Source organism: Verrucomicrobium sp. BvORR106 (assembly GCF_000739655.1).
GTDB lineage: Bacteria > Verrucomicrobiota > Verrucomicrobiia > Verrucomicrobiales > Verrucomicrobiaceae > Verrucomicrobium.
In genome coordinates this window covers 1-57,671 of sequence record NZ_BATR01000163.1, presented here as the reverse complement: position 1 = coordinate 57,671, position 57,671 = coordinate 1, and the positions used below count along the sequence as shown (strand labels likewise).

Sequence of the window (57,671 nt, the reverse complement as noted above, 5' to 3'; positions counted from 1 at the left end):
TGGCTATGCATCAACCCCAAAGAGTCCGAGGATCCCGAGCTTGCGGATGATGTGCTGGCGCTCATCCCACAGTTTCTGGACAAGCCCAACGTTCTGGGCATCGGTGAGATTGGTCTGAACAAGAACAGCCGCAATGAGCTGCAAGTGCTCGAGAAGCACATCCAGATCGCGGCGGATTTTGACCAGTTGATCTTGGTGCATACGCCGCACCTGGAGGACAAGCTCAAGGGCACACGGTTGATTCTCGATGCGCTCAAGAACCACTCGAAGATCACACCTGACCGCGTCATCATTGATCACGTGGAGGAGCACACCATTGACCTCGTGCTGAATCAGGGCTTCTGGGCGGGCATCACCTTGTACCCAGAGAGCAAGTGCACCCCGCACCGTGCGATCGACATGCTCGAAGCTCGCAGCGGGGAGCGCATCTGGATGAACTCAGCGTGTGACTGGGGAATCAGCGATCCCTTGGCTGTCCCCAAGACCATGCTGGAGATGAAGCGTCGTGGCTGGAGCCCCACGGCCATCCAGCGGGTGGCTTATGACAATCCCGTGGCCTTCATGAAGCAGAGCGGGAAATTTCACTTGGACTGACGGTCCGGAATGGTGCTTCGGGAGCCTGCATGGGTGCTGCACAGTTGATTTGGCGTACAACCGCGTCTAACTAGCCCACTGGCTTCAGCCCTTCCATTGCCTTCCAGTGTCTGCCTCGCCCCCTCCGTCCACCATCGCCTTGATCGCCGGCAACGGCGTTTATCCGGAAACCTTTGTTCGTGCTGCCCGCAAAGCGGGAGTGGATCGCCTCGTGGTGGCAGGCTTCATTGATGAGACCCGCCCCAATCTTGAAGAGACCGTGGATGCGATGGCTTGGTTTCGCGTCGGGCAGCTCAGCAAGATGATCGCCTTCTTCAAGAAAGAAGGCGTGAAGCATGTGGTGATGGTGGGCCAGATCGCGCCCAAGAACCTGTTCGACCTACGTCCGGACCTGCGCCTGCTCATGATGCTGGCCAGGCTGAAGCGACGCAACGCCGAGACCCTCTTTGGCGGCATCGCCGATGAGATGAAAAAGGACGGCATCGAGCTGCTGCCCGCCACGACGTTCCTGGAGGAGTTCATGCCCGCCGCCGGGCATGTGGCAGGGCCCAATCCCAAAAAGCGCCGCTGGGAAGATGCCGAGTACGGCTTCACCATTGCCAAGGCCTCCAGCAAGCTCGACATCGGGCAGACCGTGGTCGTGCGCAACGGGACGGTACTCGCCGTTGAAGCCTTTGAGGGCACCAACGAGGCCATCAAACGCGGCGGTGCGCTGGGAAAAGGCAGCGCCACCATGGTCAAGGTGAGTAAGCCCAATCAAGACATGCGCTTTGACGTCCCAGTCGTGGGGCCGGATACCATCTCCACCGCCGCCGCGGCAGGGGTGGATGTGATTGCAGTTGAGGCCGGCATGACCCTGATCCTGGATCAAAGCGAAGTGTTTCGCCGGTGCGCGGAGTTGAAGGTGAGCCTGCTAGCAGTGGGGGAATAGCCTGCTGGATGGGGCTTTCTGCCAGTCTGTTGTGGTCGCTTCTGCGGGCTTGGAGTGTTGTTTGTATGGTGCTCGCTTATTGAAATTGTGGTTGCGATTATTTTTGTGTTGCCAGTTTTGTGCATATTCATGTGAATATGGATTGGTATGAAATGCACAAAAAAATCTAGCTTCAGCTGGTCCAAATCGCTCCGAGTGGGATTCATTGCTTCAATGCTGTGGATGGGATCATCCGCAATGACATGGGCGTTGACACCCCAGGAGATCTACTCTGCCTGGTACCGGACGAACTATCCCATCTCCCACTACAACATGGAGACGGTCTACACTCCCTACTGGGTGGTGGACTATGTTGACGAGTTCGGTGTGGAGTGGGGGCACACAGAGTACCTTACCGACTACGTGCAGGTTCCGGTATACTACAACGACAGCGATGGCGATGGGCTGGCGGATGTAGAGGAAACGGGCTATGCGACGTCTTCAAGCACGGTAGATTCGGATGGAGATGGCCTGAAGGATGGTTTCGAAGTGTTTTACACCGGTACCCCGCCCGACCACGCCCTTTCCAGTTCCAGCATTTGGACAGATGGAGAGCTTTTCTTTGGATATGGTGCGCCGAGCTATGACTTTGACGGTGATGGTATTTCCAACAACCTTGAGGAGTGGAACTATTTCACCAATCCGCGAGAGGCTGACACGGACGGTGATGGGGTCAATGACTATGATGAGTTGTTCGTCTTTTTCACGGATCCCACTCGTCCGCCAAATCCCTGACGCCACGGGTTGCTTGAATCGGCCCGGTTTACGTTGAGAATCTGGGGTCGAATGAGAGTTGGGATCTACAGGTGTGTGATCCCCTCATTCGATCCTGCAGGCCCATGCAGCGATCGGTAAAGCGGTACATCCAACGCCTGGGTGCGATGCACTTGTGGAGGTTGAACTAGGTTCGAGGAAGTGGCGTCGCCGACTCTTCCGCCAGACCACCACAACTCCTTAGGAGGAGGAGTTTCTGTCCTGTGTTCCCAACGTGAGCTCGCTTGAGGCTCGCCAACGTTGGGCTGGTGGCCGTATCCTCTTCGAGGAGGAACTTCGCCGATTGCCCTCACCGCTTGCGCGTCAGCATGATCTCATTGCCTTCTGTGTCCACGCACATGGCGAGGTGGGGAGGTTCGTCATCCTCGGGTTCGGGTTCGCGGACCAATTGGCCACCGGCGGCGACGATCTCGGCCGCACCCGTCAACACATCGGGCACTTGAAAGCTGAGTCCGGTCCAGGTGCGGGTGCCTTCGCCGCCTCCATGGATGCCGATGATGCCGCCGGCGATCTGGATCTCACAGATGTGCGGATTCTGGCGCAGCACCGTGCCTCCCAGCACCTGCGTGTAGAAGCGCGAGGCGCGCTCCATGTCTGCGGCCCAGATGATGTATTTGACGCGTTCGACGATCATGCAGCCACTACAGCGCAGGACCGCCACAATGCAACGCGAGCATCGTGGCACCTCGCTGCGGCACGCTCAGGCGCGTCTCACTGCCGGCCTGAGGCGGGCAGGGGAACGGGACTGCGGCCAAAGCTGAGTGCCTCCACCAGCCAGTTGCGCATGGCCTTGAAACCGCGCAGCAGGGTGCTGTCGGTCACCTTGGTGATGCCGAAGTGTTCTGTGATGCGGGTGACGCAGTCGCGATAGCGTGGCAGCAGCACAAACGAGGTCTTGGCCTTCCCGGAGCCATCGTCCCGAGTCAGGGAGGGGTAAATGAGCCCCTGAGCGACGCCATCGGGTTGCGGGGTGGCGGCCACGGCTGTCTCCCGTGTGGGAAGGATGAGCCAGGGGCGATAGCGGAAGACTGCCGCGCCCTGAGCGTTTCTCCCCAGTCGGCCATAGGTGCGGGCAGGCGTGCCACCGATTCGGGAGGAGTTAAAGGCGCGCACGCCCTCGGCGACGTCGGTAGGGGCGGCCTTGCGGGCGAGCAGCAGGTCGAGGCCGAAGACATTGCCAAAGACCATGAGGCGGAAGGCGGGTCCGGCGATGAAGCACGCGGGGACGATCACGAGCAGGCACACCAAGAGCCCCAAGGCGGGGTGGATGAAGGCGCTGGCGGTGATGAGCCCCAGTACACCCAGCTTCACCACTTTCAGCGCGGCATCCACGATGCCGAATGGCGAGAGGGCGATGAGAACGTTGATGGCATGGCTGGAGAGCCACACCACGACGAAGATGGCAAAGCCAACGGGAATGTAGAGGGCCGTCTTCACCCAGGTGAGATCCGTCGCGGCGAGCGCTGGTCCGGGCACAGGCAGAGTCGCAAATCCCATCTGCGCGGTTTGGGTGATGGCGGCGGCGTGGTGGGCCGCTTCCTCCGGTTGAACCGGGATGGCGTTCATCTGCGCCATGGCCACGGCCACGAGTGGGACAAAGGCCGTGCTTGCCACCAGCGCGCTGGCCTTGTCTTCGAAGAGTTCGATGAAATCCAGCGGTTTCTTCACCAGCGGCGGGGCGGCGGCTCCCAGAAAGTCTTTCAGAAAGCAGAGCCCCAGCATTACGAAGCAGCTGCCCCAGACCCCTGGGTGGCAGTACCAAGGCAGGCGGGAGCGCAGGGCCTCCTCCGTGGCGAAGTACTTCCAAGCGCCCACAGCGCTGACTCCCAGCAGCGGGCTGACGGCGGTGCCGGTGATCTGGGAGACGCCTTCTGCCAGCCCCACGCCTGGCAGGTGGGCCAGGGCATCAGGAGTGACCAAAGCTGGGGCGGGCTCCGCCTTGGTTGGAGTGCCCGTGGCTTCCACGGCGGAAGAGGGGACTTGTGGAGAGGCCGCGCTCGCGGCGCTCAGCTGCGGGCATGCCGCCAGCAGGGCCAGGGTCGCCAGAAGGGGGAGTCGGGTGAGCGTGTTCATATGCTGAATGGGGGAACTGGCACATTCCGACAGCGACTGGCCCGAATTTACTCAAAGGAACTGCCGGGGAACCGGTGGGGCAAAAAGGAAGGAGGGCCGGTGAGAGCCCTCCTTCGACAGGAATACCTAGGATGATGGGTGCCTTTCGGCAGAGGCGGTGGGAGTGCTGCGGTGCGCGTCCGGCCTCAGCCGGAGCTTCCCCGTCGCAAACCGCCTTGCACGGCGGGCAGCGGGTCGCTTACTTGATGTGTGCAGAGACGAGCTTCGTCATCTCAAACATCGTGACCTGCTTCTTGCCACCAAATACGGCCTTGAGCGCATCGTCCGCGTTGATGTTCGTCTTCTTCTTCGGATCCTGGAGCTCGTTCTTCTTGATGTAGTCCCAGAGCTTCTTGGTGACTTCGCTGCGCGGGATGGGCGTGGAGCCCACGATGACCGCGAGGATTTCATCGGGCTGCACGGGTTTCATCAGCGCAGGATTGGGTTTGCGCTCGGAGGAGGTGGATTTCTTGGCCATGGCGCATGTTAGGGGTCGGAAAGGCGCGCTGTCAAGAATCTGCGCAGGCCTTTTCATGAGCAGGCTGTCAACAAAAAGACGCTGGAATCGGCCTCCCAGCGGGATTGAGACGCGGTCGCCATTTCAAGCTAAAAGTTGCATGATGGTGGCTGCATGGAGAAATTTTGGTGATGGTTTTTCCGAATCGATCAGGCGGCGTCAGGCGGCTCGACCTGCCCCTTTTGTTGCAACCAGCGGGCCACGGAGGCGCAGAAGACCGCCCAGACAATGCCCGCGGACCAGCCGGCAAGCACGTCAGTGGGGAAGTGCACCCCCAAGTACATCCGGCTCAGGCCGACCAGGATAACAATGACCACGGCCACGATGAGAAAGTAGTACTTCTCCCTCCGGCGCTGGGTGATGCGCCCTAGCATGGCCCCCAAGGTGAGATAGACAATCGCTGCCAGCATGGAGTGGCCGCTGGGGAAGGAAGGCGAGGTGGCCTCCATCAAATGAGGGATGTGGGCAGGGCGTTCCCGGCCGAAGAAGCCCTTGAGCACGCTTGAGAGCAGTCCGCCGCCCGCGATGGCGGCCAGGACGACGAGCATGAGGGCGAACTTTTGCCTCAGAAGGAGGAAGCCGAGGACAGCCAGCGTCACCAAGGTAACCACGGTGCCGCCGCCCAGCGCGGTGATGTCACGGCTCGCCTCCCGCAGCCAGGTGGGGCCGACGGGTACGGAGGGATCGGCTGGCTGGCGGAGGCTGCGCAGGATTGCTTCGTCGTAAGCGTGGCTTTCGCCCTCCCGCACCTCGTCTGCCACCTCGATGAAGATCCACAGGCTCAGACAGGCAGCAAGAATGGCCAGCAGGAAGGTTCTTTCCGGGAACTGGAAACGCCAGGTCATGGAGAAAGGTGGCACCGCCTGACTGGCGGGTCAACGCGGACCCAAGAAGTCGGAACATTGGTTGCAGCTGAATTTTAAGTCCTGCCATCGCAGGGGGGCGATTCCGCATTGATGAAGACACTTGCACTTTTCGCCCTGGGGGTGACGGCGATGGCCGTCCTGCCCTCCTGCGTAGTGGAACCCCTGCCTCCTCCTCCACCCGGGCGGGTGGTTACGGCAGACGTGGGCTACTACAGCACCCTGCCCGTCGGATACGCCGGCCCCACTTATTACTATGGGAACCGGTATTACTATGGCGGACGGTATGACGTGGGCCGCTACCTCTACCGCGGCCGTTACTATGACAACCGCTACTATCACCGGGGTCGCTACTACTACGGTGGTGCTTATCGGACGCCAGGCGCGTCTGTCCACATCCGGCGCTACTGATCGCGCGCCCTCGTGATGAGCCTCATTATGGGGGCAATCCGCGTTCCGATGTTGCACTGATTCCCAATTGCCAGACAGAATGCCAGGGGCCAGTGCGTTGCCTTGGGTCTGCTGATGAAGGTGTATGCCTCCATCCGGCCTCATCACAACGCAACCTGCTCCATGAGATTCTCCAGTCCGCCCCTGGCCCTGTTCTGCTCAGTCGTCACTTTCTCCACCGTCTGGCTCCCCACATTTTCCACCGCGCAAGAGGCGACCAAGGATCCCGCCAGTGCCCCTGTCGGAGGCCCCGGTCCTGATCGGCCCAAGCTGGTGGTCGGAATTGCCGTGGACCAGATGCGCTGGGACTTTCTCTATAAGTATCAGGAACGCTACGGTGCCGGCGGATTCCGACGCCTCGTGGGTGAGGGCTTCTCGTGTGAAAACGGGATGATCGGTCATCTTCCCTCCTATACTGCGGTGGGGCATGCCACCGTCTTCACGGGCTCGGTGCCCGCCATCCACGGGATTACAGGAAATGACTGGACTGACCAGCTCACGGGAAAAAGCATGTACTGCACGCAGGATGACACGGTGCAGACCGTGGGAGGCACCAGCGACGACGGCAAGATGTCGCCACGTAACATGCTGACCTCCACAGTGACGGATGAACTGCGGATCGCGACCAACTACCGGTCCAAAGTGGTGGGTGTGTCTCTAAAAGACCGCGCCTCCATTCTCCCGGCGGGGCACACGGCCACGGCTGCCTACTGGCTGGAAGATCTGACGGGGAACTTCATCTCCAGCACCTACTACATGAATGAACTGCCGGAGTGGGTGCAGCAGTTCAATGATGCCAAGGTGGGGGAGCAACTCCTCTCCGGCGAATGGAACCTCCTCCGTCCTGCTGAGGAATATGTCCAGAGCACCCGTGATGATGCGCCTTGGGAAGGGAAATTCGAAAAAGAACAAGCAGCCGTGTTCCCGCATCGCGTTTCCTTCACTTACAAGATGAAGAAGGAGACCATCCGTACCACTCCCTTCGGCAACACGTTGAGTCTGCGCTTCGCCAAGGCGGCGGTGGAAGGTTACAACCTCGGCGGAGGCCCGGTCACAGACTTCCTCACCATCAACTGTGCCTCCACCGACTATGTGGGCCACAAGTTCGGTCCGAACTCCATGGAGACAGAGGATACCTACCTGCGGCTTGACCAGGACCTGGCGGACTTCTTCACCTTCCTGGACGGCCGGGTGGGTAAGGGAAACTACCTCGTCTTTCTCACCGCTGATCACGGCGTGGCCCACACGGTGGGTTATATGAAAGAAAATCGCCTCCCTTCAGAAGGCTGGAACCCGAAGGGGCTGGTACGGGAGCTGAACGAATATCTGGGCGGGAAGTTTGGTGAAGAAAAGCTGGTGGCCGGCGAGGCAAACTATCTGTTGAACTTTGATCTGGCCAAGATTGATGAGAAGAACCTGGACTTCACCGCCATCAAGAACGCTGCGGTACGCTGGATCCGGAAATATCCTGGCGTGCTCTTCGCGGTGGACATGGAGAACCTGGATGGGGCGCCCATTCCGGAACCGCTGCGCACCATGATGATCAATGGCTACAACTCCAAGCGCTGCGGCAGCATTCATGTGGTGCCCAATCCCGGCTGGGTCACGGGTGCCGGCAAACAGGGGACCACACACGGCTCCTGGTACCCCTATGACACGCACATTCCTGTGGTGTTCATGGGCTGGGGCATCCGCCACGGCAGCAGCAACGAGGTGGTGTATCAACACGACATTGCGCCCACCGTGGCGGCACTTCTGCACATTCAAATGCCCAACGGCTGTGTCGGGCGGCCCATCAAGGACGTGCTCAACAAGCAGCCTTGAGTTCTACATCCACCCGGCTGGTGTGGTAGATCTGCTCCCGGATCTGGGAGCGGATGTTCTGCACCCGCCGCAGCACTTCTGGAGCCAGTTCCAAGTCTTCTGCCTCCGCGCGTACGCGGCCTTCCGGAGTGGAGGGTAGCAGCATCCGCGTGAAACGGTGTCCGTCCAGGTACTGGCTCTCTTCCTCCGGCGTGGCCAGGGAAAAGAGCCCTCCATAGAACCAGGGCTTGGGGTCAGACTCCGGGTCATGCAGCTTCATGAGCCGGTGTACAATTTCACATGAGCGCGCCAGCCTGCGGGGATCCGCCACCACAAGCCGGTCCATGTAGGCGCGGGCGTGGTGATTTAACCCCGAGCGCACGAGCCACCGGTCGTTGACGCGGCGGATCCACGCTTCCAACAAGTCCGGACAGCCCTGTCGAGGGACTTCAGCGAGCGTCGCGGCGCTGGTGCCTCCGTGGCTGGTGGGTTCGGCGGCTTTGAGAAGATCGTCGTGATTCATGGAGCCCGGGGCCATCAATGGATCGCCGCCTTTTTAAAAACTGCAAGCAATTGCAACCTTCTGGTGCCCGTTGGGGAGTCCATGGCCACCTGAGTGCCAGCGGCACGGCCAAAGACGGCCGCCCCCAGCGGAGAGAGGATGGATATCTGGTCGTCCTCGAAGTTCGCCTCATGCGGAAGCACAAGGGTGAAATCAAACCGGTCCGGCGGGGAAGTGGAAAGGTCCTCCACTTGCACCAGCGTCTGAAGCCCGGCCACAGAAAGGCCGTCTTTGGATTCATCGTCAACGACTTTGGCTTCACGCAGTCGGTCCACGAGCAGGCCGCGCTCCCGTGCATCGAGGGGGTTGAAAGCATCGTCGTGCTCCAGGAAAGTGCGAAGCGTGTGAAGGTCGGATTGGGAAATGGCGAAAAGAGGGGAAGATTTCATGATGGGTCAATCAAATGAGATGAGGGCACGATTTGGGGGAGGCTCCGGGCATGAAGAGACCGGGCCATGACGGACCTGCGCAGGTCCGCGGATATGCGATTGGAGATCAATGAATCAGAGCAGACCAGGACGGGCGCGATGGCCGGACGATCCTTGGCAAAGGCCTGCCCCGCTTACGCGCGGCTGGCGTCCAGACGGTGCCCGCGCCCGCCCGTCCTCCGCCGGATTACCGGGAGGGCTGGGCTGGAAGTTTTTTGTGCGGGAGTCATGGCGAATCGGCACCGCTAACTGCGGCCCCTGTTACAAGATACTACGTTTCTGGAAGATGCAAGGTGCCTTGCATCTTCTGCGCGATGATCGCAGTATGCGCTCTGATCATGTCCGACTCGTCCCCCAATTCTGTCACGCTCACCATTTCCATCCTCCGTGAGGCGCAGGTGGTCTATGACTTCACTTCCAATCCGGCCAATCTGCCGCAATGGGCGCCCGGTTTATGCAATAACATCCGACGGGATGAAGGGAGCGATGAGTGGATCATCGACACCCCGGATGCACAAGTGCGCCTTCAGTTCGCGGCCCGCAATGCGCTGGGCGTGCTGGACCACTGGGTGAGACCGGCACCGGAGGTGGAGATTCACGTGCCCATGCGCGTGGTCGCGGCACCGTACGGCAGCGAAGTCATGTTCACCCTGTTCCGTCTGCCGGGCATGACGGACCCCGAATTCGCCGGTGATCAGCGCCTGGTACTGGCGGATCTGCGCCGGCTTAAGGGGCTCCTGGAGTCTCTGGAAGCAGCTTGACCGCCTCCTTTACTTCCACCACATCAGCAGCAGAACGCCTGCAGTAGCTCCCGCCGTCCCTGCCGCGCACCAGAAAAGCAACCGAGTTCGAGGTGATAAGGCATCCCAGCGCGCCTTGAGTTTCAGCACGGGCGGACGGAGCTTCTGCTCCGCCCAGTCCAGCCCCCGGGCCATGAAGAGGGCTTCGCTGCCCATGAGGCCCAGCCCGGCTACCAGCACGGGGAGTCCGGGGCCGGGCACGGCCATGAAGAACAGCCCGACCACGATCAGAAACAATCCCGCGCCGACAAACAAGATCCGTTCCCAGCTGAACTTGCCGTCCCGATGCTCCTGGCGGCGTTTGTGCAGATTGACGAACCGTTCACCTGGCTTGTCACTGGCAAACAGTTGCCACTGGTGTTCAATGCGTTCACGAAGTCCCTGACCCTGACCTCGACCTTGTTGTTGTCCTCGTCCTTTGGCGGTCGGATCATCAGTTCCAACCGCGCTGGGGGCTTTGCTCATGGCAGGCGGAAGATCAGTTTCGAGAGGGGGTCACGGGCGAGGGAACCGGGGGGCAGACCGGTGACATCCAGTTCATGATGGGGAGGGTAGGGGGAAACAACCCGGCCGAAGGTAGGGGCCCATTTGGCGACCGGCAGGGACTCTCTGTCGAGGAGGGCCTTGGGCGGCGCTGCGGGCTTGGGCTCCGTCACGGGCATCAGGTCCCGGGGCGGAGGGGTGACGGCGGCAGTGTCAGCGGGTGGCGTGGTGGTTAGAGCCTGTCCGTCCTGGCTCCGGAACACGGTGCCGTCGGCCGTGATTGTGGCAGACTCACCCGGTTGGAGATAGCGGGTGCTGGAGTTCGTGGTGTAACTGGAGGTGTAGTTCGATGTGACAACACCTGACTGCGCTGGGTTGTTCTGGTAGATGACGGTGCTGCGTGCCGGGCTGGTGCGGTTGGTCAGCTTCATCCCCGGGGTCACGGGCTGGGTGGGGATGTAAGTGGACGTGGGTGGCGTGTAGTACTGGGTGTTGGTCCTGGCGGCGGCATATTGCTGCTGCTGCAAGCGTTGGGGTTGGGAACGGGTCTGGGTGGTTTCCCGCCGCGTTGGGCGGGAGAAAAGACGGTCCAAAAACCCTGGCTCCTCACGGGTGGAGGCGGTGGCGGCAGCGGTGGTCCGGCGGGAATTCGAATTGCTGTTGGAGTTGGAGTAGGTCTGGGCGTTGACGCTCAAACTGGTGAGGGAGATGATGCCAAGCACCGTGAGGCATCCTCGAAGCTCGGTGCAGTGGAATTTGGGCGTCTTCATACTGTCTTCTGGTGCATCAAACGTGCCCCGTGACAGATCGCTCGTGAGCTGAGGAAGGAGGGTCGATGAATCCGCCTCATTTTGAGGCGGTTGTTAGCAACATGATTTTTGATTGCTCCATGGAGTTGTGTGTCAGGTTTGGCCTTGAAGATCCCGAAATGCCATGCAAACCGCGACTTTGATTGCAAAATGCAGGGGTTTGGGACGCTCTGCCTCCTACAGAGTAAGAACGCATTGCTCGCTACCCCACCTAGACTCGCTGGAAGCTCGTCAACGGTGGGCTTGTGGCCGGATCCTCTTCGAGGAAGGGGGCAATTGAACTGGCCAGACTGACGGACTCGGATCGACACGACTGGTCCGCTTCCCATTCCGCATTTCCTCAGCCCCAATCCGCATTCTTTCCGCGAGTGTCGATGTGGGTGAAACTCGGATATTTGCCGATGCCGCCGCGGAACAGGCCGCGGTTGCGGAGGGCGTGGGCCGCTTCCGCCACCTTGGCAGGAGGGCAGTCGTAAACCAGATCCAGCGCGAGGTTCTGCAGGTGGAAGGACTGGGGGGCCGCGCCGGGGCAGGTGGCATTGTAGGCGGGACTGCGGTAGGCGCTGGCGATAGTCACCAGGCGCACGCCGAGTTCGTCCTGAAGGCGGTCTGCGATGCGCAAGGTGGCCACCATGTTTTTCCAGAGGTGGCGGCCGGGCAGTTCGTTGTTTACCCCTTGGCGGCTCCTAAAGTGGGCGGCCAGAAGGTCCAGCGGACGGATGTGCTGGAGCTTCAGCTCTTCCAGGAAAGTCTGGTACGCCATTCCGGTGGCGTCCAGCACCATGGGCCGGTGCGTGCTCTCCCGGTCGCCTGCCTCTTCCCGGATGCGCTGCACCAGCTCGCGGGGGGATTGGGGTGCTCCATTCCAGGCCCGGTCCCAGAGGGACGCGAGTTCCTTCTGACGCGATCCGGCGATCCAGGGGTACCCTACGGTGCCGAGCAACGCTCCCGCTGCGGTACCAGCCAGGGCTGCGGCGATGCGCCGACGGTTCCGGTTGGGTACCCACTCATCGTGATAGAGGATCTTCGGTCCGGCAGGACCGGGATCCGCTGGGGAAGACGAATTCATGACCTGATTGACGGCACCTCCAGAATGGTGAGGCATTCGCCAGAGACCCGGTTTTGACAGAATTGCTTAACAAGAGTTCAGAAATTCTAGTTTTGCTTCAAGCCTGCAACCTTCAGGGCCACTGGTTTGCCCCGCACGACCTGCTGACTGGAGAGCGTGTAACCGCCGTCTGGGTTGCTTTTGAACTGGAGGGGTTGCCCGGCAAATGAGTCGGTGGCTTTTGCCGCAATCTCGGCCGTCAGGCCCGCGCCGTGCTGGAGGGCGAGCTTCACCATAAGGAGATGGGTCTCTGTGCGGGCTTGGGTGTCCCGTGCGGCTTGCAGGGAAGGGAAGATCGTGCGCACCAGCGGATTGCCCGCTTTGAGCTTCTCCTGGAGTTCCTTGATGGCTGATTGGGATTGCGGCCAGGGCAGGCTGAGGGCGGACTCGGCGTCGGCATAGCGCGACCGCATCTCCGCCAGCCAGGTGTTCAACAGTTCCGGAGTCAGGGTGGAAAATAGATGCTCGTCCACGCCACTGGCAGTGTGAGGGAGGGGCGGGGTCGACCCCGTTTCAGTGGCACCAGCGGCCTGCGCTGAGTTTTGCAGCATCATCAGCGTGGCCACCTCAGTTGCCTGTTGCTCGGCCCAGGCTGCGAAGCCCCGTTCGCCAGAAATGGCCTGGGCCATCGTGTGTAGAGGCGGCAGTTTGGTTTCCCTGGTGAGGAGTTCCTTCCGCGTGGCTTCATCCAGCGTGAGGAGATGCTTGGCCAGCAGGGCGAGAGCGTCGCTCTCCATGGAGTACTGGGTGATGGCGGTGACGATCATGTCGCCCTCTGCCACATGCCGCGCCGCCCGTCGGACGGCCTCCAGTGCATCCAGAGCCTTCCCCGGGCGGCTTTCACTGAATTCAAGCGCCGCCTTCATGAGCGCCAGGTTGCTGAGCGTCTGCATTTTCCCCAGATGAGGCAGCGGCATGAAGGGGCCTTCCTCCAGGGTCAGGCCCCAGTCGCAAGGCGCGGTGGAAACCCCGGCTTTCGCGAAACGATTGAGGGCGGCCTTTTGGTGTGAGAGAATGGCTCGCACGTTCTCTGGATCCCAATGGTTTCCGTTGCGATGCCCTTGCAACAGGGCGACCTCATTTCGGGTCATCTCTGTGAGGAGTCCGATGCCCTGCCAGTAGAGCAGGGCGGGATTCACCGGTTGGGCCAGATTGGGTTGTGCGCCCATCAAGGCGGGCAGGCACAGAAGACCGGCGGCCGCTACGGCGGCCCGGAAAACGCGAGGTTGCATAGGTGCTATCGGGTGGGGGTTCCGCCACGGGGTAACCCGTGGCGTTTTCCTATTACATACCGAATTTGCTCCGGCAAAGCACGCTTTTCCTTCAGTCAGCCCGCGAGTCATACTCCTCCCGCGCGCCTGTGCTTCCTGAAACCTCAGGATGCGTCTTTCTTCAGGCTGGCGAGCATGGCTTTCAACGAGGCGCTGATCTTGTCTGCCGCGGGCACCTCCAGATAGCTGCTGCGGGCTCTCCAAGTCTCGTAGCCGCCCATGGCATGTTGTTCCGTGGTTGGCAGGTAGCCGTTGTAGCCGTTCGCCAGGGAGATGGTGAAGCTGCCTTTGAATGGGTTCGTCTTCTTCAGATCCAGGCCGATCTCCACGAATACCTCGCAGGGGATGCTGGTGATGGCGAGATCGCCGATGCGATGCGCCTGGAGCTTGACCGGGACTTTGTCAGGGTAGGCGTCCAGCAGCACGGCCTCCCGCGCATAGATGGCCTTGCGGTCGGCCCACTGGCCGTCCTTGTCCTTGGGCACTGTTTCCAGGATGTTGCGGGCTCGAACCAGCTCGTCACCCGTTGCCTTGCGCACATCCAGCTGCAGCACTTCCTCGCGTGAGTCCAGGGTGAGGTCCTTTTTCCACGGAATAGCTCCGTAGGCCTTCATGGTCGCCCCGGCCACGGAGGCGGCCACTTCCTGGATGCGCTGCCCGGCGCGCAGTCTTCCTGCCGGTACGGTGGCTCCGAAGTTGATGTTGTTGATGTTGCCGCTGGTGCCGTTGGACATGATCCCTACGAAGGGGGGCTTGTTCTGATAGCGCTGGTCCCCGGCGTCCAGTTGATGGGAGAGCTCATTGGCAAAGGCCGCAAAGTAGTCCGCTGAGATCGCCGGATTCCCTCCCACATAGTGCAGGCTGTAGTTGGCCAGCACCGCGAGCGGCCGTTTGTCGGCGGCGGAGCGCACGGCGAAGACAGCCACCTGAGGATCCACGGGACCGGTGGGCCCGCTCACCTTGGCATTGCCCACGCCGGGGTTCATCCAGGCCCGGTCGGCCATGCCGTCGAAGGGGTTCTCATAGCTGGCTCCCTCTTTCACCAGCCAGCGTCGGTTGAAGACCTGGGTGGCATCTTCCCCCATGGCCCAGCCCCCTTCCGCAGGTTCGAGGTTTTGATAGGCCGTGATCAGGCTTGCTGCGATCCGCTCGGGCAGGGCGGCGATGTAGGCGGGATCAGGATCGCTTTGAAACACGGAGGCCAGTGTGGCGGAACTGTGCGTGTGCGTGGCGGAGATGAGCATCCTGTTGACCGGCACGCCCGTCTTCGCCGAAGCCAGCGCCTTGGCCTTGACACAGATGTCCTGGGGGATCATGCAGGCATCCACCACCACCAGGATCATCGCGTTGCTGCCATCCTGCAGCGCCAGGCATCGCGCGTGAATGGGGTCGGTGATCCCCTTGGCAAAGCCGCCCTTCAGGCTGCCGTTCACCGGCGTGGGGAAGTGAGTGGGGGAGATGTCCTGGGCGTGCGCTCCGGCTTGGAATACCGGGGCGGCAGGAGAGGCGGATGCGGCCAGCACGGTGGCAACCGCAGCCAGCGCAGAAATCACAAAACGTCGGGTCATGCGGGGATTACGGGAATCCCAGCGAGCAACTGGCGCGCCTTTGTGCCAGCAAGAGGTACTTTTGTGCTCTCGCCTCCGGGCCTGGCTCAACGCCAGGGCTGGGAGGCGGGAGACTGGAGGAACTCCGCCCAGAGAGGATCCTTCAGGGAGTCCTTGAACTTGAACTTGCCTGTGGTTTCCAGGAACTTCATGCTGCTGGCCGTGGCCTCGAAGTCTTTCACGGCCAGGAACACGTCCAGAGCCTGGGCATGGATGTCTTCATTCTTGGGCTCCAGGGTCAAGGCTTCACGGAGGGTGGTGGCCGCGTTGGCGGATTCTCCTTTGGCCACCTGCAGCTGTCCCTTCCAGGAGAGGAGCTCGGCGTCCTTCTCCAAGGACGCCATGAAGGCATCCAGGCACTCGATCGCCTTGTCGTAGTTTTTCTCCATGAAGTAGAGATCCACCAGTTTGAACTGGAAGTTGGCAGAGGTGGAGTTTTTTGCGGAGGCCAGCAGGGCCTTTTTATACCCTTCTGCGTCACCCAATGCCTGCAATGCGCCCAGATACAGGGCATTGACTGTCACGTTGTTTTGCAACTCCGTGGGCATCGAGTTGTAAATTTCGACCACGCCCTTGTGATCTTGCTGGCGGAACTTGTCTGAGAGCTTTCCGAACTTCTCGATGTCCTCCAGCTTGGTGTTGGGTTTGTCGAACAGGCGCTTCATGAAGGACTTGTCCAGCTCTGCGAGAGCAGGAAGTGCGGTTTGACGGCTCTGCTCAACCATCCCGGTGCCGAGAACCTGATTGTAGAAGTCGACAATCCCCCATTTGCCTTCGGAATCCTTTTCGACGGTGAAGTCGAGGAGGATGGTGCCGGTGGTGTCGGAGGAGAAGCGGAAGCGGGGCTTGAGCAGGCCTTCATGGATGACCAGATGCTTGTAGGCCACGTGCTGTTCCGACCACATCTTGATGAGGTGGTCCAGGTTCTGTCGCAGACCCTGATTCATCCCCAGGCGGAATTTGTCCATGTCCGGACCAGAGGTATGCACGCCGCTGAGGATCTTGGCGATGATGCCTTTGAGGTGAAAGGCTGCCTTTACGCCGGCGGCATTGTCAGTCTTCAGATCCTGCTCCAGCTTTTTCGCAAAGGCATCCACGGCTACGCGATCCGCTTCCGGCGCATCGGCCAGAGTTTTGTAGGCAGGTGGCGCGGGTGCCAGTTGTTCCGCATTGGCTGGGGGGCTTTCCTGTTTTTTGGAACAGGCAGGCAGGACCACGAGGGTGGTTGCCAAGGCGGCACACAGCGGGAGAAGGAGGGGGGATTTCATGGCCAGGGTTGGCCCAAGCTAGGGCAGCCCGGAGAAGTTGTCGAGAAACGGACTGTTCGAAATCCAGGGCAGAGCCAGCCTCCAGCAACACCGGGTTGATAAAAACCCCGGCTTGAGCTAGCGGAAGAATCATGAGCACTCTCGCGCAGCTTCAGGAGGTTTTTCGCAATGTTTTCGACGACGACTCACTGGTGATCGCCAATGAAACCACCGCCCAGGACATTGAGGCTTGGGACTCTGTCCAGCACGTGACGCTGATGATGGAGGTGGAGGATGCTTTCAAGGTGCGTCTCTCCACTTCGGAGATGGCTTATCTTAAGAACGTGGGGGATCTCGTGGAACTCGTGGACCGGAAAAAGAAGAAGTAAGACGCCCATCTGATCTGCCGAGACAGCGTCCCGATTTGCTTTTCTGAGCCGACTGACCATGGAGCCAAACACCTCTCCGGATCCCGTTGCCAACTACCGCCGTCTGCGCAAGGACGGTGCCCTCAACGAGGCCCTGCGGCTGGCTCGAAAGGTGGTGCCGATCTTGGAGCCGGGGCAGGTCGCGCAAATGGGAAAGTTGCTGCAAAAAGACCTTCCCGCCTCCGCCGGACTTGCAGGTGAAGGGGACGCGTCGGCTGTGGAAGTGCTGCTGCTGGGACAATGCACCACCACCTATCTGCCGCCGGTGGTCACCGCATGGGCCTGGTCTGAAGGCCTGCGGGTGAGTGTGAAGGATGGCGAGTATGATCAGGTGCTGCAGGAGCTCATGCAGCTGTCCCCGGAGAGTGCTCCGGCCGTGATCGTGGTCCTGCCTTGGCATCAGCGTCTCCTTGGGGCCGGAGATCGTGGCACGGTGGAGCGTGTGGATGATGAGATGGCCTTTCTCAAGCAGGTCTGGGCACAAGTGGCCCGGTTGAAATCGAAACTGGTGCAGGTCTCCTATGACTGGGTGCATCCCGGTCCCTTGGGTTACAGCCTTTCCTCCCGACGTGGTGGCACGGTGGAACTGGTGCAACGCGTCAATGCGGCGCAGCGGGCGGCCCTGCCGGCAGGGGCTTACTACGTGGATCTCGAAAGCCTGAGCGCCTGGCGCGGCAAGGCGGAGTTTTATGATGAGCGCAACTACCACTGGCTCAAGCAGCCCTTTTCGCCGGCGGGGTTGTCACGGGTCGGCCGTCATCTGGCCACGGGCGTGCGCGCCCTGACCTCCGGGAGGCGGAAGGTTCTGGTGCTGGATCTGGATAACACGCTCTGGGGGGGCGTGGTGGGGGAGAACGGGCCTCATGGCATCGCGGTGGGAGGCACCGGGGAAGGGCAGGCGTTTACCGCCTTCCAGAAATACGCCAAGCGCCTCAAAGACTCGGGCGTGATTCTCGCGGTCTCCTCCAAGAACAACGACGCCGATGCTCGCGAGCCCTTCGAGAAGAATGATGAAATGGTGCTGCAGCTTTCCGATTTCGCGGCGTTTCACGCGAGCTGGGATCCCAAGCCGGTGCGCCTGCGGCTCATGGCAAAGGAGCTCAATCTGGGGCTGGACAGTTTTGTGTTCTTTGATGACAACCCGGTGGAACGCGAGCGCATGCGGGCCGAGTTGCCAGAAGTGACGGTGGTGGAGGCTCCGGTCGATCCGGACCTCTACATCCGGGCGCTCCAGGAGTCCCTGGCATTTGAGGCGGTGGATGTGACCAGCGCGGATACAGAACGGGCCGCGCAGTATCAGGCGGAAAGTTCTCGGCGTGCCAGTCAGGAGACCGCAGCCTCCCCGGAGGATTACCTTGCCTCGCTCGGGATGAAGGCCGAAGCCCAACCTGTCGCAGAAGCCAATCTCGATCGGGTGGTGGATCTCATCACCAAGACCAACCAGTTCAATCTCACCACCCGACGCCATTCCCGCGCGGCCGTGGAGGAAATGATCGCTGCCCCTGGAACCGTGGCATTTGCCGTGAGTCTGGCAGACAAGTTTGGCGACTACGGATTGATCGCGGTGGTGCTGGGAACGAAAGAGACAGGGGAGGAGAATGCCCTGCGGCTGGACACTTGGCTGATGAGCTGCCGGGCGATGGGGCGGACCGTTGAGCATTGGACGCTCAATCACTTGGTGCACCAAGCTCTGGCACAAGGTTACGATGCCGTCGTTGGCGAATACCTGCCCACGGCGAAAAATGTGCCAGTGCAGACGCTCCTGGCGGATTTTGGCTTCGCGGCTCGCGAAGGGCGTGCGGGTGAATCCATGCTGAAACTTTCTTCATATTCCGATTTGCCAACGCAGGTTTCCTAAGCTCAAGACCAGCGATGCCATTGACCAAGACCATGACGCCGCCGTGATGCCGGGCTGACGTGCTTCAGATGAGTGAGGCACACCCCAATAACTTAACCTCCGGGCATATGGCCATCGGAGGTGTGAGATCACGCGCCTATCGTCATTCTTGTTTCACTGATGCTTTTTAACTCACCGGAGTTTGTCGTTTTTTTTCTCGTTGTCTTCGCCGTCTACTGGATGATGGCACGCCGTTGGCGTTGGCAGAACTGGTTTCTCCTGGCGGCGAGCTATGTCTTCTACGGATGGTGGGGGCTTAACGCGCCCGGCCTGCATGGCTTCGACCGCGTGCTGCCTCTGGCACTGTTGATCACGTCCACCGTGGCCACGCATGTCTGCGCCGTGGCGCTGTATCCTTTGCCTGAGGAGTCGAAGCGAAGGCGGGTCATCTTCTGGGTGGGGGTGGCGATCAATGTGGGCATGCTGGGGTACTTCAAGTATCGCGGCTTCTTCATGGAGAACGTGGAGGCGCTGGCCGCCCAGATGGGCTGGCATCTCACGGCGGTGGAACGGAACTTCATCCTCCCGGCAGGAATCAGCTTCTACACCTTCCAGGGCCTGTCCTATCTGATCGACGTGGATGGCGGTTCCCAAAAGCCGCCGGATCGCTTCTGGGACTTCGCGTTGTTTCATGCGTACTTCCCGCAGTTGGTCGCCGGGCCCATTGAACGGACACCGAACCTGCTGCCCCAGCTCATGCGGCAGCGCACGCTGACGCCAGAACGCTTCTGGAGCGGCCTCCAACTGGTGATCATCGGCTATGTGAAGAAGGTGGCGATTGCGGATGCCATAGCCCCAATTACAGCGGACGCCTTCAATCCTGCTCTACCGCACTCCGGGGTGGGGTTGCTGCTGGGCATCTACCTCTTTGCCTTGCAGATCTACGGGGATTTCTCCGGCTACAGCGACATCGCGCGCGGCTGTTCCCGCCTCATGGGGGTGGAGCTCATGATCAACTTCCGCCAGCCGTACTTCTCGCGCAACATCACGGAGTTCTGGGAGCGCTGGCACATTTCCCTGTCGAGCTGGTTGCGGGACTATCTCTTCGTCCCGCTGTGCCGCATCTTCCGGGGGAAGAAGTGGATTCCGTTCAACCTCTTCGTCACCATGCTGGTGTCCGGCATCTGGCACGGGGCCTCGTGGAACTTCGTGTTCTGGGGTGTGGTGCTGGGGCTGTTGCTGGTGATCCACAAGCTCTGGGCGGGGCCGAAGGCAGGCAAGCATCCGCACCGTCCGCACACTCCCCGCGCCTGGGCAGTGCAGCTGGCGGGCATGTTTCTCACCTTCCACGCGGTGTGCCTGACCCTCGTGTTCGTGAAGACGAGGAACCTGATGGAGGCATGGAACCACATTGCGGGCATCTTCACCAAGGGGTTCTCCACGGCGGACACCATCCCTGCCGTTTACTTTGCGTTCTACGGACTCGTCATCGTACTGCTGGATTTCCCCTGCTGGTGGAATGATCGCGAGCGCCCTGTCGCGGACGATGCGCCCTCCTGGAAGCGGGGACTTGTCTTCGGGTGCCTGTTGCTGCTGCTCACCTACCTGGGCGAGATGACGGGCGTGTCCTTCGTCTATTTCCAGTTCTGAGTAGTTGATGACTACTGGTCCAGTGGCGGGCGGAGACTACTCAGTCCGTCACTGGCAGAGCCGGAGGAGAGGTCTTTCGTGAGGCGAGAGCTTTCCGAGACTCCTCTTTCCCGAGATGCACATACACCATGACGCCCAAGATGGTCCCAATCGGAAACTGAAGCAGGACAATCGGTGAACAGATGTACCAGATGATGCGACCAGTTCTATTGCAGCGGTATAGCAAAAAAGCTGCGAACCAGAGCAGCAATCCGAAGCCGAGCACGATGCTGCCAAAAATGGAGCCAAACTTGTCCGGTGGCCGTGAGGCCATGGTGAAGACCATGACAATGATGAGGATGTAGAAGAAGCCTATCGCGATAAGGGCATTGGCTGCTGATTTCAGCTGAGTAGGGGCGCTTTTGCTCATTGGATGAAGGGACAAAGGTTTGGGCTGCTCGCAATGCGATGAATTTGCCTCCGTGTCGAGCAAATGGGGGCTGAATCAGGTGACAAGTTCTTTGGAACCTCGTTGCTTGCGAGTGCCATCGCTTGCCAGCACCGGCTTTCCGTGGTTTGCTCGCCACCCACTTTTCTCCTCTGGGACTTCTCGGGGGAGCCTGCTCGATTCTGACCTGACCTTATGGACATTGCCTCCGAAGTCCGCCGCCGCCGCACCTTTGCCATCATTTCCCACCCGGACGCCGGGAAAACCACGCTGACGGAAAAGCTCCTCCTTTACGGGGGCGCAGTGCAGCTTGCGGGATCGGTCACAGCCAGAAAGAATCAGCGGTCCACCACCTCCGACTGGATGGAGCTGGAAAAGCAACGTGGGATCTCGGTGAGCTCCACCGTTCTGCAGTTCGAGTACAAGGACTGCGTCGTGAACCTTTTGGACACCCCCGGTCACAAGGACTTCTCCGAGGATACCTACCGGGTGCTCACGGCGGTGGACGCTGCCATCATGGTGGTGGATGCGGGTAAGGGTATCGAAAGCCAGACGCGGAAGCTCTTTGAAGTCTGCCGCAAGCGCGGCGTGCCCATCTTCACGTTCATGAACAAGCTGGACCGGCCCGCCCGGGAGCCGCTGACGCTGCTGGACGAGCTGGAGACGGTGCTGGGCATCGGTGCCTGCGCGCAAAACTGGCCGCTGGGCATGGGGGACCGCTTCCGAGGGATCTTTGAGCGCCGCGAAAGCCAGGTGCACCTTTTCCAGCGTACTGCCGGCGGTGCGTACCGGGCTCCGGTTCGGGTGGGTGGACTGGATGACGAGTATGTGAAGGAGCATGTCGATGAGCATGCCCTGGCCCAGGCCCGTGAAGAGCTGGAGATGCTGGATGGGGCGGGTCACGCGTTCGACATGGATGCCATCTCGCGTGGTGAACTCACTCCCGTGTTTTTCGGCAGTGCGAGCAACAACTTCGGTGTGCAACTCCTGTTGGATGCCTTCCTTGAGATGGCCCCTCCGCCCGCGCCTCGCGTGGCGAATACCGGCGCTGTCGCTCCCGAAGCTCCGGCCTTCTCGGCTTTCGTCTTCAAGATTCAGGCAAACATGGATCCCCGTCACCGGGATCGTATTTATTTCCTCCGTGTGGTCTCAGGGGCTTTCCGTCGCGATATGGTGGTGAACAACCCACGCACCGGTAAGGCGGTCAGGCTGTCCAACTCCCAGCGTGTGTTCGCCCGGGAGCGGGAGACCCTGGATGAGGCCTTCGCAGGGGATGTGCTGGGCGTGGTGGGCAACTACGACCTGATGATCGGTGACACCTTGGCGGATGATCCCAAGCTGAAGTTCGATGTGATGCCCCGCTTTGTGCCGGAGTGCTTCGCCTACCTGCATGGTGACTCACCTGCCACATACAAGCGTTTCCGCGAAGGGTTGCAGCAACTCCTCCAGGAAGGCGTGATTCAGCAGTTCCATCAGCCAGGCTCCGTGCAGCGAGTGCCTCTGCTGGGGGCAGTGGGGCCTCTGCAGTTTGAAGTGGTGAAATATCGCCTCCAGTCCGAGTACAACGCGGAATCCCGCCTGGAGAACGCCTCCTGGCAGGTGGTCCGCTGGGTCCGCCGCAAGGGTGGGGAGGCCTGGTCGGATGATGCAGTGACCGCCGTTCGCGAAACGGCGCTGGCTCGCGATGAACTGGGCCGCCCGGTGCTGCTGATCTCCGACGCGTGGTACCTGGGCACCTTCCAGAATCGCAATCCGGACATCGAGTTGTCTGACGGCCCCTTCACGGACGGCCAGGGTGGTGAAGACGTCTTGGCGGCCTGATCCGTTCACCCAAGGCAGGTGATAAAAAAGATCCCCAACAGAATCGGTGGGCGCTGGACTATGAATGAAAATTCATTCATTATTCACCATGCTTCACACCGACTCCCCGAACCCTGATGCTCCGGTGGCCCCTCCTATCCGGAGACGCTGGCTCGGTTCAGGGGCGCTGATCGCCGCCGGATTGTTCATCTTGGGGAGGCTGGCTGCGGAGCCCTTCCGGACGCTGGGACACTACGATGGCCGGGCGATGGAAGCCTTTGCTGCCGTGGAGCACTATGGTCTGCGCAAGAAGGCGGTGGACCCACAGGTGGCTTTCTTTGGCAGCAGCCAGACGTTCTGGGGGCTAGTGCCGGAGGTGGTGGGCCGCGCTTCTGGACATGATCCGAAAGAACTGCGGGTGCTGGGGGTGGAGGCGGGGACGCCCTTCGACATGTGGAACCTGATCCGCCGAAATCCGGAGTATTTTGATGATCTGAAGCTGGCCGTGGTGGAGGTGAATCCCGTCATGATGCAGGCGGTGAAGGAGGGCGATCCACGCTTGCAGCACTCGATCAGCCAGTACGCCACCCTCGAGGAGCGCAACCTGTTGCACTACCGGCATGAACGGATGAAGCAGCAGGCGGAGTGGCTGCTCCCGCTGACTTCAGCCAGGCACTCCCTGCGCTCGGTGTTCCTTGCTCTGGCGGATCCCGTAGAGGGTGCGGAGCTCTATCCCTTCCCGGAAGGACGCATTCACCCGGCTGCCGACTGGTACATGCAAAATGCCGGGGCCGTGACCAAACGCTCCATGGTGCCTGCGGAGGTGGCCGCCCGCAGGCTCGTGGGCTCCAAGGGGTGGAAGGCCTCCGCCCTGCAGGATCTCTGCCTGAAGAAGGTGCTGGCCTGGATGGAGGAGCATGAAATCCCGGTGCTCATTCACCAGTTCCCGCTGCATCCTGAGGTGGTGGATCTCATCCGCAGCGACACCCAGTTTCATCACTGCTACACCCAGTACTCCGCCTACGTAGAGACCCTGCGACCGAAGGCGGCAGGCATGGTGCGACTGCTGCATCCCGATGAATGTGGTGCCGGGAAGTCAGGGATGGCGGACCGCATGCACCTGAATGAAAGCGGTGCCAGCTACTACTCGCTGCATCTGGGGGAAAACATCCGCACCCTGATGGACCCGGTGACGGCAGACAAGGTGCGGGATGACCTCTGAGTAAATCACTCCCGGTTCGAGGTTGGATTTTTTACTTGGGTATGTTATGCGTTTCCGGCACTCTACCCTCCACATGGCAGACACTCTTCCCACCCCACCCAAGCGCGGCGTTTCGCAGTGGTTCGGTTCAGGAGCGCTCGTGGCGCTGGCCGTCCTCTTGGCGGGCCGGTTCGCAGCGGAAAACTTGCGGGGGCTGCCCCACTTCGACGAGCGGGGCGGGATGGACGCGTACGGCGCGGTGGAAACCTACTACCTGAAGAAGAATCCCAATCCGGTGGAGGTTGCCTGCTTTGGCACCAGCCAGAGCGTCTTCGGGATCTCTGAGAGCGAAGTGGCCACCTGCCTCGGGGAAAAAGCGGAGCGGGTGCGCAATCTCGGTACCCCCGGAGGCACACCGTTCGATATGTGGAGCCTCGTGCGACGGAATCCTGAGAGTTTCAAGGACCTGCATCTGGCGGTGGTGGAGATCAACCCCTTCGTCCTGCAGAAGGGCCTGGAAGGTGATGACCGCATGGTGCTGAGTCTGAGTCAGAAGGCGACCCTGCATGAGCGCCTCACGATCGCCAGTGCTCACATGCGGAGACGGCAGTTGATGGATCTGGTGTTGCCGCTCTACTCGGCCCGGCGATCTCTGCGCACAGTGTTCCTCAATGTGCTTGATCCCTGCCCGGGCAATGCGCTCTGCCCTTGCCCGGAGCAGAAGGCTCTCCCAGCGGCTGGCTGGGTGGTGAATCACGCCCATCGCTACAACCGTGATCGTCAGAAGGTGTCACCGGAGATGGTGGCGCGTCGTTTCTTTGGCAACTGGCGGGTGTCGGAATTGCAGGATGAATCTCTTCGGAATCTTCTGGCCTGGCTTGATGAACACAAGGTGCCGGTGGTGCTTCACCAAATGCCCGTGCATCCTGATGTGGTGAAGCTCGTGAAGTCGGATCCGCGCTACAGCAAGGGATTCCGGCAGTTCTCCGACTACGTGGCTTCCCTCAAGCCAACTCCCGCGGCCGTGATCCAGATTCTGGACACCGACGAGTGTGGGGCGGGCGAGGGCGATCTTGCCGACCGCACCCACTTGAACCAGCTGGGGGCGAGCATCTATTCGCGATATCTGGCTGAGAAAATCAAAGCGGTGCCGGGACTGGCGGTGACGGTCAGCCAAGGAGGTTAGCCGGCTGTTCCTCCTGCGAGGCAACGCTTGCCCGGCCAACGGCGGGACAAGCACTGTTGCAAGAGGTTTAGGAGGCGGCTCGTGAACTGCGAGCCACGAGGCCGGATGGCGATGGCCAGTGGCCCTGCCAGACGCTGAAGAATATGATATTCAAGATAACGCTCACTGCCTTCCTCTTCGGCACCGTAGTCGCTTATTCACAGGAAGGTCGCTCAGAGTCCGGGGCGAATGGAGAAGTCGAAATCCTTCGTGATCCCGGCTTCGTGCAAGGCGTGACTCAGGGCTATGCCAACCATTTGTCCCCGGAGGAGCAGGCCGACTGCCTGTCGCGCTGGACAAAGAAGGGCGTCAAGAACTCCCAGTGGGCGTTTTGGGAAATCAGTGAGCAGTTGCATTTCGCCCACAACGGAAAGACCCCGACCCTCCCGCGACCGGGCAGTTTCAACTGGACCACCGCCAATGGAGCCAAGCAGTTCCAGATCGAAGATGGGGTGGTGCGCATGAAGCTGGATACGGCAAAAGAATGGCGCGAAGGCGGTAGCCTGAACCTGCCTGACAAGGAGGGGAGGGCTCCGAAGTATGGAGACCCTCACACCGTGTGGCCGCACTTCCTCATCGGCCAGCATTTTGCCAAGGACAACGCCCCCGGCACTGTCCTCTCTGAGGGCGAGAAGCTAGGAGTCGAGGGGCCGCAACGGCTTCGATTTGGGATCGATATCCGTTTGAACCGTCTGCAGAAGAGCAGTGACTGGGATCATCAGGCCGAATACGGCGCCTCCAATCATGCCATTTTCTACATGGCCTTTATTCTCATGCCACGTAGCGCGTCGCGGCTTGCGGACACTGGCAAGTTCTACATGCTGGTTCCGGCGATCTTTTCGGAAGGAAATGAGGCAAACGTGCCAGGCTCGGCGCCGTGGATCGGGCTCGACCAGTTCGGTGATGGCGTGTATTTCTCAGGGGCCCACCCGACGCTCAAGGCGAGTTCGTGGGTGTCTTACGACATTGATGTGAAGCAGCTCATCCGTGAAGGCCTGGCCGCTGCGACTCAGCGGAGCCTCGCTCAAAAGAAGAATCGCTTGTATCGGGTCGAGGACTATTGGCTCGCTTCCATGCTGGTGGGCTGGGAGATTTGGGGAGGGTTTGATACTGACATTGAGTTCAAGAACCTCTCATTGCGGGGCGGGCCCGCAGGCAGGTGAGCGCCTGGTGCGTAGCAGCTGGTTGCGTCTTTGCCAGGTGTCTCACGCTCCAGCGAACTCTTTGCGGCCCGGCTCAGACTGCAAGACGATGAAGGTGCAGATTCCCAGCAGTGTGCCCAGTGGAATATTCATCACGTTGACGCCCGCCATCACCAGGATGAGCAGGCGATTGCGACGCTGGCGGATGCAGCGGCCGGCATAGATGGTAAGCCCGGAGATGGCCCAGCCGATCAGGACGACCACAAACATCACCCCGGCAAAGATACGGAAGATCCAGACCGGTGGTGGCCCGGAGGAATGCTGACTTTGTGAAGTGGCTGAAGGCGTCTCCTCGCGGTTTCCGTCCTGCGCTGACGGGGCATGGTCACCAACGAATTGCTCGTCATGACGGTGCTGGTGGGAAGAGGAAGACTCCCACTGGGAGGCGGGAATCATCGAAACCGCGCCAAAGATCGCCACATAGATGAGGAAGAAGCTGGAGAACAAGATGCCCATGCCACCAGCGATGAAATAACCCCAGGAGAGCAGACGGAGCCGCTCATGGGTGACCGCCCGGATCTCACCGGGCGTCAATCCGCCCAGCGTGGTTTCAGGAAGCACAGGTGGAGTGAGGGGATCCATGGCGAGGCTGGGGAGGGGCTGAGTTGCGGAGAGGGCAGGGGGGGCTCCGCCTCGATCAATGAATCTGGAAGGTGTTGAACCCATTCTGCTCCTGCTGCCGTGGCACATACTGGGAGTCACGGGAAGGCTCTCCCAGTACCGGGGTCCCACCGTACACGTTGTTGTAATGCTCCATCTGCCGGGCTGATTTGCGTGAGACAGGTGTGCGGGGATTGACCGGGCCGCTGCACGCCACCGGGCCCAGGGCCAGAAGGGTGAGGCAAAGAGTCGCCATGGCCAATGCAGGGTTGGTACGCATGGATGTGATGTAAAACCATTTTGAGCGGGAAGGCAACTTCCCCGGCATGCTTCACGGCCATCGCTGCAGGGCAGGGCGAATCCGGGGTAGGCGGCCTGGCGGAACCCGGTCGCGATTTTTCACCCCATGATCCTCGATGCCACCTGCCAGTTGGACTATGAATGTCCCAGTCCCGTCTCCGCCGTCTTCATGCTGCGTCCGCGGAGCGGATGGGCCCAGTGGATCATGAAGGAGTCGTTTCATCTCCATCCACGGGTGCCGGTGGTGGAGTTTGACGATCTCTATGGCAACCTCTGCCAAAGGCTCGTCATGCCCAAGGGGCGGCTGCATCTGGCGGTGGAGTACCGGGCGGACGTGGCGGATGGAGTGGATGTGGACCTGATGGCGCCCATACTGCCGGTGGAGCAGCTCCCCACCGAGGTGATGCACTATCTGCTGCCCAGCCGATATTGCCCGTCTGACCAGCTCGGGAAGCTGGCGATGCAGGTGGCCGGGAACTCCCCCAAGACTTACCTGAGAGCTGCCCGGATCCGGACCTGGATTCACCGGAATGTCAGGTATGAACACGGAGCGAGCCACTCCTCTACCTCCGCTCTGGACACCGTCCAGAGCCGGGCAGGCGTCTGCCGGGATTTCGCACACCTGGGCATCAGTCTCTGCCGGGCGATGAATATCCCGGCGCGCATGGTGGTGGGTTTCCTGCACGAACTGCAGCCGATGGATCTCCATGCGTGGTTTGAGGCCTATCTGGGAGGGCGCTGGTTTACCTTTGATGCCACGGAGGATGTGACCAAGGGGAACCGCATCGTGGTGGCCTATGGACGTGACGCGGCGGATGTGGCTCTGGCGACCCTGTTTGGCCCCTTCAAGCTCAAGGCCATGAGGGTGACCGTTGGCGAAGTTTTACCACATTGAGTTGCAAATAGTTGGGAAGAAAGGCCAGGGTGCTGGCTATTAGAGGGAGGGGCAAGTGCTGAACCCGTCGGTATGCGCCCCGTTCGCTTCCTTCACCGTCACCTCATGTCCACTCTATTGAATCGTTCCTGGTCGGCCCTGCTGCTGTCGGCTGCCGTTTCCGTATCCACCTTGATGGGCGCGGATACCCTCCTGGCCCAGTCAGCCAGTGCTTCCTCCGCCACACCTAAAGGGCTTCCCGATGCGGGGCGGATCGTTTTCCTGGGGGACAGCATCACCGCGGATGGCAAATATGTGGAGTATATCGAGACCGTACTGCTAGCCACGACTTCCAAGCGGTATGACATCATCGATCTTGGCCTTTCCAGCGAGACTGTCTCCGGGCTTTCAGAGGACGGGCACGCGGGTGGGAAGTTCCCGCGCCCGGATCTGCACGAGCGGCTGACCCGGGCTCTGGAGAAGACCAAGCCGCAGCTGGTGGTGGCTTGCTACGGGATGAATGACGGGATCTACTACCCCTACAGTGAGGAGCGGTTTGGCAAATATGAGTCTGGGATGCGTGACCTGCGCAAGGAAGCTGCTTCCCGCGGCATCGGCGTCGTCCACCTGACGCCCCCCGTGTTCGACCCCTTGCCGATCAAAGACAAGGTCCTGCCGGCGGGACTGGACGCGTACCCGAGGCCCTTTGAAGGTTATGATGGTGTGCTGGCGCAGTATGGTGCCTGGCTCCAGCGGATGGCGGAGAGTGATAAATGGGTGGTGGTGGATGTCCATGGGGCAATGACCAAGGCGCTCGCGGAGAAACGCAAAGCGGACGCAGCATTCAGCTTCTGTCGTGACGGGATCCATCCCAATGCCGAAGGGCACTGGGTGATGGCCCAGCCATTGCTCAGCGCCTGGGGGGTAAAGCATGACTACCGCGTGGAGGATCTCACGGCGCCTCAGGGACGGCTGGCGAGGCTCTACAAGTCTGTGGCTGCCCGCCAGCGCCTGATGAAAGCGGCCTGGATGAGCGATGTGGGCCACAAGCGGCCCGGGGTGGCCCCGGGGCTGCCGCTGCCTGAGGCACAAGCGAAGGCCGCCGCTCTGACGACCGAGATCCAGACTCTGCTGTCGGCAGGGCCTTCCGCCTGGGTAGGGGTGGCCAAGCCAGAGGCTTCTGCTCCCGCACCGGCCTCTGCTTCGGCTACTGCGCCGTTCCCCGGCAAGAAGAGCAACTGGAAGGGATTTGATCGCTATGAGTTCGATCTGAATGGGCAGGTGGCGAGTGTGGTGGTGCCCAAAACGATCGCGAAGGGGGCACCCTGGGTCTGGCATGGGGAATTCTTTGGCCACAAACCGGATCCGGATGTGGCTCTGCTGGGAAAGGGCTTCCACATCGCCTACCTCCGAGTGAATGACATGCTGGGCAGCCCGCCCGCCGTGGAGAAATGGAATGGCTTCTACAAGGTGCTGACCGAGCAGTACGGACTGGGTAAGAAACCTGCGCTGGTCGGGCTGAGCCGTGGTGGTCTGTACTGCTACAACTGGGCCATCGCCAACCCGGACAAAGTCTCCTGCATCTATGCGGACGCTCCGGTGTGCGACTTCAAGAGCTGGCCCGGCGGGAAAGGGAAGGGGAAGGGTGATCCTAAAAACTGGCAATTGGTGCTGAAGCTGTGGGGCTTCAAGGACGAGGCGGAGGCTCTGGCCTACAAGGGCAATCCGGTGGACAACCTAGGGCCTCTCGCGCAGCGCAAGGTGCCGCTGCTCCATGTTTACGGTGATGCGGACGACGTGGTGCCCTGGGATGAGAACACCGGGATCATCGCCACCCGCTATCGGAGCCTGGGTGGCCCCATTGAGCTGATCGAGAAAAAAGGTGTGGGTCACCATCCGCATGGCCTGCAGGACAGCACCCCGATTGTGGAATTCATTCTGAAGCACGCCAGCGAACCCTCGAAGCCTGCATCTTAAGGGGTACTGCGGGGCGGGAACCCGCACAGATTGTCAAAAATCGCTTGCGAGGGGCGTTTTCAGAGGTCGGTTTGCAGTCCCTGCCTTCTCGGCAGGGCGGCGTGTCTTCGGGCACGTCTGGCGAACTCCTGCCCGTCCTTTCTCACCCACCTCCGACTTCTCTCGCGATGAATCTCTTTTTGAAGCACGCCTGGCCGACCTCCGTGTTGTCTGCCGTGATGGCCGTCTGCGCTGGGCTGGGGGCCAGCCAAGTGTCCGCGCAAAGTTCCGCCTCCGGCTACTCCGTGGGAAAGGTGGGGGAGCTGCCCAAGGCGGAGCGCATCCTCTTCCTCGGCGACAGCATCACCGCGGATGGCAAGTACATCGAGTACTTGGAGACCATTGTTCTGGCGACCACGGACAAGCGGTACGACATGATCAACCTCGGGCTCGCCAGTGAGACGGTGTCCGGGCTTTCTGAGAACGGCCACGCGGAGGGAAAGTTCCCGCGTCCCAATCTGCATGAGCGCCTGGTGCGGGCTCTGGAGAAGACTAAGCCCCAGCTGATTGTGGCTTGTTATGGGATGAACGACGGCATCTACCATCCGTATCGGGATGACCGCTTCGTCAAGTTTGTGGCGGGGGTTCAGGTCATGCGCGACCGGTCTTGGGATCGAAAGATTGCCATCACTCATCTGACCCCACCGGTATTTGATCCACTGCCGATCAAGGACAAGGTGCTGCCAGCGGGGCGGAATACCTATCCCCAGCCCTTTGAGCGTTACAATTCAGTGCTCGACCGCTACACCCTGTGGATGAATGGCAAGGCCCGCCGCACGGGATGGCGGGTGGTGGACGTGCACACCGTCATGGCGGACTACCTGGAGGAGAAGCGCAAAACGGATCCCGAGTTCACCCTGGCCAAAGATGGCGTGCATCCCAATGCTGAGGGGCACTGGGTAATGGCTCAGCCGGTGCTGGCCTCGTGGGGTGTGAAGCATGATTACAAGCTGGAAGATCTGACCACGCCAGAGGGGCGCCTGGGCAAGCTCTATGCCGTGGTGGCGGAGCGTCAGCAGCTGATGAAAGCCGCCTGGCTGAGCGAGGTGGGGCACAAGCGACCCGGGGTGAAGGACGGTCTCCCTCTGGAAGAAGCGCAGCAGAAAGCCGCAGCCCTGACGACGGAAATCGAGGCGATCCTCAAAGGCGGCTCCGCAGTGCTGGCTGGCAGCCCTGCTCCTGAAGCGCCGGTGCCCACAGCGGTGCCTGTTCCCGAACCTGCGACAGGCGCTCCCATGGCAGTGCCTCCTGCGGTGGAGCCTGCACCTGCGCCCGCTCCGGAGCCTGCGGCTCCCCCGATGCCTGTGGCGGTTGCTCCAGCTCCAGCCCCTGTGGTGGAACCGCAAGCGGCACCGATGGTGGCCGTTGCTCCCGCATCGCAACCTGAGCCTGCCCCGGCCCCCGAGCCTGCGCCGGCTCCTCCCGCTGCCACTCCAGAAGCGGCACCCTCCCTGTCACTCCCCCCCGCGCCCATGGTGGCTGCGGCCACCTTGGTGAAGGCGGAAGCCGTGCCGCTCTCCGCGCCGGTACCACCGCCAGCTTTGAAGAACCCAGGGGTGATTCCGCTGCCCGTGGGCACGGTGGACGCGACTTCAGAACCGACTGGTCCCGCGCTCTTCCCGGGGCGTCGCAGCAAGTGGCAGGGCTTTGACCGCTACGACTTCGATGTGAATGGGCCGACGGTGACCGTGGTCGCGCCGAAGACGGCGGCTAAGGGCAAGCCTTGGGTTTGGCATGGGGAGTTCTTTGGTCACAAGCCGGACCCTGATGTGGCCCTGCTGGAAAAAGGTTTCCACATCGCCTACATGCGGGTGAGTGACATGCTGGGCAGCCCCCCTGCGGTGAAGCACTGGAACGCTTTCTATGCCGTGCTTACCAAGCAGTATGGGTTCAACAAGAAACCCGCTCTTGTTGGTCTGAGCCGCGGCGGTCTGTACTGCTACAACTGGGCCATCGCCAACCCGGACAAGGTGGCCTGCATCTATGGCGATGCACCGGTGTGCGACTTCAAGAGCTGGCCCGGTGGCAAAGGCAAGGGCAAGGGTGACGCGAAGAACTGGCAGCTCGTGATGGACCTCTGGGGGTTCAAGGACGAAGCCGAGGCCCTCGCGTTCAAAGGCAACCCGGTGGACAATCTGGAAGGGCTGGCCAAGCGCAAGGTGCCGATCATCCACGTGTTCGGAGATTCGGACGACATCGTGCCCTGGCAGGAGAACACCGGCCTCGTGGCGGAGCGCTATCGCAAGCTGGGTGCCCCGATTGAATTGATCGCCAAGGCAGGCGTGGGTCATCACCCCCACGGGTTGCAGGACAGCACACCGATTGTGGAGTTCATCCTCAAGCACGCAGCTTCGCCTTCGCGCCGGTAGCAGGCAGCATGCAGCTGATACCGGGGCTTGAGGCTCCGGTCAGGTTGTGAGGTTCGTTGCTTGCCACCACCCTTGAGACCCACTAGAAAGCGGGATGGTTTCGATTTCCATCAAGCACGTCACAAAACGGTTCGGCCAAGTCTTCGGGCTGAATGACGTGAGCCTGGAGATCCTGCGTGGGGAGATGTTCTTCTTGCTCGGGCCGAGCGGCTGTGGAAAAACCACTTTGCTGCGCCACATCGCGGGCTTTTACCGGCCGGACAAGGGGCAGGTGCTTTTTGACGGGGAAGACGTCAGCGGCCTGCCGCCGCATCGGCGCGGGGCGGCCATGATGTTCCAGAGTTATGCCCTCTGGCCCCACATGGATGTGGCGGCGAACGTGGCGTTTGGTCTGGAGGAGCGTCGCCGTCCGGCCAAGGAGATTGACCAGCGGGTGGAGGACGCACTTGCCATGGTGAAGATGGACGGGCTGGGGGATCGGCGCATTTCACAACTCAGCGGAGGGCAGCAGCAGCGTGTGGCTCTGGCCCGGGCACTGGTGGTGCGTCCGCAAGTGTTGCTGCTCGATGAACCGCTCTCCAATCTGGACGCGCGTTTGCGCATTGAGATGCGCTCCGAGATCCGCAGGATCTGCCGCGACTCTGGACTGACGGCGGTCTATGTGACCCACGACCAGAAGGAGGCTCTGAGCATGGCGGACCGGATGGCCGTGATGGATGGAGGAAGGATCGTGCAGGTGGGAACCCCTCCGCAGATCTATTGCCAGCCGGCCAGCAAGATGGTGGCGGCCTTCATTGGCGAGACGAACCTGATCAATGGTACGGTGAAACAACAGAGCTACCGGCATGGTCTCTGGGACGTGGACACCCCCTGTGGCATGCTGCGAGGCAGCCCGAGCGGGGAGTTTGTGCCCGTGGCAGGACAGCCGGTTACCTTGTCGATCCGGCCCGAGGCCCTCTTCTTGGGAGAGGTGGGGGATTCCCCCAATCGCTTCTTCGGGAACATCATCGAGACCACCTACCTGGGTGAGATGGTGCAGTATGAACTCTGCACCCGGGACGGGACGCTGCTCCGCATCAGCGAGATGAATCCCTCCACGCTGTACCAACCCAGCCCTGATGAACTGCGGCTGATGGCACGGACTGAGGATGTGCTGATCATGAGGCAGTAGGAGAGAGACGCAAGACTGGAAGACACAAGGCGCAAGGCCTGAGGTTTTGGCGGGGAGAGGTGATCCGGGAGAAGTGACGCCATTGGCAGACGGGGCTGCGGAACATGGGGAACGGTGGCTTGGGCGTATCGCTCTGCGGCAACTGAGCCGGTTGGGACAACCGGACTACACCTGAGGCGGCGCTGCGGGAGTAGTCCGACGGTCCCCGTCGGGGCGGGAGCGGAGAGGAATGCGGGAATGGGCCTGGAATTGTTGGCCGCTCCAGCACCTCAGCCTGAACCGTTGCTATTTCTTCGACTTCAGATACTCCACAAGATCCCGGATCTGCACATCGCTGAGACGGGCGACCATGCCCTCGGGCATGATGGAAACGGGGAGGTGCTCGCGTTTGGTGATTTCCTCAATCTTCACATCAAACGGCCGGCCGTCGAGGCCGATGTAGGTGTGGACGTTGCCGCGCTCCATCAGCTGGAAGGCGGTACGGGCTTTCCCCTCGCTCGTGGTCAGGTTGTAGGATTCGTACTGGGGCGGGACATTGCGGCTGGGCTGGAGCAGGGATTCAAGGATATAATCGGGCGACTTGGCGGCGCCGATGGTGGAGAGGTTGGGGCCGGCCGGGCTGCCCACACCGTCCATGCGGTGGCAGAGCACACAGCCGCCAAGTTTGGGGTGGAAGAAAACCTCGCGTCCCTGCGCAAGGTCGGTCTTGCCCGGCACCGCGGCCAGATACTTCTCCCACGCGGGAATGTCGTTGAGCGGTGGACGGCCGGTTGGTGGGGGCGGAAGCGGGGCATCGCTCATGGCGAGCTCCTTGGCGCGCTTCATGACGGGGGCGGAGTCCATGTTGAGGATGCCGAGAGCCTTCTTGTCCTCCTCATTCAAAGTCATGCGCATCAAGGCGGCAGATCTTGCTTCCGGGGACTTCTTGGGATCAAACGCCACTTGTCTGAGGAGGCCTTCGCGATTGTTGTCGCGGAGGGAGCCAATGATCTGGGTGACAAACTCCTGGAAGCTGCCGTCGCCTTCGTTCAAGAGGGGAGCGAGATCGGAAGCCAGAAGTTGATGTTCGCGATCTGGGAGGATTTCCAGAGCGGCACGCTTGAGTCGGAACGGGGTCTGGGCATCTGCCAGCCGTGCCTTCAATCGCTTGATGAGATCTGGCTCCTGGAGCTGCTCTGACTCCAGCCGCCCCAGGGCGGTGACGCCGGCGTAAAAGAGAGCGGGGGTGAGTTCGGGGTCGGTCAGGAGTTTTTCTACGTCTGCCTTATAGTCCGCCATCCGGTTGTCCGAAACCCACTTCAAAGCCAGGAGGCGGACGGTGGGATCCGTGTCGGCCAGGAATTCCCTGGGCAGCAGCAGAGGCTCGGCTCCCGTGCGCTTGGCGTCGCGGCTGAGCGCGAGGAGCAATCCCTGTCGCTGGCGTGGGTAGGGGAGCTTGTTGTCCTTGAGAATCCAAAGGAGGTCCTGCTCCCTGGCCAACCGGGTGATGGCGGCGGAGAAGGTCCACGGATTGGGGTCATTGAGCCACTCGGCAGCCTCCAGGGCGGTGACCTTTTCCTTCTTCAGGATTTTGTCGAGTTGTTCCTGTTTCCAGGCGACGCCGCTTTTCACAGCGAGCGGGCCCTTTAGGTCGGTCACCTTTTTGGCTGAGATTCGCCAGATGCGTCCCTTGCCGTGGAGTTCGTAGTCTCGCTTCACCCAGTCACTCACATAGAGGGAGCCATCGGGAGCCGTGGCAAAGGCGACTGGGCGGAAATCGTTGCCACCATGAACCAGGACCTTCTTTTCCGCGGGGAGGTAGGCATGGGCCGTGTCCGGCAAGCTGTAGGCCTCGATGGTGTGATCCACCCAGGAGGCAACCAGCAGGCTGCCATGCCAGGGGGCGGAAAGCCCCCGGAAGCCCTTGGTGGCATTCGGGGCGTAGAAGGTGATGTCGCATGGGGCCTCGCCCGTGGCGGCAAGCATGGGCAGGGTGCCGGGGAGTTCCCCGTCCCAACTGATGAAGGGGTGCAGACCGCTGCGGCCATAGCGGAACTGGTAGCCGTAGTCGCCCCCTTCGATGACATGGTGCAGACGGCAGGGCGGACGGGAGTCAGGATCATTGTCGGTGGCGAAGAGATCGCCCCAGGAATCGACACAGACTCCAAAGGGGTTCCAGAAGCCGGTGGCGATGCGGCGGAGCTTGGCTCCCTCGATGGTGACGTGGAAGATGTTTCCGCCTTCTCCTTGATCGCTGTGCTTGCTGCCGTCTGAACCCAACACTGTGTAGGCGGCGCCGAGATTCTCTCCCAGCCCAAAGTAAAGGCCACCATTGCCGTCGAAGGCCAGCCCGCCCAGGCCGTTGTGAGGGTAGTTTCCTTCCGACTCCAGGAAGACGAGCTTGCGGTCCACCTGCTCAGCCTTGCCATCCCCGTCTGCATCCCGCAGCCGGAGGATCTCATTGCGCGTGGCCACATAGACGGAGCCATCCGGAGCCGTGGCCAGATCCATCGTCATGCTGGTGCCCTCAAAGAACACATTGGCCTTTTCGGCCTTGCCGTCTTTGTCGGCGTCTTCCAGCCAGAGAATGCGGTCGTGCTCGGGTCCCTGGTAGCCGGGAGGGCGGAAGTGGGTGTTGCTTTCGATGACGAGCAACTTGCCGTCTTGGGTGAACGTCAGCCCGATGGGCGTGCGTAGTAGTGGATCGCTGGCAAAAAGGTCTACCTTCAGGGCGGTGTCCGCCACGGCAGGGGACTCAATTTTTTCTTTCGAGGTGCCGCCGTTCCCGTTCTGGCCCCAGGCAGGGGCCATCAACAGCAGGGCAAGTCCAGCCGACAAGGTCAGGGCCGGGATTGGCGGGAGGGAGACACCGTTCATCAGCGCCAGTTTACGCAACGGTTGACAAGGAAACAATCCGGGAGTCATGATCTTTACTCGATGGATCGAAAGTCTGGACTCGGTCGGTTCGTCCTGTATGCACCGCCTGTCGCAGCATGAACTTTCTGCCCACCCTCACTGGCTGTTTTGCCAAGCCTGTCGCTGAAAACCCCACTGTGGTGATGATGGAGGCGGCGTTCCGTCACCACGGGCTGCATTATCTCTATGTGAACATGGAGGTGGCTCCGGAGGATCTGGCAGACGCCGTGCGCGGGGCCAAGGCCCAGGGGTACGTGGGATTCAACTGCAGCCTGCCCCACAAGGTGGCGGTGATCGAGCATTTGGACGGGCTGGGGGAATCGGCGAGGCTGATTGGCGCGGTCAACTGCGCGGTGAAACGCGGGGACCAGTGGATCGGGGAGAACACTGACGGCAAAGGTTTCCTCAACAGCCTTCAGGAGGTGGCTGACCCCAGTGGCCAGCATGTCGTCATCTTGGGTGCCGGAGGCGCGGCTCGGGCCATCGCCGTGGAGCTGGCCCTCGCGGGAGCGAGGAAATTCACCATCGTGAACCGCTCCGAGGATCGCGGTATGGAGCTGACAACGCACGTCACACGGAACACGCCCGCTGCGGCGGTGTTCGCACCGTGGACGGGACCTTTCGCCATCCCCGAGGATGCTGGAGTGGTGGTGAACGCGACCTCCATCGGACTGTATCCGGACGTGGATGCCATGCCGGAGATCGATCTGGCCACCTTGAAGCCCAAAATGGTGGTGGCGGATGTCATTCCCAACCCTCCCTACACCCGACTGTTCAAAGAGGCGGAGAATCTGGGCTGCAAGGTGCTGGACGGTCTGGGTATGCTGGTGAACCAGGGTGCGACCAACATTGAGTATTGGTCTGGGGTTTCACCGGACAAGGGCGTGATGCGTGAGGCGCTGACGAAGTTGTTCGGTTAGAGGGCGCGGTTTGGCGATTTGCACCCGATGGGCCTACCGCTCCGCCGTAGAATACGGGGTGCCCTATTCCATGGGTTGCACTCGCTACGCTCGCTTCCCCGTGGCTATTCTTGGTGAACCCTCCGGGTTCGAGGGCCAACGAATGTAGTGTCTCGTGACGAGGCCAAATGGATGTCAATCTGGATCCCGGAGGAAGCTGTTTGAAACAAACAGAGCCTCGCCTTCAAAGAACCAAGCGCTAAGCACGCCTTCTCCTCCTCATCACTCCCGCCGCCAGAGCCACCATCAGCAGCACCATCCTGCCCGGTTCGGGGACGTTGGTGATGGAGATGATGCCATCCGTGTAGAGTTTGCTGGTGTCCCACGAAAGATCGCCGCTCAGCCCTGGGAGGGAGAGGAGGCTGAACTCTCCCGTGCGGGACCCGAGGCCGGACCAGTCAAAGAGTTTCCAGGAGTCGTTCACCGCCCATTCCATCATGTCCGTGGGGTTGTTGATGACCAGGGTGGCCCCGCTTTCGATCACCAGGGAGCCGTTGATGACCATGACATCTGCCGCGGTGCCGTCGCTGGTGTTGTTTCCCAACATCTGACCATGGAGCAGGTCGAGGGCGAGGCTGCTGCCGGTCTTGAAGGTGAGGGTGCCACTGCCAGTGGTGGCGATCTCGAGGCGGGCGGCCTGCGCGATGGCCAGGGTGGAGTCTCCCACTGCGACGATGCCATTGACTGTGATGTTCGAACCAGTTCCCGGTGCCACCCGCCCGATGCCTCCCAGCGTGGCTCCTGCGGCCACGGTGACATTGCCAGTGCCGGTGGCGGATCCGGGGCTGCCACCGGTGTTCATGGCCAGGAAGGTTCCCGCCAGGATGTTGGTGCCGCCGCCGTGGGTGCTGGCGCCGGTGACGGCCCAGGTACCGGTGCCAGTCTTCTCAATGCGCGTTAGGATGGTTGCACTCGGGTTGTTAATGCTGACGATGGAGTTCGCTCCGGTGTTGGTGCCGCTGAGACGCAAGAGGCGCTCGACCGGATTGGACCCGGCTGCCTGCATCGCAGAGGTGAATTTCACCGTGCCGGTGCCGTTGTTTTCGAGCACGGCCACGACGGAAATGATCTCATTGGGTAGATCAGTGTTTGAAATCCGGACCACGCGATTGGTGGATGAGTCCGTGCTCCCGATGTAGCGGAGCACGGAGTAGGCATTGAGACCCGTCGAGCCAGTCGTGCGGTTCGAGAGGTCAATGATGCCGGAGTCTGCTGTGAGGCCGGTGCCGTTGAAGGTGCCGGTGCCCAGAGAGCTGACTTGACCAAGGTCGGCCAGCTTTTCCACCTCGATGATGCCGAAGGAAATCGTGGTCTTTCCTGCATAGGTGTTGTTCGCGCCCAGGATCAGCGGGGCGTTGTCGGCCGCCATGCGGATGCTGATGTTGTTCTCATACTGTCCGGCGCCGCCGATGTAGCCTTTGCGGAAGTCGCTGGTGATGTTGGAGCCATCCAGCAGGAAGGTGGAGAGCACCGTCCCGCCCCCCACGAGGGCGTTCTGGGTGCCATAGCCGTCGATTTGCAGCCAGTCTGAGTACACCAGGATCGAGGTGGTGTTGTTGCCGATCTTAAACTTGCCGCTGGTAGCGCCTCCGCCGAGGGTGTACTGACCTGCGGTGTTGATGTTGCCCGTGCGGAGGTGCAAGGTGCCTTCTATCACCTTGGTGGTGCCAGAGTAGTTGTGCGTGGCCGTGTCCAGGATGACGGTGCCAGCACCGCTCTTGGTGAGAGATGTGCTGGTATTCGTGCCACCCAGGTTGTTGTCGATGTTCGCGGTGATGATGAGATCGCCCAAGGTATTGTTCTGCACGATCACCAAGTCGGAGGTGGTGAATGACAGGCCAGTGGAGTTGCTTCGCAGTGTTCCACCGTCAATGTAAGTCGTGTGGGCGCCCACGCCCTCTCCCACGAGAATGCCTCCGGTGGTGAGCGTGATGCCGTCACTCATGCCGATGTAGCTGCTCTGTGCGGCATTGAACCGGAGGCTGCTGGTATCTGCACTGGCTGCGAGTGTGATGATGCCTGCGCCCAGCACCACATCGGCGTTGCCGGACAGGCTTGTGGATGTGCTGGCAGTGTAGCCGTCCACAATGCTGGAGAGTCCCACGATCTGACGTCGTCCATCCACTGCCGCGGTGGTGGCAGCCCAGTCGTTCTTGCCCCAGGTGACGGAGGCGGTGCCATCGTGGGTGATGAGGGCATTGTTCACGCCGCCGGTGGTGCTGTAGCTGCCAGCAGCAGGTGGGGTGAACTCCAGAACGCTGCCGGAGAGCGCGCGGGCAATGTTCCCAAACGAGATGTTTACAGCGGTAGCACCATTTTGCACCGTGGTGATGTAGGACTGGCCGACGCCGATGGCCAGATTGCCAAACTGCTGGCTCGTAGTGGTGCCGGAACGTCCGGTGACCCGCAAGGTGCTGCCCGTGATGGTGAGCGCGCCCGGCGTGGAGAGACCATTGTAGAGGAGGTTCGTGGAAACACCCGCATCGGCGAAGTCCAGGTGCAGTTCGCCTCCGCCAAGCGTGGTGGTGCCGTCATAGTTGCTGGCGGCACGCAGCGTCAAGGTGCCGCTGCCGTCCTTGGTGATGGAGAAGATGCCGGTGCTCTGCCTGGAGATGGCATCGAGTACCAAGATGTTTCCCGTGCCTCCGAAGGCGAGCGCCCGGTTGGTGCTGGAGTTGTCCTTGATGATGGCGCTGCCACTGGCGACATCCAGGGTGAGGGTTCCATCCAGCGACTGGATGCGGGAGGCGTTGTTGACAGTGATGAGCCCGGTAAGGCTGTTGTTCCCGCCTGTGCTGCGCAGACCCCCGCCCAGACTGGTGCCGGTGCTGCCCAGTGTGAAGGTCTCTGCTATGGACCAGCCGTTCCCGCTAAGTTCGACGGCTCCCGTGCCGGAGACCGTGGTGGCCCCGGCGGCGGTGCCTAGCGCGTTGACGTGGCCAATGCGCAGGATGCCATTGCTCACGGCGGTCGCAGTGGTGAATGCATTGTCACCGTTCACGATCATCAAGCCACTGCCGTCTTTCGTAAAGGCGGTGCCAGTGGAGGAATTGATCCGGCCGTTGACCACCAGGGTGCCAGCCCCGCCAAAGGTCAAGGTGTTGGAGGTGGAGCTGACGGTAATCACGTTGGTGGCGAGGGTGGCCCCCTGAAGCGTCAGCGTGCCAGTATCCACATTGATGCGGCCCGGCCCGGCCAGGGTGAGGAGACCCGTCAGCGTGTTGCTGCCGCCCACACTGCGCAGCGCTCCGTCATTGTTCACTCCGTTCCCCGCAATGCTGATGGCTTCTGCCGAGGAGACGCCCCCGGAGAGTCGTAGCGCAGCTCCCGCGAGGACGGAGGTCGAGCCCGCTGTGGTGCCTAGAGCCCCTGGGTGACGTATCTCCAGAGATCCGCTGGCGATCTGGACGCTGCCTGTAAAGGTGTTGTCACCATCCAGGACGACATTGCCCGAGCCGTTGATGTAGAGGTTCACGGGACCGGCGGCATTGTTCACGATCTGAGAATGGATCGTCAGGGTGGCGCTGGGCGACATGTTGGTGAGGAAGAGGCTGGCCCCGGTGGCAGTGCCTGCCGTGAGCTTGCCTGCGCTCCCAACTCGTCCCACGATCAGATCTTTGGCTCCGCCTGTTATTTGGATGCCGGCTGTCTGGCCCAACTGCAGTTGATTGCCAGTGCCGATGTCGAGCAAGCGCTTTGAGACGGCGTCGGTTTGAGAGATGGTGGCCACGCTCGCCGATCCGCTATTGGTCACGACGGCACGGGAAGCGTTGCTCAGTTGGAGATCCGTGGTGGCAGTGTAGGAGTTTAAGGTGCTGCCCAAAGCGTGAGTGGTGGTGCCGTTGAAGCGGGTCACGACACCGTTGCTGGCCTGAGCCCAGCCGCCATTACCTGAGGCATCGGCAATCGTTGCCCAAGGACCGATCAGGCCGTTGGCCTGGGTGGTGGTGATGGTGCCTGACGCTGGGGTGACGATCGCCAAGGTACTGGAGGCCAGGACACGACTGATAGTTCCCAGCGAGATATCCATGGTGCCTGCGGTGCCTGAGATCAACGTGAGGGTGGACCGGGTACCGTTCACACTGAGGTTCCCGAAGCGCTGGCTGTTAGCGGCACCGTCCTTCCCCTGCAAGACCAGTGCGGCCCTCCCGTACGAGCCGCCTATGAGTTCAAGGATCCCCGCTGTGGCCACGTTGTGGTAGAGAATGTCGTCCTCCGGGGCACCGGCTCCGTTGAAGTCCAAGGTGGTGATGCCGCCAGCGACCGAACCAGAGCGGCCGAACGTTGTCTTTCCAGTGTAGGTGTTGATTCCAGTGATGGTCAGGATGGTGTCCACTGCCGAGGCGAATCTTGCGAAACCGAAACTGCCGCCCTGCTCGGAGATGCCGCCGGAGATAGTGGCGTTTCCTGCGGACGCGTTGGTCATGATGCCCGCATCTGCCGTCAAAACGATCTCGCCGGTAAACGTCATGTTTGCGGAGTCCACCCGGATGGCTCCGTTTCCGACGCCGTTGCCAGCCAGGTGGATGTCGGTCACGTAAGTCTGGCCCGTTCCGCTGGTGGCAAGGACGCTGCCTGCTTGGACCACCACCTTGTCGAGGCCCTCGATAGTGTTGTTGCCAGCAGTGAGCAGGAAGATGCCCTTGGTCAGATCAGGGGCGGATTGCAGCGTTAGCGTGCCCGTGAGGTCGTTGTCATTGGCAAAGCGCAGATACTGGAAAGTCGCTGACAGCGTGCCGGTATCGCGGGCCATCGTCAGGTTATGGGCTTTGACGGCAAGGTTGAAGTTGATGAACAGGATGGTGCCGGAACCGGAGGAGCTGTTTTCCGCCGCGATGATGACGGCGCTGTCTGCGAAGTTCAGGGTGCTGCCGTTGGTGGAGCTGAAGGTGTGGGTCATGCCCCCGGTGAGAGTAGGTCCGCTCTGAAGGCTGTTGAACCGCATGTTGCGGACGAAAATGTTCTCCGTGAGATTGATCGTGCCGCCGGTAACGCTGTTAGTATTGCCGAAGGCGGCGTCCGTGGTGCCGTTGTTGGCCCAGGAAACATTCTGGTTGAGAGTAAGATCATACCAGTTCAAGGCGGTGGTATTCCAGTCGCCGCCGCCGTTCTGTGCCCCGGAGTTGGCCGGTGTGGGCACGCCGTCAAAGGTGAGCGTCTGGGCCAAGCCGGGGAGCGTCAGAATCGTACAGACAAGAAGTGGAAAAAATACGAATGTGATGTGTCTCATACGGCGGGACTGCTGGTGGCGTGGCCGTGGACATCCCTTGTTCCGCGGGAAACGGTGTTTTTAAGGGAGTCTTGGGCCGATGTTCACCAAGCAGTCCGCATGCCACCCAGGTCATAGGTGTAGGGGTGGGTCATATTCGTACCAGTAGTGGGCAGGAAAAGGGCTCTCAAAGGATGCGCACACGGACATGCACCTGCAAAATCAGGAGGCTCCAGGCGAGACGTTAGCCTCCCCTTGGTAGGGCAATAAGGGGCTTTCTGATGCCCGTGGGAGTTGCCCCGTGTGATCAATGCAGGGATTCAGTCGACGACGTCGCATTGGCTGGCGCCTCACCCACAAACCGGTGCATGAGGTAGGCATCCACATAGCCCAACTTGGCATGTTGGAATGCCTGGGGAAGGGTGGCCAGGATCTTGAAACCGTGCCGCTGCCAGAGGCGTACTGCTGCGCCGTTCGTGCTGACGACGATATTGAACTGGATGGCCCGGTAGCCGAGCCGTTCGGCCTCGGCAATGGAGTGCTCCGCCATGATGGAGCCGACGCCCATGCCGCGCGCGCTGCTGGCGGTCATGTAGCTGCCGTTGGCCACGTGGGCCCCGCGTCCCGGCTGGTTGGGCTTTAGGATATAACTGCCAACAACCTGACCGCTCCCGTCCACAGCGACATACGCGTGGTGGCCCGGCGCAAGCCAGTAGGCGAGGGCTTCGGCCCGGCTCGTGTGCTCCGCAAAGACGTACGCGTCACCACCCTGGATCACTTCATGGAAGATATGCCAGATGGCATCGTGATGCTCAGAGGCGGCAGGGAGGATGTGGATCATGGCGATGGCCGGATGGGAACAAAAGCGTTCTGCCCAACTTAGACCATGGACCGGTGCCGACTGACAACCGATTTTCGGGTCGCCATCGGGAATGATCCTGAAAGGGATTCTGCTGAGGCTCCGGTTGGCCGGGCCGGAAACCTGCAGAAGGGGCGCAGCAGTAGATTTCTTGCGCGAATGAGGGGCAGTTGACGCCATTCAGACGCCCTGTCTGCGTGATCGAAACTTCAGACGGATCAGGCGCGGGGCAGCGCCAGATAGGAGGAGGTCACGCGCACGCTTTTGCCAGCCTGGGAACCGGACGCCACATGCACACGAGCCAGGGCAGGCTGGGGAGCATGATGGAACACGCTCATGAGCTGCTCCCAAGGATGGATGACCGCGTTCATCGCAGCTTCCATCAGAGCCTTGCGACGAGCGGCGCTCTTGGCACGGCGGGCTTCTTTGATCCGCACGCGCTCCAGCACAGCGGCCAGCACGCGGCTCTGGGTCAGAGTGGGCACCTCGGCAGTCTGGGGATTGAGGATGCGGTATTCGCTCATGGAGATGGAGTTCTCCGAGTAGATGGTGGTCTCGATGGAAGTGGTCTCGCTTTCGTCAAAGTGACGGGTGCGGTCTGTCTGGGTGTTGGTTTTCATGTTCTGTTTGCCTTGTGGGCGGCTCTTATCCAACTTCATGTCATCTGCGCGTCGATTGTGACGAGTGGTTGAAGTCAGTTCCCTTTTCATGGGTTTAAGGGACCATACGTGCCGCGAACCGGATAAGACTGAGTTCGTCTGTTGAGGCAACCTCCTGGGTATGCTCGTGGCCGTCGAATGCTTCAACGATACGAGGATGGCGGCCTAAGAAAGATGGCGCGAAAAGCGACTGCCGACTTGGCGAACATCCATCTGGAAGTGGGCAATTCGATGCAAGGCAATGCACGGTCAATTTTAGAACAGATTTTGAACACTTTTTAGGCAGGCTTTTTGCTCATTTTGAGGAGCTTAGAGGGGGTGCGTCAGGGGGCTTTAGGCAGTGGCAAAAAAGTAACGAGTCCATTACGGCCAATCTGAAGTTTGCGGCGAATATCACGAAAATGTTCGCTCTCTCAGACACCTTATCATCGCACGAAGCCAGGCCCGATCAGGCGCTTCAGGCTGCCTCGACCTCCAAAAGAGAGGCGGGACCTTTTCGCCCGCATGTGGCCGCGAAGGAACGCGGGGAGTCTGCTCGTCGTCGGGCACGCCGTCTGGCGGAGATTCCGGACAGCCATCTGAAGCCTTTTGAACCTTGGCGGACCAGTTTGCCCCGGGAAGTGGTGCAGCGCGCCTTGGATTGGTGTGTGGAAGGGGCTGAGGATTCGCATGGCATTGGGCTGCTGGGTCCGGATGGCATGGGCAAGACTCGATTGCTCGTCACCTTGCTGCTCCAACTGCCGGATACCTGCTCGTGGATGTATTTGCCAGCCTCCCGTCTGGCCACGGCGGTAATGGATCAACGTGATGATGACGCCCGGGTGGTGCAGAGAGCCCGTCGGTTGCTGAGCGATGCCCGGAGGGTACGGGTGCTCCTATTGGACGATATGGGTGAAGAAGACTCGCCCCGCGAGGCTGCGCCGGAGCTGGAAGCTCTGCTCGACCATCGTGGTTCCTGCGGCCTGCCTGTGCTGTGGACCAGCCAGTTTGGATTGAACGATCTGGCAGCCCGCTATGGAGGAGAAGGTTGGGCCATCGTCCGCCGCCTCACGCAGGCCTCCTGGCTGGTGGAGATGGGAGATGCGGAAGTTTAGTTAGGAACCACAGAGGCACAGAGAACACAGAGCACTGATTTTTCGACAGAATTGAGGGAGTTGGGGTTCCAGATTGAGGATGTGGGTGCCACACGCATCGTGAGGCACCATAACTAGTTCCATAAATTCTGTCCAAACCTCAGTTTCAGTCTCGGTGTTCTCTGTGTCTCTGTGGTTTAATCTTTATCGCTTCGTTGCTGCCTTGAACCGTTGCAGCGTGCGGTCCCGTTCTGTGGCGTGATCCACCATCGGGAGGGGATAGCCTTTGGCGAGGGGCAGGCCGTTGACGGGCGGGGCAAAGAACTTGTCCGCAGGCACGTCCTTGAGTTCCGGCACCCAGGTCTTGATGTACTTGCCCTCTGGATCGAAGCGTTTGGTCTGAGTCCACGGATTCTGGATGCGGAACCACGGAGCGGCGTCGGCCCCGGTGCCGGCGCTCCATTGCCAGCCGCCGTTGTTGCTGGCAATCTCACCGTCCACCAGCAGTTGCATGAAATGACTCTCGCCCTCCATCCAGTGCACATGGAGATCCTTGGTGAGGAACATGGAAACAATCATGCGGACGCGATTGTGCATCCAGCCGGTGGCGAGGAGCTGGCGCATGCCAGCATCCACCAGCGGGAAGCCGGTACGGCCTTCCTTCCACGCCGTGAGGGCCGCAGGATCGTCATGCCAGGAGACTCCGCGCAGCTCCGGGTTGAAGTCTGTTTCCAGCACCTCCGGGAAGAAATGAAGAACGGCCATGTAGAATTCCCGCCAGGCCAGCTCCTTGATGTAAGTGTTGATGCCTAGTTGTGCTGCAGGCTGGGATGCCGCCCCGGCCAACGCCTGCTGACAGCGGTGATAGAGCTCCCGGATGCTGATGAGCCCGTAGCGCAAGTCTGGGCTGAGCTGGGAGGTGCCGGGCACGGAGGGGAAGTTTCGCGTTTCCTCGTACTGGGGGAGCTTCTTGCCTTCCACAAAGGCCTTCATCCGGTCGCGGGCGGCTTTTTCACCGGGGGCGGGCAGGGTGGCGGTGGGCTCGGGCAGGCTCCAGTGAGCCACTGTGGGGAGAGGCAGGCTCTTGAGCTTGGGCGGGGCTGCGTCCCCCAGGGTGCGGACTTTGCCCAGGGGCTGGGTTTTAGGAAGCGACAGCCAGTTCCGGGAGTAGGGGGTGAAGACCCGGTAGGGGCCGCCGCTCCCGGTGAGCACCTCATCTGATTCATGAAGGACGGCGTCCTTGCAGGAGTGGAACGTCACCCCAAGACTTTTGCAGAGGGCTGCCACCTTCACTTCCACCATTTTCCCGTACGGATCGGGGTCGCGATTGACATAGAGCGCGGTGGCCCCGGTCTCGCGGAGAAGTCGCTCGATCTCCGAGACTGCATCTCCAGACCGGATGATGAGACGGGAGCCGATGGCCTCCAGATTCCTGGCCAGGGAGTCCAGATTACCGCACAGAAAGTGCTGGCGGTTGGGGCCTGTCCAGGAGTGCTGCGTCTTCCAGGTGGTGAGGATGTACACGGGGATCACCTGGTCTGACCCGGTGTGCGCGGCATGCAGCGCGGTGTTATCCGTGAGCCGGAGATCACGGCGGAACCAGTGCAGGGAGACAGGTGTTTTGGTCGACATCGGAAGCGGAGATGAAGGTGCAGCCTATACGCCGGGCGCACCGCAACCGGAGGCATGGTTTAATTGTATCAAGAATCTTTTCCTCGTTGCCCGGTGGCAGGGATGTGTGCAGATTTACGATTCTGAATTTTTGTTCATCTAGTTCGTTGTCCGCCCCCTCCTCATCCTAGTACATGTCGCGCATTTGGAAGATCTATGTTCCTGTTTTTGTGGTGATTACTGCGGCAGCGATTGCCGTGGTGGACTGGAGGCGGAATCGTGAGAAGGATGACCGTGCGGAGGAGGTGCCGCTGGACTTGGATCCCAAAAACATGCGGGGGCTGTCCCGGGTGGGCTCCGGGTTCCTGGTGTGGGAAAGGCGGACCAAGTCGGGAGCGTGGGAGATCTGGTCGAAGCGCCTCAACGGCGGGAAAGAGTATCGGGTGGTTCCTACAGAATCAGGGCGGGACCACTTCTGTCCCAAGATTTCTCCCGATGGCAAACGTCTGGCGTACGTGAGCTATCCGCGTGGATCCACCGGTTACCCAGGCCATGTAGGCCGGCACGGAGTGCTCTGGGTGATGGATCTGAAGACGCGGAAGCGCCGCGCCGTGGCTCCGGAAGCCCGCAGCTATGCGGAACACCGGGCGGTGGTGTGGAGGAGCGAGGATCGACTCTGTTTCATCGACAACAAGGGCTTCACCCAGGAGTTCAGTTTGAGCACGGGGCAGACCACGCGGCTGCTCAAGCAGCCCAGTGAGGTCTTCGGCTACCTCATGAGCCCGGATGGGAAGCATGCCACCTCTGGCACACCCGAATTTGCCAGAGTGGATACGGAGGGGCAGACCCTCTGGCATGAGCAGCGGCAGAGTGGCTGCCAGCCGTACTTCACCGCTGACAGCAAGTGGGGCTTCTGGATGGGTGGGGCCGGCGGACCGGTGAACAAGATGCGCCTGGCCACGCGGGAAATCAGCCAGATCCTGCAAAAAGACGATGAGCGCATGCACGGAAAGCGGAACTACATCTACTTCCCCATGGTTTCCCCGTGTCAGCGGCTGATAGCGTTCGGCGCCTCTCCCGATAGTCACGACCATTTCGAGGCGGATTATGATTTGTACCTCGCTCACCTGAACCCAGTGACGCTGGAGATCATCGGCAAACCCGTGCGTTACACCAGCTTCAAGGGCACGGACCGGTATCCTGACGTGTACCGTACGGAACTCCCCCTGGGCACACGATATGTGGAAGGGGAAACAACTCTGGACTTTGCCGTGAACGAGGCGGGGAAGGGGAACTGGGGCTGGCACATGACCGGCAAGGTGAACTACGAGGGGAACAAGGTGCAGCACACCTTCAAAAAGCCGGGCGAATATTGGATTGAGGCCCGCCAGCTTCCGGATGGGGGGAAGCTGCGTGGTTATGTGCATGTGAGCCCGCCTGCTCCACCCAAGGTCGAAGGAGCCCGGCGCGAGGGCAAGGATGGCATTGTGGTGGATTTCGATGAGCCGGTGGACAGCAGGGAGGCCGTCGTCAAGCTGGCAGATGGGACGGTGCTCACGAATTGGAAGCTGAGTGAAGGTGACCTCTCACTTACCGTGAAGCTTCCGGAGCAGTCCAAGGACGCAGAGGCGTTGGTGATCGAGGGATTCAAAGACCGGGCACAGCAGCCCAACAGGATGTCTGCGACATCCCTGCGCGTGCCGAAGGCTGCCTGGCCGGCTACTGATGAAGGGCTGGTTTTCGTGTGGGAGCAGGTGCGAGGGCTGACCAAGCTACCCAATGGCAACCCCTGTACGGTGGTGCCCCAGGGGGTGGCCTTCTGGGACCAGCGGGGTGCGATGAAACTGCGCGGGGGCTGGTTTGATGCTCCGGAGGCGGGCGAACTGGTCTCTTCCGAATGCCGGAAGACCCATGAGGTGAGCCTGGAGATGGTGATCACGCCGCAGGGCAACGTGAAGGAGAAGGAGGACCGGCGCATCCTGACCCTGGCAAACAATGATCAGGAGCGGAATCTGACGATCATCCAGCGCGGGCCACGACTCTTCCTCTGGATGAGGACCCCGGCCAACGGGCCTGCTGGCGATGTCGAGGAAACTTCGCTCGCGGTGGTTCAGAAGGGGTACCCGCACCACCTCGTGCTGGCCTATGGCAAGGACAAGCTGACCGTGTATGTGGACGGGCAGGCGGCCTGGACGAGGAACCGCATCACGGGCGACTTCAGCAACTGGGAGTCTATGAAGATGCGTCTGGGGGCCTCCTCTGAAGGCAAGCAGCCCTGGCGTGGGGAGATCGAGCGGGTGCTGATCTACAATCGCAAGCTGAGCGATGAGGAGGTGGCCCAGCATGCCAACTCATCCATCGTCATGTCCGGCCAGCGTCTCCCCGTGAAGGAAGGCGTGGTGTGGGCGAAGCTGGTGGAGATGTCGCCCACGCCTACTTTGCAGGAGTTTCAGCCGTACACCGAGGCTCTGGTGAACCACCTCTATGAGGTGACCGAGCTTGTGGAAGGAGCCGGTGACCTGGGCGTGAAACCGGGAGACCAGATCGTGGTTTCCCAGTGGAGCTGGATGGGGGCACAGGCCCTCCCTGCTCAGAAGCTGCAGCTGGGGCAGACACTGAAGCTCCGCCTGCAACGTCCGGAAGACCATCCGGAGCTGGGCAGCCTGTTCGTGAAGGAAGGGTTGAGCAGCGGGTTCGATGCACCAACGTTTCACGATGCCGGCGAATGGGATGCAGCGCTGGAAGGGAAGGGAAGTTGAGTTGAGACGCTGCGCTGGTTGAGACGGCTTCGCCTGGTTGAGACGCTGCGCTGGTTGAGACGCTGCGCTGGTTGAGACGGCTTCGCCTGGTTGAGACGCTGCGCTGGTTGAGACGCTGCGCTGGTTGAGACGCTGCGCTGGTTGAGACGCTGCGCTGGTTGAGACGCTGCGCTGGTTGAGACGCTGCGCTGGTTGAGACGCTGCGCTGGTTGAGGCGGCTGCGCTGGTTGAGGCGGCTGCGCTGGTTGAGGCGGCTGCGCCTGGTTGAGCTCTCACTTCACGGAGTGTGTCAATGATACCTGGGAGTCCAAGGAGCGGCGGTTTGTGCTTGCACAACCGCCGATTGGAAGCGGAGTGACAGTCCGCCAAATCTCCCAATGCGCTAGGCCATCCCATCGCTGCCTGGATTGCTTGCGAATCCTCGCCTCCGGCCACCGTCGGCGGTTGTGCAAGCACAAACCGCCGCTCCTTGGGGGTGGACAAGCCTTGAGTGGCTTTTAAGATTTACCTCTGTGCCCTCTTTGGTTGAACGGCTCTCGCTCAGCCCTGTTTGCGGCGTCTCCGCATGAGGAAGCCGGCTCCCGCTACGACAAGAAGGAACGAGCGGGAGGGTTCGGGGACGGCGACGACGGAGATGTAACCGGTCTGGCTGATGAGGCTGGTGTCCCACTTCAGGCCTTCGGCGAGGGTGGGGAGTTCGTAGGTGGTGAACGTGCCGGTGATGCCACCTGCGGTGACGTTGGCCCAGTCAATGAGCTGCCAGGCGTCTCCTTCGTTCCAGTTGAGGGCATCGGAGGAGGCGTCCACGATCTTGAGGGTGCCACCGAGCTGTACGGCAGCGGTGTTGTTGAACTTCAAGACATCGCCGTAGAGCTGGCCGTGATCGCTGCCCATCGTGTCGTCCTCCTGGCCGAAGATGTCGAGCAGGAGCACGCCATTGAGCAGGACGGTGCCGGTGCCGGTGCCGAGATGAAGGTTCAGGTCGGAGGTGAAGAGGTCGTCGCCGAGATTGCCCACTCTCAGGGTCCCATTGATCGTGATGTTGGCGTTGGTGGTGTTGACCGCTCCGCGTCCCGCCAAGGTGGCCCCGGCCGCGATGGTGACCTGCCCGGTGCCGGTGGCGCTGCCGGTGAGGGTGTTCACGAGCAGGGTTCCTGCATTGATGTTGGTGCCGCCGCTGTAGCTGTTGGCGTCATTGCTGAGCTCCATGGTGCCTGCACCGCCCTTGTTAAGGGCTCCGGTGTTGGTGATCCGGCCGCTGATGATGAGGTCCGTCTCTGAGTTTGCCGTAATATCCTGAACCGTCCAGTTGGCGGCGGCAACATGGCTGACCAGAGTGCTGATCTCTGATGCGGTGGCGCTGCTGCCTGTGACCTGCCAGTTGGTGGCGCTGGAGGCCCGGACCTCGTCGATCCCGTTGACGTTGCCGCCGTTCTGAAGCGTCAGATTGTTGAAGTACTGCTCCTCATTCAGCGTCAACAGGCCCCCGTTGATCACCACGGAGTCCGACATGCTTCCGTTGCCTCCACCCAGAGTGTGGGTGGCGGTCAGGATGACGCTGGCCCCGGCATTGATGGTGAGCGTTCCGTTCCCTTCCATGCGATTGCCGCCAAAGCTGCCGCCGTTGATGGTGACGACGCCGCTGTTGACGATGAAATTCGTGGGGAGCAGGAGGAAGGAGGCGATCGTCATATTGCCTGCGCCATCTTTGATCAAGGTGCCGCCGCTGTTGGTGAATGCCCGGTCCAGCGTGACGAGGTCGGAGCGGTTGTAGGTCAAGGTTGCGCCTGAGGAGACGGTGATTGCGCCGGATCCACCCAGGGTTCCGGTCATGCCGCCATCGCCCACTTGCAACACGCCCCCGCTGACGGTGGTCGTCCCGGTGTAGGTGTTGGTTCCCGTGAGAATCTGCGTGCCAGTGCCGGACTTGGCGAAGGAGAGCGTGCCTGCGTCAAAGGTATCGTTTTCCAGCACGCCTGAAAAGGTGCCGGAACCATTGCCGGCGCCAACGGTGAGGAGGCGGGAACTTACGGCCCGCACACGGCCGTTGCCCGTGAGGGCGTTGATGGTCTCGGCAGAATTCAGCCGGAAGACCGCGAACTCCTCGATGTTCACGTTGGAGTTGTTGTTGATCCGCTCGCCGGTGTTGATTTGGAGGATCGTGAGGTTGGTGGATGATCCGCTGCGGATGTTCCAGTTGCCCGTGAAACCATTGGCGTCACCGCTGAGCATGACCCGGTTGCCAGCCTGGCCGGCACCGAACTGTTGGGCCGTGGCATTGCTGGGAGCAATAAGGCCGTTTTCAACTGAGATGGTAAATCCGCTGCCTCCGGTGATAGCACCGGAGAATGTGGTGCTGTCGTGTGCGCCTGAGCGGAGGATGACATCGTCATTCAGCGTGATGGCCCCGCTGAAGGTCGCGGAGCGGGTGACCTGGGTGGTGGTAGATCCGAGCGTGCCGATGACTGCGGTGGTGGCCGCGCTGACAGGACCGACGTTGATGGCGTTGGAGGCGGTGATGTTGGCGCCTGCCGTGATGGGATCGAGGTACAACGCCAGGGTTCCAGCGGCTGTGCTGGCGTCCCCCAGGGTGATCGTGCCGGTGCCAAAGGCGGTGGCATTCAGCCCCACCAGAGTGCCCTGACGGACAAGCGTTCCGCCGGTATAGGTGTTGGGGCCGGAGAGGTTGACGGTCCCCGTATTGGTCTTCGTCAGCGCGGAGGTTCCACCGATCGTGTTACCTGTACTGGTGGTGATGGTGTAAGTCGTGGCGGTGCTGTTGTTGAAAGTGACGCTCGAAGGGGTGAGGGCACCGGTCACAGTGATGCTGGTGTTGGCTGCACCGTCCACGAAGGTCACGGCATCCGCCTGGAAGTAGCGTTCGGCGAGGCTGGATCCGTCCACCCAGTTGATGGCGGTGCCGATGTCCCAGGCCCCGCTGGCGGCCCCGGTCCAGGTCACGGCCTTGTTTCCGAGAGAGACCTGCAATGCTGAGCCCGTGTCGGTGATGAGGGCGGCCCGGTAGGTTGCGGCGTTGGGCAGGATCAGATTGGCCAGGCCCGTGAGCGTGCCGGTATGATTCAAGATCGTGTAGGCTCCGCCCGGAGTGATGCCCGCCAGGGAGGTGAGGTTGAGAGTGGTGGCTCCACTGACGTTGACCGTGCCGTTGACAGTGAGGGCGGCAGTCGTGCCAAGATCGGCATTGAGGAAACTTCCTGCTTCGTGGATGAGTGAGGCGCTGCCAGCGATGGTTCCGATCGTGCCCTCACCCGCGAGGGTGGAGAAATTACTGACTGTCACCGCTGTGTTGCCGAGACTGCCGGAAAGGGTGACCATGGTGGCCTGGTTGGCCGCAGCCGAGAAGATGCTGGTCGCCCCTGTGTAGGTGCTGACCCCTGAGAGGGTGAGGGTTGAGGTGCCTCCCGTCACGCCAAAGGTGACGCCAAAATTGTTACCGCCATCCCCAATTGCCCCGGAGATTGTTCCGCTGTTGCCATAGGCGGTGATACGGGCATTCCCTGCCAGAGTGATGGAACCGGCGAGGTTGACGTTGCCTCCCAGCCGAATCGCGCCCAAAAGTCCGGCGGTTTCCCCCCAGCCGTTGCCAGAGATGGTCAGATTGTTCGTGTAGGTGCCCCCTGCGCTGAAATAGAACTGGCCATTGGTACCGATGTTGATGGCGGCCGTGCCGATGTCCGCGGTGTTGTCGACGGTCAGCCTGGCATTGGAGATGGCCATGGTGCCGCTGAAAGTGCTGTTGTTGCCGGAGAGGGAGAATCCAGAGGCCCCATTGCTGATTCCATTGTTGGTGCCGTTGAAGTTCAGCGCGCCTGCTCCGCTGAAAACGTTGGCGATGCCAGGAGAGTCGCTGCGATTGTAGAGCACCGTCGCACCTGAGGCGATGGAGACTGCGCCTGAGCCCAAGGAGCCCGAGGTGCTGCCGGAGCCAACCTGCAAGGTCCCGGCATTGACTGCCACCGCTCCGGTGATGGTGTTGTTTCCGGTAAGGATGAGAGTGCCGCCGCTGACGGTGGTGGTGCCGGTGTAGTTGTTCACCCCGCTGAGGGTTACAGTGCCGGAAGTGGATTTGGTGAGGCCACTGGTGCCGGTGAGCACCGTGCTGGCCGTGCCGGAACGCAGGTCGAAGCTGGCGGCGTAGATCGATCCTGTTGAGAGAGTGCCGCCGTTTAGAATCACACTGGCCACGTTCACCAGGGCCTTGCTGCCAAGGCTGAAGGTGCCGGCATTCACCGTAATGTCGCCGGTCATGGCATAAGTCAGGTTTGTGCCCAGGGTCAGGGTGCCAGTGCCGTTTTTCACGAGTGAACCTGCGCCCACGAGCTGTCCGGATCCCACACTCGTGGCGTTGAAGGTGTAGTCGTTTCCGGTGGTGTTGTTGACGGTCAGCAGGGCAGGCGCGACCGTTCCGGAGAGGTTGACGGCCTTGGCAGTGCCAGGGGCCGTTGTGTCATCGAACGTGACGGCATCGTAGGACATGAAGACGTCATTGGTGCCGCTGTTGTTGAAGTTAGTGCTTGTATTGATGTCCCACTGGCCGTTGGCAGAGGCATTGTTCCAAACCAGGTTGGCGGCTCCTGTCGCGAGGGTAAGACGCAAGACGTTGCCCACCACCGCGGTGCTGCCGGTGATGCGGGATTGGCCGAAGTAGTTGAAGTTGGTGCTCACCGTCCCTGTGCCGGTGATGCTGGCGGCCGTGATGAGGTCATAGGTGCTGCCTGCCGTGGCAGGTGAGCCGCTGAAGACGGGTGCCAGCGTGATCGCCGCAGCGTCGGCGAGAGTAAGGGCACCGGTCAGTGTTGTGGTAGCCCCGGTGCGGGCACCGAGGACCATCGTGGAGCCATTGTTGGCGGTGATCGATGCAAGGGTTTTACCTGTAGAGTCCAGACGGAGGGTTCCGGTGCTGTTGATCACAACAGGGGAGCTGGCCAGGGTGCCGATGCTGGTGAGGGAGAGGGTGCCTCCGTTGATGATGGTGGAGCCAGTGTACGTGTTGGCACCGTTGAGCAGCATCAACCCGGTGCCCGTCTTGGTGATGCCGTAGCCTGGGCTGTTTTGATCAATATTTGCATGAACGATGAGGTCGTTGATCGCTCCGCCATCCGCGATGTTGAAAGCAACGCTGTTGTTCACGTTGTTCTCCCGGAGCCGGATGAGCCCGGAGATGACGGAGCTGTTGGCGGAGGCCAGGGAGTTGACCGCCGTGCCGGTGCCACCGCTGCTGCCACCAAAGGAAAAACGACCGCCGCCCGTCGTCTGCATGAGAGCACCGGTGAGGTTGTAGGTAACACCCCAGCCGTTGTCGCCGTTCGCCGCATGCGTGAGGGTGCCACCGTTGAGATTCACGGTGTCGACCTTGGTGCCGTTGGTGTATCCGAAAGCGTTGTTGATGTTGAGCGACAGGGTCGCGCCGGAGTTCACGGTAATGGCCCCTCGAATGACCCCATTGCCACCCTGGTCGCCGCCCGTGCTGTTGCCCAGTTGCAGGGTCCCGCTGTTGACCGTGGTGCCGCCAGAGTAGGTGTTGGTGGCGGTCATGATGACCCGGGAACTGGCTTGGTTGGCAGTGGCAATGCGGACCGCTCCCGCCCCGGAGATGACGCCGCTGAGGGTGAGGTTCTTGGCGTCCCATTGCGTGGTGAAGTTGGCCCCTCCGGCATTCACCAAAATGGTGCCGGACATGGTGTGGTTGCCGTCCTCATTGCGCAGGGTGCCGCCATCGATCACGAGGTTGTTCGTCAGGGTGAAGGCAGCATCGTTTTTGATCCAAAGCCGCAGCGTCCCGGTGTTGTTGATGGTGACCGTCGCAGTCCCCAGGGCGGTGACGGTCGAGGTGTTCGCCGAGGTGCCTCCGGTGCCGATGGAGATGGTCCCGCCATTGATCGTGGTGGCGGTGAATCCGTTGGCAAGCAGGCCGATGGTCAGGATGCCACTGCCGTTTTTCACCAAGGTGCCGCCGTTGATGGCTCCGCTCGTGCCGTTGGCGAAGGTCCAGTTCCCATTGTCATTGATGGTGGTGCTGGCTGGGGTGATGGTGCCGTTGACCGTGATCGTCTCTCCCGTGGCCCCGGCGAAAATCGCGTTGTGGTTCGCATTCGCCCAGGCGGCGAGTGTGGTGGTGTCGGGATTGATAAACCAGTTCGTGTCGCCGCCGGCGGTGCTCCAGTTGTTGGTGGTGCCTCCGGTCTGCCAGGTGTAGTCGGCCCCGAGGGCGACGGAGGTCAACAGGCTGAGAAAGAGAGTCTGGAGGCCAGATTTACGGGGCAGGGACGGCATCATGGGAAACAGGAGATTGTTTCTGGATCCGCCGGCTCCGGCCCTCCCGGCTTTGACTGAGGCTAGTCAGCGGCCGAAAAAGGGCGTGGACATCGAGGGCGGCCGGGCAATGCTGCCCGGCCGACCCGCGACGGATCGTGGTTTGGCTGGTGAAGGACTACCGGGGGCTCCGGAGTCCGATGGGTCTTGAGCTGGACTTTTGGACGGTTGGGAGAAAATCGAGGCGACCGCGGAGAGGCCGGGGAGTACGGCGGGAACACACGGATCTCTTTGTATGGGATCTTGGAGGCGCTTCCGGCATACTGGAGAAGTGGCCGGAATACGCAATCCGGCCGGATTCGCAAAACGCGCAATGAAGTTGGCAATTTGCGCTGTTGGGGTGGGGCACCCTTTCCAAGGGGCACTCGCAAGATTGATGCATCGAACCCCGGTAGTTGCGCTCGGGAGACCCGATGCGCCACATCACCCGAACGTGAAAACATGCTTCAAAATCGGCCTCCCGCCTTGCCCTTTCCCGCAATCCGCCTCTAATGCGCCAGCTTTTTCCGATTTCTTACGCCTGTTGCCCATGCTTTCCGCTCTGCTCGATGCCTTCGCCCCTGGTGCCAAACTTCCTCGTTGGGCGACTGCGTTGCTCCTGCTGGTGCTGGTGGGGGCGGGCTGGTTCTACGTGACGCGGGCGGTGGACCACGGCTATGAAGTGAACGCCAAGCTGCAGCGGGCCATGGACACGGAGGTGAAGGACCGTTTCAATGGGGACGAGGCGGCAGCAGCCAAGGCCAACCGCCCGGTGAACGCCTATGACCTGAATGACCAGCGGGTGTACATGAACTATGGCAAGGGCCTCCGGGAGTCGAACTACGAGATGTTCATCACCCGCATGCGGATGCCGCTCTTCATGTATCTGCTCTCCACCACGGCGGATTCGACCCTGCGCCCCCAGGATCCGGAAGGGTTGAAGAAGTTCTACAACGAGTACTTCCCAGTCGCCCGGGCATTTAACATTGGTCTCTCTTTGGTGTTGCTGGTGGGGATGTTCTTTGCCCTGAAACGCTGGCTGGGGAACTGGATGGGGCTGGCCTTCTGTCTGATTGTGGCATTCCAGCTCTTCATCCTGAAAGCCCCCTATGTGCAGCCGGAGGTGCTGGTGGCGGCTCTCATTGTGGTGGCCGTGGCCTGGATCGTGCGAACCCTTCAGGAGCCGAAGTGGTGGCATGCCATGATTGCAGGATTCTACCTGTGTGCCTGGCACATGACCAAGGCGAATGCGCTCGTCGCGCTGGCGGCGGCAGGGGGGATCATGGGGCTGCAGCTCATCTTTGCCAGCAACAAGCGCCGGATCGCCATCCTCATTGCCGGACCCGTGATGGTGCTGGGTTATATGCTGCCGATTTCTCCGTACCTTTACACCTCGTATAAGACCTTCGGCAATCCGCTCTACAACGTGCAGAGCATGTACTACATGTGGGCCACTGACGTGGACGACAAGCACGATATGCAGGGGATGGGGCTGGACCGCTCTCTGGAGAGCGTGGACAAGGACGGTGACGGGAAGGTGGACAACCCGGACGAGTTGCCGAGCGCCAAGAAGTATTTCCGGGAGCACTCGCTGGAGAGCATCGAGCGACGGGTGGAGCGCGGGGTGGTGATGATGTTCAACAACGCCCTCGCGGAGTACCCACCGTTCTTTGCCATGCTGCTCCTCTGGGGGGCGCTCATGCTGATGGCGATGGCGGTGAACTGGGAGCAGGCGTCCCTGGGGGTGCTGAAATGGAAATGGGAGCTGCTCTACGTGGCGGGGCTGATGACGGCGTTTTGCTACCTGTTCGGCTGGTTCACCACGCTCAAGGTGGGG

42 protein-coding genes (1 of these 42 running past the window's edge) are annotated in these 57,671 nt (G+C 61.1%); 21 read left to right on the top strand and 21 right to left on the bottom strand.

The genetic code is table 11. The features are described from left to right. The 3 genes from BV106_RS29045 to BV106_RS29035 all read left to right on the top strand — a co-directional run. Positions 1-594 carry the 3' portion of a TatD family hydrolase gene (locus tag BV106_RS29045; protein WP_038170689.1) on the top strand. Its footprint begins 210 nt before the window's first position, so 594 of the gene's 804 nt are visible here — the last part of the coding sequence; its start codon lies off the left edge, out of view; its stop codon occupies positions 592-594. Between the two features lie 106 nt (positions 595-700). Next, positions 701-1,525, top strand: coding sequence for a UDP-2,3-diacylglucosamine diphosphatase LpxI (gene lpxI, locus BV106_RS29040; protein ID WP_038170686.1), 825 nt, complete (start codon positions 701-703; stop codon positions 1,523-1,525). A gap of 222 nt (positions 1,526-1,747) precedes the next feature. Further along, positions 1,748-2,299 carry a hypothetical protein gene (locus tag BV106_RS29035; protein ID WP_265596188.1) on the top strand — a complete coding sequence of 184 codons (552 nt, stop codon included), beginning with the start codon at positions 1,748-1,750 and terminating at the stop codon, positions 2,297-2,299. 328 nt (positions 2,300-2,627) lie between these two features. On the opposite strand, the gene BV106_RS29030 is transcribed toward BV106_RS29035, so the two are convergent. The 4 genes from BV106_RS29030 to BV106_RS29015 all read right to left on the bottom strand — a co-directional run bounded on the left by BV106_RS29030 (position 2,628) and on the right by BV106_RS29015 (position 5,812). Continuing rightward, positions 2,628-2,972, bottom strand: coding sequence for a VOC family protein (locus tag BV106_RS29030; RefSeq protein WP_038170684.1), 345 nt, complete (start codon positions 2,970-2,972; stop codon positions 2,628-2,630). A gap of 77 nt (positions 2,973-3,049) precedes the next feature. Then, positions 3,050-4,411: a hypothetical protein gene (locus BV106_RS29025; RefSeq protein ID WP_051946461.1), complete on the bottom strand. Its 1,362-nt coding sequence runs from the start codon at positions 4,409-4,411 to the stop codon at positions 3,050-3,052. 238 nt (positions 4,412-4,649) lie between these two features. Further along, positions 4,650-4,928 carry an SWIB/MDM2 domain-containing protein gene (locus BV106_RS29020; protein WP_038170682.1) on the bottom strand — a complete coding sequence of 93 codons (279 nt, stop codon included), beginning with the start codon at positions 4,926-4,928 and terminating at the stop codon, positions 4,650-4,652. Positions 4,929-5,116: 188 nt separating this feature from the next. Beyond that, positions 5,117-5,812, bottom strand: coding sequence for a phosphatase PAP2 family protein (locus tag BV106_RS29015; protein WP_051946460.1), 696 nt, complete (start codon positions 5,810-5,812; stop codon positions 5,117-5,119). A 111-nt stretch (positions 5,813-5,923) separates the two neighbouring features. Here BV106_RS29015 and BV106_RS29010 point away from each other — a divergent pair, with 111 nt between their 5' ends. Both BV106_RS29010 and pafA read left to right on the top strand, forming a co-directional pair. Continuing rightward, entirely contained in the window at positions 5,924-6,241 is a 318-nt protein-coding gene (locus BV106_RS29010; protein WP_038170679.1) for a hypothetical protein, read from the top strand. Positions 6,242-6,403: 162 nt separating this feature from the next. Beyond that, positions 6,404-8,104 (top strand): alkaline phosphatase PafA, encoded by a 1,701-nt coding sequence (gene pafA, locus BV106_RS29005; RefSeq protein ID WP_038170751.1) that lies wholly within the window; start codon positions 6,404-6,406, stop codon positions 8,102-8,104. Here the strand turns inward: pafA and BV106_RS29000 are convergent. After that, complete coding sequence (locus tag BV106_RS29000) at positions 8,088-8,606, bottom strand: hypothetical protein (RefSeq protein ID WP_265596187.1); 519 nt, start codon at positions 8,604-8,606, stop codon at positions 8,088-8,090. The genes pafA and BV106_RS29000 overlap by 17 nt on opposite strands. Before the next feature lie 14 nt (positions 8,607-8,620). Beyond that, the gene (locus BV106_RS28995) at positions 8,621-9,034 is read right to left on the bottom strand and encodes a GreA/GreB family elongation factor (RefSeq protein ID WP_038170676.1); all 414 of its coding nucleotides are present in this window, start codon (positions 9,032-9,034) and stop codon (positions 8,621-8,623) included. 377 nt (positions 9,035-9,411) lie between these two features. Between BV106_RS28995 and BV106_RS28990 the strand changes: the two genes are divergently transcribed. Further along, positions 9,412-9,834 carry a hypothetical protein gene (locus BV106_RS28990; RefSeq protein ID WP_038170749.1) on the top strand — a complete coding sequence of 141 codons (423 nt, stop codon included), beginning with the start codon at positions 9,412-9,414 and terminating at the stop codon, positions 9,832-9,834. Positions 9,835-9,843: 9 nt separating this feature from the next. Here BV106_RS28990 and BV106_RS28985 read toward each other — a convergent pair whose 3' ends face one another. The 6 genes from BV106_RS28985 to BV106_RS28960 all read right to left on the bottom strand — a co-directional run bounded on the left by BV106_RS28985 (position 9,844) and on the right by BV106_RS28960 (position 16,419). Then, a complete protein-coding gene (locus tag BV106_RS28985) occupies positions 9,844-10,338 on the bottom strand; it encodes a PGPGW domain-containing protein (RefSeq protein ID WP_038170675.1) in 495 nt (164 codons plus the stop codon). Then, positions 10,335-11,126, bottom strand: coding sequence for a hypothetical protein (locus tag BV106_RS28980; RefSeq protein ID WP_038170674.1), 792 nt, complete (start codon positions 11,124-11,126; stop codon positions 10,335-10,337). The genes BV106_RS28985 and BV106_RS28980 overlap by 4 nt, the downstream gene beginning before the upstream one ends. Before the next feature lie 379 nt (positions 11,127-11,505). Next, entirely contained in the window at positions 11,506-12,234 is a 729-nt protein-coding gene (locus BV106_RS36420) for a D-Ala-D-Ala carboxypeptidase family metallohydrolase (protein WP_265596186.1), read from the bottom strand. A gap of 86 nt (positions 12,235-12,320) precedes the next feature. Next, complete coding sequence (locus tag BV106_RS28970; RefSeq protein WP_265596185.1) at positions 12,321-13,505, bottom strand: hypothetical protein; 1,185 nt, start codon at positions 13,503-13,505, stop codon at positions 12,321-12,323. Between the two features lie 143 nt (positions 13,506-13,648). After that, a complete protein-coding gene (locus BV106_RS28965; protein WP_038170669.1) occupies positions 13,649-15,112 on the bottom strand; it encodes a hypothetical protein in 1,464 nt (487 codons plus the stop codon). A gap of 86 nt (positions 15,113-15,198) precedes the next feature. Next, positions 15,199-16,419 (bottom strand): hypothetical protein, encoded by a 1,221-nt coding sequence (locus BV106_RS28960; RefSeq protein WP_038170668.1) that lies wholly within the window; start codon positions 16,417-16,419, stop codon positions 15,199-15,201. Positions 16,420-16,550: 131 nt separating this feature from the next. Between BV106_RS28960 and BV106_RS28955 the strand changes: the two genes are divergently transcribed. The 3 genes from BV106_RS28955 (at position 16,551) to BV106_RS28945 (ending at position 20,313) form a co-directional block, all read left to right on the top strand. Then, positions 16,551-16,787 (top strand): acyl carrier protein, encoded by a 237-nt coding sequence (locus BV106_RS28955; protein WP_038170667.1) that lies wholly within the window; start codon positions 16,551-16,553, stop codon positions 16,785-16,787. Positions 16,788-16,845: 58 nt separating this feature from the next. Further along, the gene (locus tag BV106_RS28950) at positions 16,846-18,684 is read left to right on the top strand and encodes an HAD-IIIC family phosphatase (protein WP_051946458.1); all 1,839 of its coding nucleotides are present in this window, start codon (positions 16,846-16,848) and stop codon (positions 18,682-18,684) included. A 159-nt stretch (positions 18,685-18,843) separates the two neighbouring features. Next, entirely contained in the window at positions 18,844-20,313 is a 1,470-nt protein-coding gene (locus tag BV106_RS28945; RefSeq protein ID WP_051946457.1) for an MBOAT family O-acyltransferase, read from the top strand. A 40-nt stretch (positions 20,314-20,353) separates the two neighbouring features. Here BV106_RS28945 and BV106_RS28940 read toward each other — a convergent pair whose 3' ends face one another. Then, entirely contained in the window at positions 20,354-20,722 is a 369-nt protein-coding gene (locus BV106_RS28940; protein ID WP_038170666.1) for a hypothetical protein, read from the bottom strand. Positions 20,723-20,935: 213 nt separating this feature from the next. Between BV106_RS28940 and BV106_RS28935 the strand changes: the two genes are divergently transcribed. From BV106_RS28935 to BV106_RS28920, 4 genes are all read left to right on the top strand, one after another. Continuing rightward, the gene (locus tag BV106_RS28935) at positions 20,936-22,561 is read left to right on the top strand and encodes a peptide chain release factor 3 (protein WP_038170665.1); all 1,626 of its coding nucleotides are present in this window, start codon (positions 20,936-20,938) and stop codon (positions 22,559-22,561) included. Between the two features lie 88 nt (positions 22,562-22,649). Then, a complete protein-coding gene (locus BV106_RS28930) occupies positions 22,650-23,762 on the top strand; it encodes a hypothetical protein (protein ID WP_038170664.1) in 1,113 nt (370 codons plus the stop codon). Between the two features lie 73 nt (positions 23,763-23,835). Next, a complete protein-coding gene (locus tag BV106_RS28925; protein WP_038170662.1) occupies positions 23,836-24,927 on the top strand; it encodes a hypothetical protein in 1,092 nt (363 codons plus the stop codon). Between the two features lie 143 nt (positions 24,928-25,070). Beyond that, positions 25,071-26,129 (top strand): hypothetical protein, encoded by a 1,059-nt coding sequence (locus BV106_RS28920; RefSeq protein ID WP_038170661.1) that lies wholly within the window; start codon positions 25,071-25,073, stop codon positions 26,127-26,129. A 42-nt stretch (positions 26,130-26,171) separates the two neighbouring features. On the opposite strand, the gene BV106_RS36415 is transcribed toward BV106_RS28920, so the two are convergent. Continuing rightward, positions 26,172-26,750 carry a hypothetical protein gene (locus BV106_RS36415; RefSeq protein ID WP_051946456.1) on the bottom strand — a complete coding sequence of 193 codons (579 nt, stop codon included), beginning with the start codon at positions 26,748-26,750 and terminating at the stop codon, positions 26,172-26,174. Between the two features lie 55 nt (positions 26,751-26,805). Beyond that, entirely contained in the window at positions 26,806-27,048 is a 243-nt protein-coding gene (locus tag BV106_RS28910; RefSeq protein WP_265596184.1) for a hypothetical protein, read from the bottom strand. Positions 27,049-27,174: 126 nt separating this feature from the next. Here BV106_RS28910 and BV106_RS28905 point away from each other — a divergent pair, with 126 nt between their 5' ends. The 4 genes from BV106_RS28905 to BV106_RS28880 all read left to right on the top strand — a co-directional run bounded on the left by BV106_RS28905 (position 27,175) and on the right by BV106_RS28880 (position 33,498). Next, on the top strand, positions 27,175-27,963 hold the full coding sequence (locus tag BV106_RS28905) for a transglutaminase family protein (RefSeq protein WP_038170659.1): 789 nt from the start codon (positions 27,175-27,177) through the stop codon (positions 27,961-27,963). 105 nt (positions 27,964-28,068) lie between these two features. Beyond that, a complete protein-coding gene (locus BV106_RS37675) occupies positions 28,069-29,919 on the top strand; it encodes a GDSL-type esterase/lipase family protein (protein ID WP_081892410.1) in 1,851 nt (616 codons plus the stop codon). 167 nt (positions 29,920-30,086) lie between these two features. Next, positions 30,087-32,327, top strand: a complete 2,241-nt coding sequence (locus BV106_RS37670) for an SGNH/GDSL hydrolase family protein (RefSeq protein WP_051946455.1) — start codon at positions 30,087-30,089, stop codon at positions 32,325-32,327. A 94-nt stretch (positions 32,328-32,421) separates the two neighbouring features. Next, positions 32,422-33,498, top strand: coding sequence for an ABC transporter ATP-binding protein (locus BV106_RS28880; RefSeq protein ID WP_038170658.1), 1,077 nt, complete (start codon positions 32,422-32,424; stop codon positions 33,496-33,498). Between the two features lie 285 nt (positions 33,499-33,783). On the opposite strand, the gene BV106_RS28875 is transcribed toward BV106_RS28880, so the two are convergent. Beyond that, positions 33,784-36,354 (bottom strand): PVC-type heme-binding CxxCH protein, encoded by a 2,571-nt coding sequence (locus tag BV106_RS28875; RefSeq protein ID WP_038170657.1) that lies wholly within the window; start codon positions 36,352-36,354, stop codon positions 33,784-33,786. 116 nt (positions 36,355-36,470) lie between these two features. On the opposite strand from BV106_RS28875, the gene aroE reads away from it, so the two are divergent. Beyond that, positions 36,471-37,313 carry a shikimate dehydrogenase gene (gene aroE / locus BV106_RS28870; RefSeq protein WP_038170656.1) on the top strand — a complete coding sequence of 281 codons (843 nt, stop codon included), beginning with the start codon at positions 36,471-36,473 and terminating at the stop codon, positions 37,311-37,313. A 238-nt stretch (positions 37,314-37,551) separates the two neighbouring features. Here aroE and BV106_RS28865 read toward each other — a convergent pair whose 3' ends face one another. The 3 genes from BV106_RS28865 to BV106_RS28855 form a co-directional block, all read right to left on the bottom strand. After that, a complete protein-coding gene (locus tag BV106_RS28865) occupies positions 37,552-42,519 on the bottom strand; it encodes an autotransporter-associated beta strand repeat-containing protein (RefSeq protein ID WP_038170655.1) in 4,968 nt (1,655 codons plus the stop codon). 349 nt (positions 42,520-42,868) lie between these two features. After that, a complete protein-coding gene (locus BV106_RS28860; RefSeq protein WP_051946454.1) occupies positions 42,869-43,402 on the bottom strand; it encodes a GNAT family N-acetyltransferase in 534 nt (177 codons plus the stop codon). 236 nt (positions 43,403-43,638) lie between these two features. Then, complete coding sequence (locus tag BV106_RS28855) at positions 43,639-44,040, bottom strand: hypothetical protein (protein ID WP_265596183.1); 402 nt, start codon at positions 44,038-44,040, stop codon at positions 43,639-43,641. 545 nt (positions 44,041-44,585) lie between these two features. Between BV106_RS28855 and BV106_RS28850 the strand changes: the two genes are divergently transcribed. Continuing rightward, positions 44,586-45,173: an ATP-binding protein gene (locus tag BV106_RS28850; RefSeq protein ID WP_265596182.1), complete on the top strand. Its 588-nt coding sequence runs from the start codon at positions 44,586-44,588 to the stop codon at positions 45,171-45,173. A 183-nt stretch (positions 45,174-45,356) separates the two neighbouring features. On the opposite strand, the gene BV106_RS28845 is transcribed toward BV106_RS28850, so the two are convergent. Beyond that, complete coding sequence (locus BV106_RS28845) at positions 45,357-46,784, bottom strand: deoxyribodipyrimidine photo-lyase (protein WP_038170650.1); 1,428 nt, start codon at positions 46,782-46,784, stop codon at positions 45,357-45,359. Between the two features lie 173 nt (positions 46,785-46,957). Between BV106_RS28845 and BV106_RS28840 the strand changes: the two genes are divergently transcribed. After that, positions 46,958-49,522 (top strand): LamG-like jellyroll fold domain-containing protein, encoded by a 2,565-nt coding sequence (locus BV106_RS28840; RefSeq protein WP_038170648.1) that lies wholly within the window; start codon positions 46,958-46,960, stop codon positions 49,520-49,522. Positions 49,523-50,062: 540 nt separating this feature from the next. Here BV106_RS28840 and BV106_RS28835 read toward each other — a convergent pair. After that, positions 50,063-55,819, bottom strand: a complete 5,757-nt coding sequence (locus BV106_RS28835; protein ID WP_038170646.1) for an autotransporter-associated beta strand repeat-containing protein — start codon at positions 55,817-55,819, stop codon at positions 50,063-50,065. A 565-nt stretch (positions 55,820-56,384) separates the two neighbouring features. Between BV106_RS28835 and BV106_RS28830 the strand changes: the two genes are divergently transcribed. After that, the coding region (locus tag BV106_RS28830) for a hypothetical protein (protein WP_038170644.1) at positions 56,385-57,671 on the top strand (1,287 nt) is incomplete at its 3' end.

Bases quoted from the DNA above. Each gene is read 5' to 3' on its own strand.
- BV106_RS29015 (WP_051946460.1), bottom strand. From the start codon at position 5,812: ATGACCTGGCGTTTCCAGTTCCCGGAAAGAACCTTCCTGCTGGCCATT.
- BV106_RS29000 (WP_265596187.1), bottom strand. From the start codon at position 8,606: ATGAATCACGACGATCTTCTCAAAGCCGCCGAACCCACCAGCCACGGA.
- BV106_RS28970 (WP_265596185.1), bottom strand. From the start codon at position 13,505: ATGCAACCTCGCGTTTTCCGGGCCGCCGTAGCGGCCGCCGGTCTTCTG.
- BV106_RS28925 (WP_038170662.1), top strand. From the start codon at position 23,836: ATGGCAGACACTCTTCCCACCCCACCCAAGCGCGGCGTTTCGCAGTGG.
- BV106_RS28840 (WP_038170648.1), top strand. From the start codon at position 46,958: ATGTCGCGCATTTGGAAGATCTATGTTCCTGTTTTTGTGGTGATTACT.
- BV106_RS28985 (WP_038170675.1), bottom strand. From the start codon at position 10,338: ATGAGCAAAGCCCCCAGCGCGGTTGGAACTGATGATCCGACCGCCAAA.
- BV106_RS28910 (WP_265596184.1), bottom strand. From the start codon at position 27,048: ATGCGTACCAACCCTGCATTGGCCATGGCGACTCTTTGCCTCACCCTT.
- BV106_RS28935 (WP_038170665.1), top strand. From the start codon at position 20,936: ATGGACATTGCCTCCGAAGTCCGCCGCCGCCGCACCTTTGCCATCATT.
- BV106_RS28980 (WP_038170674.1), bottom strand. From the start codon at position 11,126: ATGAAGACGCCCAAATTCCACTGCACCGAGCTTCGAGGATGCCTCACG.
- BV106_RS28995 (WP_038170676.1), bottom strand. From the start codon at position 9,034: ATGAAATCTTCCCCTCTTTTCGCCATTTCCCAATCCGACCTTCACACG.
- BV106_RS28950 (WP_051946458.1), top strand. From the start codon at position 16,846: ATGGAGCCAAACACCTCTCCGGATCCCGTTGCCAACTACCGCCGTCTG.
- BV106_RS28860 (WP_051946454.1), bottom strand. From the start codon at position 43,402: ATGATCCACATCCTCCCTGCCGCCTCTGAGCATCACGATGCCATCTGG.
- BV106_RS29030 (WP_038170684.1), bottom strand. From the start codon at position 2,972: ATGATCGTCGAACGCGTCAAATACATCATCTGGGCCGCAGACATGGAG.
- BV106_RS28905 (WP_038170659.1), top strand. From the start codon at position 27,175: ATGATCCTCGATGCCACCTGCCAGTTGGACTATGAATGTCCCAGTCCC.
- BV106_RS28845 (WP_038170650.1), bottom strand. From the start codon at position 46,784: ATGTCGACCAAAACACCTGTCTCCCTGCACTGGTTCCGCCGTGATCTC.
- BV106_RS37675 (WP_081892410.1), top strand. From the start codon at position 28,069: ATGTCCACTCTATTGAATCGTTCCTGGTCGGCCCTGCTGCTGTCGGCT.
- BV106_RS28855 (WP_265596183.1), bottom strand. From the start codon at position 44,040: ATGAAAACCAACACCCAGACAGACCGCACCCGTCACTTTGACGAAAGC.
- BV106_RS28920 (WP_038170661.1), top strand. From the start codon at position 25,071: ATGATATTCAAGATAACGCTCACTGCCTTCCTCTTCGGCACCGTAGTC.
- pafA (WP_038170751.1), top strand. From the start codon at position 6,404: ATGAGATTCTCCAGTCCGCCCCTGGCCCTGTTCTGCTCAGTCGTCACT.
- BV106_RS29020 (WP_038170682.1), bottom strand. From the start codon at position 4,928: ATGGCCAAGAAATCCACCTCCTCCGAGCGCAAACCCAATCCTGCGCTG.
- BV106_RS29025 (WP_051946461.1), bottom strand. From the start codon at position 4,411: ATGAACACGCTCACCCGACTCCCCCTTCTGGCGACCCTGGCCCTGCTG.
- BV106_RS36415 (WP_051946456.1), bottom strand. From the start codon at position 26,750: ATGGATCCCCTCACTCCACCTGTGCTTCCTGAAACCACGCTGGGCGGA.
- BV106_RS29035 (WP_265596188.1), top strand. From the start codon at position 1,748: ATGGGATCATCCGCAATGACATGGGCGTTGACACCCCAGGAGATCTAC.
- BV106_RS28880 (WP_038170658.1), top strand. From the start codon at position 32,422: ATGGTTTCGATTTCCATCAAGCACGTCACAAAACGGTTCGGCCAAGTC.
- BV106_RS28875 (WP_038170657.1), bottom strand. From the start codon at position 36,354: ATGAACGGTGTCTCCCTCCCGCCAATCCCGGCCCTGACCTTGTCGGCT.
- BV106_RS36420 (WP_265596186.1), bottom strand. From the start codon at position 12,234: ATGAATTCGTCTTCCCCAGCGGATCCCGGTCCTGCCGGACCGAAGATC.
- aroE (WP_038170656.1), top strand. From the start codon at position 36,471: ATGAACTTTCTGCCCACCCTCACTGGCTGTTTTGCCAAGCCTGTCGCT.
- BV106_RS28965 (WP_038170669.1), bottom strand. From the start codon at position 15,112: ATGACCCGACGTTTTGTGATTTCTGCGCTGGCTGCGGTTGCCACCGTG.
- BV106_RS28955 (WP_038170667.1), top strand. From the start codon at position 16,551: ATGAGCACTCTCGCGCAGCTTCAGGAGGTTTTTCGCAATGTTTTCGAC.
- BV106_RS28930 (WP_038170664.1), top strand. From the start codon at position 22,650: ATGCTTCACACCGACTCCCCGAACCCTGATGCTCCGGTGGCCCCTCCT.
- BV106_RS28940 (WP_038170666.1), bottom strand. From the start codon at position 20,722: ATGAGCAAAAGCGCCCCTACTCAGCTGAAATCAGCAGCCAATGCCCTT.
- BV106_RS28945 (WP_051946457.1), top strand. From the start codon at position 18,844: ATGCTTTTTAACTCACCGGAGTTTGTCGTTTTTTTTCTCGTTGTCTTC.
- BV106_RS28835 (WP_038170646.1), bottom strand. From the start codon at position 55,819: ATGATGCCGTCCCTGCCCCGTAAATCTGGCCTCCAGACTCTCTTTCTC.
- BV106_RS29010 (WP_038170679.1), top strand. From the start codon at position 5,924: ATGAAGACACTTGCACTTTTCGCCCTGGGGGTGACGGCGATGGCCGTC.
- BV106_RS28990 (WP_038170749.1), top strand. From the start codon at position 9,412: ATGTCCGACTCGTCCCCCAATTCTGTCACGCTCACCATTTCCATCCTC.
- BV106_RS28960 (WP_038170668.1), bottom strand. From the start codon at position 16,419: ATGAAATCCCCCCTCCTTCTCCCGCTGTGTGCCGCCTTGGCAACCACC.
- BV106_RS37670 (WP_051946455.1), top strand. From the start codon at position 30,087: ATGAATCTCTTTTTGAAGCACGCCTGGCCGACCTCCGTGTTGTCTGCC.